Below are 57,479 nucleotides of genomic sequence, written 5' to 3' on the forward strand. Positions count from 1 at the left end.
GCCACCCGCTACGCCAAACGCGCCGCCTACTACCAGGCCGAACTCACCATCGCCGCCATCGTCCTCTGGCTCCGATGACTTACAGGACAGCTCCTAGGCCGTCAGCATGGCGACCAGGCTGCCCGGCGCGTCCGGCCCGAACATGACGTCGTACAGATCGTCGTCCGCCATCTCCGCGGCCACGCGCGGGAACAGGCGCTGTTCGTACTCCGCCAGCGCCGCCTCGGCGTCGTCCGGGTGCGCGGCGATCGCCTCGCCCAGTTCCGCGCCGTCCAGCATGGCCAAGTTGGCGCCTTCGCCGTTCGGCGGCATCAGGTGGGCGGCGTCGCCGAGCAGCGTCACCCCCGGCACGCGGTCCCAGCGGTGCCCGGCGGGCAGCGTGCAGAGCCGGCGCAGGACCGGCGGGACGTCGCTGCCGGAGATCAGCGTGGTGAGCTCGGGCGCCCAGCCGCCGAACTCCTCGAGCACGCCCGCGATCACCTCCGCGGGACCGAGATCGGCGAGCCAGTCCTGCGGCTTCACCAGCTGCGCGTAGGTGTGCAGCGTCCCGCCGCCCTCCCGGTGCGCGATGATCCCCTTGCCCGGCGCCAGCGCGTACATCGATCCGGCGCCGACCGCCTTCGCGACCGCCGGGTGCCGGGTGTCGCCGTCGAACAGGAACGTCTCGACGACCGAGACGCCGACGTACTCGGGCGTGGCGCCGGACAGCAGCGGGCGCACCCGTGACCAGGCGCCGTCCGCGCCGACGAGCAGGCGGGTGACGACGGTGGTGCCGCCGGCGAAGCTCACCTCGTGGCCGCCGTCCCCGAGCGGCCGCACCGCGGTGACCTTGTGCCCCCACCGGACGGTGCCGGGCGGCAGCGAGTCCAGCAGCAGCTGCCGCAGGTCGCCGCGCGGGACCTCCGGCCGTTCGCCGGTGCCGTCGTCGGGCAGGTCGAGCAGCACGGCCCCGGTCCGGTCGAGGACCCGGTAGGACTCGCGGCCCGCGAGGATCAGTTCGCGGAACCCCGCGGTCAGGCCGGCCGCCTCGAGCGCGCGCTGGCCGTTCCCGGGGTGGATGTCGAGCAGCCCGCCCTGGCGGCGGGCGTCCGGCGCGGACTCCGCCTCGTAAACGGTGGCGGCGATGCCGTGGACGTGCAGGACGCGGGCCAGCACGAGGCCACCGAGACCGGCGCCGATGATCGTGACCGAGGTCGTCATGGTTCCTCCCGAAGAGTTTGGATTGTCGATCCAAAGTCACCGTAGCACGACTTTGGATCGCCGATCCAAACGTGCGATACTGCACGCATGGCGAACCGGACCCGGCGCACCGACGAGCTGTCCAAGGACGTGATCGTCGCGGCGGCGACCGAACTGCTCGACGAAGGCGGCGAGACCGCGCTGACGTTCCGCGCGCTGACGACCCGCCTGAGCACCGGTTACGGGGCGATCTACCACCGCGTCGCGAACAAGAGCGACCTGCTCGCGGCGGCGACCGACACCGTCATCGGCCGGGTCGTCACCGGCGCCGTGCCCGGCGCTTCCCCGCGGGAAGCGCTGCGGACCGTGGCACTCGGCTTGTTCGACGCGATCGACGAGCACCCCTGGGTCGGCGCCCAGCTCGCGCGGGAGCCGTGGCGGCCCGCACTGCTGGAGATCTACGAGCGCATCGGCGGGCTGCTCACCGCGCTCGGCGTGCCCGGGCGAGCGCTGTTCGACGCCGCGGGCGCGCTGGTGAACTACGTCCTCGGCGTCGCCGGGCAGAACGCCGCCAACGCGCGCCTCTCCGCCGAGCCCGACCGCGAAGCGTTCCTCGGCGCCATCGCCGGCCAGTGGGAACGGCTGGATCCCGAGCGCTACCCCTTCGTGCACCGGGCGGCGGCGCAGCTGCGCGACCACGACGACCGCGAGCAGTTCCTCGCCGGCATCGACATCTTCCTGGCCGGGATCGCGACCCTCCGCTAGTTCTGCCAGAGGCGGAGCTTCTCCGGGTTCCGCACCGCCCAGATCCGCCGGACCACCCCGCCCGCCACGTCGAACGCCACGACGGCCGCGACGGTACCGTCCCGTCGCGCGATCAGGCCGGGCTCCCCGTTGACCTCGGTCTCCTCGATGGCCAGCGCCCCGATCCGGCTGATCAGGCCCACGGCGTACCGCGCCACCTCCTCGCCGCCCACGACCGGGTGGCGGACCGCGCTCGCCAGGCCACCGCCGTCGGCGACGGCCGTCGCTCCCGGGTCGAGGAGGCCGACCAGCCCCCGGATGTCCTTCGCCTCCCACGCCCGCTTGAAGGCCCGGACGACGTCCGCGCGGGCGGGCGCGGGCTCCGTGGCCCGGGCCGGGCCGATCCGGCGCCGCGCGGAACCGGCCAGCTGGCGGCAGGCCGCCGGTGTCCGGCCGAGGACCGTGGCCACCTCGGCGAACGGGTAGCCGAAGACGTCGTGCAGGACGAACGCCACCCGCTCGGCCGGCGTCATCGCGTCCAGCACGACCAGGAACGCCATCGTGACCGACTCGTCCCGCGTGACGCGGTCGGCCGGATCGGCGAGCCGGCCCGCCGGCACCGGCTCGGGCAGCCACTCGCCCACGTACCGCTCCCGCCGCACCCGGGCTGAGCCGAGCAGGTCGAGGCAGATGCGGCCGGCCACCGTCGTCAGCCACGCCGCCGGCGACTCGATCGCCTCCCGCTGCGGCCCGGTCAGCGCGTACCAGCGGCCGTACGCCTCCTGGACGACGTCTTCGGCGTCGCTCACCGAGCCCAGCAGCCGGTAGGCGAGCCCGATCAGCTGCTGCCGCTCCGGCCCGATCACGGTCACCCCGTGGTCTCCTTCTCCTCAGGCTTTCCCCGCTCGCATGACGAACCGGCGCGGCCGTCCGTGACAGCCGGTGCGGTGCGCTTGTGCGTGATCACGCCCGGTGTAGTGTTTGCCGGTCCGACCGGCGTGCGTGACCGCGTGAGGTGCCATGACAGTGCGACGGTACCCAGTGGCCATCCTGCTCGTCCTCGTCGCGGCGACCCTGGTCGTGGTCAACGGCTTCGCGTTCTGGGGCGACACCTTCGCCCTCTGGGTCGACGACTCCATGCAGCTCGCCGCCGGGATCGGCGCGGCCGTCTGCGGGGTGGTGGCCGCCCGCCGCGTCCGCGGGCACCAGCGCTGGTGGCGCGTGCTAGTCGCGACCGGCATGGCCGGCTGGTCGCTCGGCCAGTGCGCCTGGTCGTGGTACCAGCTGGTCGACGGGCGCGGGCTGCCTTCGCCGTCGCTGGCCGACGTCGGCTACCTGAGCTTCCCGGTGTTCGCGCTCGCCGCCCTCTTCGTCCTCGCCCGGGCGCGGGTCCGGCCCGACCGCGAACGCTGGCAGCCCGCGCAGTGGACGGCGCACTTCGGCGTCGCGGTGGTCCTGGACGGACTGGTGGTCACCGGATCGCTGTTCATCCTCACCTGGACCGCGGCGCTCGGGCAGCTGGTCCGGGCCACCGGGCCGGCCGCGCTGACCTGGGCCGTCGCCATCGCCTACCCGCTGTCGGACCTGGTGATCGTGGTCGTCGCCGTGCTGCTGGTCGTGTTCGACCGGGTGGACCGGCCCTACCGCGCGAACCTGCTGCTGGCCGCGGTCGGGATCGTCGCGCTGGCCTGCTCGGACAGCGTCTTCGCCTACCTCGTCAGCATCGGCGCGGAGAGCATGAAGCCGTGGTCGGACGGCGGGTTCGTGCTCGGCCCGCTGTTCATCGCCTACGCGCTGCTGGTCACCCCCGGCACGCGGCGGCGCGACGACGCGGGCCAGCCGGTCGGGGTCGACTGGTGGCAGCTGGCGCTGCCGTACGTGCCGGTCATCGCCGTCGCGCTGCTGATCACCGTGCAGATCGTGGCCGGGGCCGGCCCGGACGGTGTCGAGGTGTTCGTCGGCGCGCTCGTGGTGTTCCTGGTGCTGGCCCGGCAGCTGCTTTCGCTGCTGGACAACCGGTTGCTGCTGCGCCGGGTGTACGAGGGCCAGCAGCAGCTGACCCACCAGGCCTACCACGACCCGCTGACCGGGCTGGCCAACCGCGCGCTGTTCGCCGACCGGCTGGACCGGGCCGTCGAGGCGACCGACCGGCCGCCGCTCGTGCTGATCTTCGTCGACCTGGACGACTTCAAGGAGGTCAACGACCGGTTCGGGCACGCGGGCGGCGACGTCCTGCTGCACGCCGTCGCCCAGCGGCTGCTGAGCTGCGTGCGCGCGGGCGACACCGTCGCACGGCTGGGCGGCGACGAGTTCGCGATCCTGCTGGAAGGCGAGGTCGACGCGCCGCAGGCGGTCGCCGACCGGATCCAGAGCGCGCTGCGGCGGCCGTTCGCGGTGCACGGGACGCTGGTCCCGGTCCGCGCGAGCATGGGACTGGTCGTGCCGGACCCGGCCGAGCCGCTGGTCACCTCGGACGTGCTGCTGGGCCGCGCGGACACGTCGATGTACGCGGGCAAGCGGCTCGGCAAGGACACCACGGTCGTCTACCACCCGTCGCCGGACGGGCCGCCGGACTTCCCGTCGGCCCTGCGCCGCGCGGACGGCGGCCTGCCGGAGGGGTTCGCCCTGGTGTTCCAGCCGATCGTCCGGCTGGCCGACGAGACGCCGGTGGCGGTCGAGGCGCTGGCCCGCTGGACCGCGCGGGACGGCACCGCGGTGTCGCCGGAGACGTTCGTCCGCGCCGCCGAAGGCGCCGGCCTCGGCGCGGAGCTGGACGCGCTGGTGCTGGACCTGGCCTGCCGGGAGGTCACCGCGGCCGGGATCGACCTCACGGTGCACGTGAACGTGTGCGCGAGCCGCCTCGGCGCCGCCTCGCTCGAGGAGAGCGTCGGGGCCGCGCTGGCCCGGTACGGCCTGCCGGCCGAACGCCTGATCGTCGAGATCACCGAGACGGTGCCGGTGCCGGACCTGGCCGCGGGCGCCGCGGCGATCCGCCGCCTGCAGGACCTCGGCGTGCGGGTGGCGCTCGACGACTTCGGCGCCGGGTACAGCTCGCTGACGGTCCTGCACGCGCTCCCGGTCGACCTGATCAAGCTGGACCGCGCGCTGACGACCGGCGTCCGCCCGGACCGCGACGCGGCGCTGTGCCGCTCCCTGGTCGGGCTGTGCGCCGACCTCGACGTGGCGGTGGTGGCGGAGGGCATCGAGACGGCCGAGCAGGCCGAACTGGTCACCCGGGCGGGCTGCACCACCGCCCAGGGCTACCGGTTCGGCCACCCGGCCGCGCTCTCGTCACTCCGCCTCTCGACCCTGTCCGCCGGTTGACCCCGGTGCCGCTGTCGCGAATGACTCATTCGGGACGTCGGAGGTCCCGAATGAGTCATTCGCGACGTGCTCAGGCAGGTGTCACGCCCGGCGGCAGGACGCCGAAGACGGTCGCCGTCGAGCCCGCGCCGCGGCGGTTGATCGGGCCGCCCGCCAGTACCCAGGCGCCGGTCGTCGGCAGGTTCTTGAGGTTCGCCAGGATCTCCAGGCTGATCCGGTGGCGGCGGTAGACCAACTTGGACACCGTGTACGTCTCGTCCGTGCCGACGTCCGGGCTGAACGTGTCGGTGCCCGTGCCGCCGCGGCGGCCGAGGCGCCCGGTGTCGATCAGCCACCGGACCGCCGGGATGGAGAATCCGGGCTGGTGCAGCACGCCGTCGGCGTCCGTGTTCGGGTACGCCGGGGTGCCCCACTTCGCGTCCCAGCCGGTCCACAGCACCACGACGGACTCGTCGGGGATCCGCCCGTAGCGCTTCTCCCACGCCTTGAGGTCGTCGATCGTGACGGCGTAGTCGGGGTTGGCCGCGGCCTTCGCGCGCACGTCGATCTTCACCGCGGGGCGGAACAAATCCGCCGGCTCCATGTCGTCGGCCAGCGGCTCGCCGGTGTTGAAGTGGCCGGGCGCGCCCCAGTGCGTCCCGGTGTGCTCGCCTTCGCGGACGAACTGCAGGTAGTAGCCGTCCTGCGGGATGGTGGCGATGGTCTCCAGCTCGAAGGCCGGGTCGCCGGGGAAGACGTTGGTCGTGGCGGGGTCGTTGACGTGCGACAGGTTCACCAGGTTCAGCTGGTCGAGCCGCACCGGCGGGGTCACCGGGGCCGCCTGCGCCGCCCGCCCGGACAGCGCGGTACCGAACACCCCGGCCAGGCCAGCGGCCAGCACCCTGCGTCTCATCGGCATGAGGGATCACCTTTCACCGTGCCGGGCGGAGCCCCGACTGAGCACGGTCATATCACCCGGACTGGGAAACGCCATAGAGCCTGCGCGAAGATGGTGGTCGTGGACGACGACATCGAAGACAACGCCGACAACGGCATCCTCGACCCCGAGGACACTTTGGACGACCGCGACGAACTGGCGGAGGGTTATTCACCACCGGAACGCGCGCAGGCGACCGAGGGCTGGGGCACCACCGCCCGCGAGACCGCCGAGGGCGAAAGCTGGGCGGGCCGGCTCGCCCGTGAGGTCCCCGACCTGGCCGACGACCTCGACGACGACGGTCTGGGCGACACCGAAGACACCGACGGCGAACTGATCGACGACGAGGTCGGCGACGTGCGCGCGGGCCGCCTGGTCGCGTCGGACGAAGGGTTCGGCGAGGACACCGACGAAGAGCTGTACGCCTCGGACGCCGGCCTCGACGGCGGCGCGGCTTCGGCGGAGGAAGCGGCCGTCCACGTGATCGACCCGTCGCGCCGCTGGTGAGGTGACGGGACGGCCCGGCCGTTCGAGAGAGCCGGACCGCCCCACCACCGGCCGGACCGCCCGGGAGCCGCCTCGGGGTGGCGGCCGTGGCAGGGAAAGCGATCCGGCACGCGGTCGCGGCACCGGCCACGAACCGCCCCCTCGACGATTCGTGGCGGCACCGCGCCGACTCCGTGAACGATGCCGGACCGGCCTTGCGCGAAGCTTTCCCGCGCCTTTCCGGCCATCCGTTACAGTGGGCGGCCGGGCGGGCACGGGGAGGCGGACGGCGCGGTGCGGTTCAGGCTGCTGGGCGAACTCGAGGCCCGCGTCGGCGAGCACCCGGCGGAGATCCGCCGCCCCCGCCTGCGTGGCCTGCTCGTCGCGCTGCTGACGGACCTGAACAAGGTCGTGCCCGCGGACGTCCTGGCCGAACGGATCTGGGGCGAGCAGCTGCCCGTCAACCCCCGCAACGCGCTGTACAGCTACGTCTCCCGGCTGCGGACGGCCCTCGGCGAGACCACCGTCGTCCAGCGGTCCGGCGGCTACCTGCTCACGGCCGACCCCGGCGCGGTCGACCTCCACGTCTTCCTGCGGCTGCTCGGCGAGGCCGCGGCCACCGGCGACGACCGCGAGAAGGCCGTCCTGCTGGACCGGGCCCTGGCGCTGTGGGCGGGCGAGCCGTTCCCCGGCCTCGACACGCCGTGGTTCGCCACCCTGCGCGGGAGCCTGGAGAGCCGCCGCCTCGGCGCGCAGCTGGACCTCGCCGAGATCCGGCTCCGCGGCGACCGGGCCGGCGAGCTGGTCCCCGAGCTGACGGCGCTGGCCGAGGCCCACCCGCTGGACGAACGGGTCCGCAGCAGGCTGATGCTCGCGCTGGCCGGCGCCGGCCGCGCACGTGACGCCCTGCGCGAGTTCGACCGGATGCGCCGGCTGCTCGCCGAGGAGCTCGGCACCGATCCCGGCGCCGAGCTCCGGCAGGCGCACGAACGGATCCTGCACGGCGATCCGGGGCCGCGGACCGGCACGCCGGTGCCGCAGCAGCTCCCGGCGGCGCCGGCGTCGTTCGTCGGGCGGGCCGATCTGCTGGCGGAGCTGGACGGGGCGGCCGTGACCTCGGCCATCGGCGGCGCGGGCGGGATCGGCAAGACGTCGCTGGCGCTGCACTGGGCGGCCGGGAAGCTCGCCGCGTTCCCCGACGGGCAGCTCTACGTCAACCTTCGCGGCTTCGACCCGGTCGCCGAGCCGCTGCCGGTTTCCGTGGCGGTGCGCGGATTCCTGCACGCGCTCGGCGTCGACGGTTCCGCGGTGCCGCCGGACCCCGACGCGCAGCTCGCGCTCTACCGCAGCCTGCTCGCGGGAAAGCGCATGCTGGTCGTGCTCGACAACGCGGCAGGCACGGGCCAGGTCGTCCCGCTGCTGCCCGGCAGCCCGACCTGCCGGGTGCTCGTGACCAGCCGGCACCGGCTCGGCGGCCTCGTCGCGACGCACGGCGCCCGGCCGATCTCCCTGGACGTGCTGTCCGCGCGGGAGGCGCGGGAACTGCTGGAACGGCACCTCGGCCCCGGCCGGCTCGCCGCCGAGACCGCCACCGTCGACGAGCTGGTCCGGCTCTGCGCCGGCCTCCCGCTGGCGCTGGGGATCGTGGCGGCCCGCGCGGTCACCTCGCCGGAGCTGCCGCTGGCGCTGCTGGCCGAGGAGCTGCGCGACCACGGCGCCCGGCTGGACGGGCTCGACACCGGCGAGGCCGGGCTGAGCCTGCGCACGGTGTTCTCCTGGTCCCTGCGCCACCTCGCGACGGAGGCATCGGCGTTGTTCGGCCTGCTGGCACTGGCCCCGGGGCCGGACATCGGCCTGCCGGCCGCGGCCGCGCTGGCCGGCGTCCCGCTCACCGAGACCCGGAAAGTGCTGCGGGCACTGGAGAACGCGCACCTGGTGACGCGGACGCCGAGCGGCCGGTACCGGATGCACGACCTCGTCCGGCTCTACGCGTCGGAAGAGGCCGAGCGGACGCTGCCGGAAAGCGCTCGCGAGGACGCGCTGCGGCGGGTCGCGGACTTCTACCTCCAGACCTCCTGGCACGCCAACCACGAGCTCGAGCCGCTCGGCAGCCCGATCGGGATCGCCTCGCCGCGGCCCGGGGTCGAGCCGCTGCGGTTCGCCGGCCACGTCGAGGCCCTGCGCTGGTTCACCGAAGAGCACGTCTGCCTGACCGCGAGCACCGAGCTGGCGAGGGACCGGGAGTGGCACACCGAGGTCTGGCAGCAGGTCTGGCTGCTGAACGAATTCCGGTCCCGGCAAGGGCTGCTGTCCGAGCGCGAGGCCGCCGCCCGGCTGGCGCTCGCCGCGGCCGAACGCCTCGGCGACGTTCCGGCGCAGCTCATCGCGCACCGGATCTTCGCCAGTGCCAGCATCTTCGCGGGGCACGCGGAAACCGCGCTCGAAACCCTGCCGGCCGCGCTGGTGCTGGCCGAGCGGTCCGGCGACCGGCTGCAGGAGGCCCACCTCCGGTACGTCCTCGCCGGCGCGTGGGAGTACCACTCCGCGGACTACCGGGCCGAACTGGCGCAGTGCGAGCGCATCCTCGGCCTGATCGAACCGGCCGACGACCCGCGGCTCTACGTGAAGACCCTGGACATGATGGGGTTCTGCCACTTCCAGTGGGACGACCGGCCGAGCGCCCGGAAATGGCTGAGCCGCGCGGTCGCCGTGGCCCGGGAACACCACGACATCGCCGGGGAGGCGCACGCCGTCGGCAACCTGGGCACCGTGGCGCAGCGCAGCGGCGAATGGGCCACCGCCATCGAGCTGCTGGAGCCGTGCGTCGAAGTCCTGCGCGAGATCGGGAACATCCGGCGCGAGGCGTCTTTCCTCACCGCCCTCGGCGACTGCTACCGGGGTGCCGGCCGAACGGACGACGCCCGCCGGGTCCTGCACCAGGCCCTCGACTTCTACCGGTCGAGTCACGACGATTCGCACGCCGGAGAGGTGGAGACGGCCCTCCTCGCGCTCGACGGCTGAGGAATTCAGACGGCGCTGTCGTACTCGCGGACCGCGTCGAGGTACTCCGCGATCGCGTCGCGGTTGCGCAGCAGGCACTCCGCGCGGCGGGTCATGCGGTCGCGTTCGGCTTCCAGGGTGGCGATCATCTCCGGGGTGGCGTCCGGGAAGTGGATCGCCCGCGGCTTGTCGAGGCACGGCAGGATCTGCTTGATGATCCGGGTCGGCAGCCCGGCGTCGAGCAGGCCGCGGACCTGGATCACCCGGTCGACCGCCGGCTCGTCGTAGTCGCGGTAGCCGTTCGGGCCGCGGCCTGCGATGATCAGGCCCTGCTCCTCGTAGTACCGGAGCAGGCGGCGGGACGTGCCCGTGCGCTCCGACAGCTCACCGATCCGCATGTGCGCCACCTCACGTAGACCTTCACACCGGTGTGAGGGTTCGAGCATAGCGGCATGCCGAACCTCAGCACCCGCACGCTGCCACTGACCGCCCTCCTCGCCCTGACCACCGCCGCGTTCGTCACCGTGCTCACCGAGGCGCTGCCGGCCGGGGTGCTGCCCGGGATGAGCGCCGGTCTCGGCGTCGGCGAAGCCGCGGCCGGCCAGGCCGTGACCGTCTACGCGCTCGGCACCGCGCTCACCGCGATCCCCCTCTCCGCCGCCACCGCGAGGTGGTCCCGCAAACGCTTGCTGCTGACCGGCGTGGCCGGGTTCGCCGTGGCCAACACCGTGACGACGTTGTCGGCGGACTACGCGCTGACGATGGTGGCGCGGTTCGTCGCCGGGGTGGCCGCGGGCGTCGTCTGGGCCCTGCTGGCCGGTTACGCGCGCCGGCTCGTCCCGGGCAACCAGGGCCGGGCCATCGCGATCGTGATGGCCGGCATCCCCCTGGCGCTGTCGCTCGGCATCCCGGCGGGGACGTTCCTCGGCGGCCTGCTCGGCTGGCGCTCGGCGTTCGGTGTCATGTCGGCGATCGCGGTCGCGCTGCTCGCCTGGATCGCCACGGCGGTCCCCGACCAGCCCGGGTCGGCCGGCGGCCGGACCCCGGTGCTGCGGACGCTCACCGTTCCCGGTGTCGTGCCCGTGCTGGTGGTGACGCTGGTGTTCGTGCTGGCGCACACGGTGCTCTACACGTACATCGCGACCTTCCTCGCCGCCGCCGGGCTGAGCGACGCGGTGGACGTCGTGCTGCTCGTGTTCGGCGTCGCGTCGATGGCGGGCATCGGGCTCGTCGGCGCCCGGATCGACCGCGCGCTGCGGACGCTGATGGTGGCGAGCACGCTGCTGGTCGCGGTGGCGGCGGCGCTGCTGGCGGTGTTCGCGGCCAGCACCGCGCTGGTCTACGTGGCCGTGGCGCTGTGGGGGCTCGGCTGGGGTGGCGTCCCGACGCTGCTGCAGACGGCCGCCGGGAACGCCGGCGGCGAGGCGGCGGACAACGCCCAGGCCATGCTCGTCACGCTCTGGAACGCGGCGATGGCCGCGGGCGGCGTGGCCGGCGGCCTCCTGCTCGGCGCCGCCGGGCCGGCGGCCTTCCCCTGGACGCTGCTGGTGCTCCTGCTGCCGGTGCTCGCCGTGGTGCTCGGGGCCCGGCGGCACGGGTTCCCGGCACAGTCCTAAGTGGACGAAGGGCCCGGGCGCGCTCGCGCCCGGGCCCTCCAGCTTTTCAGCAGCGGCCCGCGACGGCCCGCAGCAGTTCCGCGTTCGCGGTGTCACCGGACAGCTCCCAGGCGAACACCCCGCCGAGCCCCTGCGACTTCGCGTAACCGGCCTTCGCCGACGCCGTGTCGGGTGTGTCGTAGCTCCACCACTGCGAGCCGCACTTCGCGTACGCCGTACCGGCGATCCGGCCGTTGGCCGGGCACTTGGTCTTGAGGACCTTGTAGTCCTCGACGCCCGCCTCGTACGTGCCGGGCGCCGGGCCGGTGGCCGTGCCGCCGGGCTGCTTCTGCGTCACGCCGTCCCAGCCGCGGCCGTAGAACCCGAGGCCCAGCAGCATCTTCGCCGACGGCACGCCCTGGTGACGGAGCCGCTGGATCGCCGCGTCGGCGTAGAAGCCGGCGGTCGGGAGGCCCGGGTAGGCGCGCAGCGGCGAGTGCGGCGCGGTCGGCCCGGTCGGACTGGCCCCCGCGACGAAGTAGTCGTAGGTCATCACGTTGTACCAGTCGAGGTAGCGGCTCGCCCCGGCGTAGTCGGTGGCGTCGATCTTGCCGCCCTTCGACCCGTCCGCGGTGATCGCGGCGGTGACCAGCTGGCGCCCGAACTTCGCGCGCAACGCCTTGACCAGCCCGGTGAACGCCGTCGGCCCGCTGGTGTCGCAGGTGTTGCCGCAGGCGTTCGGGTACTCCCAGTCGATGTCGATGCCGTCGAAGACGCCCGCCCAGCGCGGGTCGTTGACGAGGTTGAAGCAGGATTCGGCGAACGCGGCCGGGTTCTTCGCCGCCTCGGTGAAGCCGGCCGACCAGGTCCAGCCGCCGAAGGACCACAGCACCTTGAGCTTCGGGTGCAGCTTCTTGAGTTCCAGGAGCTGGTTGAAGCTGCCGTGCAGGGTGCCGCTGTCGGCCTGGCCACTGACGCTCGTGGCGGCGTCGTACGGCATGTCGTGGTCGGCCCACGGGTCGCCGACCGCGCACCCGCCGCCGGTCACGTTGCCGAAGGCGTAGTTGATGTGGGTCAGCTTCGCGGCCGACCCGGACGTCTCGATGTCCTTGACGTGGTAGCCGCGGGCGTAGACGTCCCAGTCGGCGAAGTAGGCCATCACCTTGCCCGGCGCCTGCCCGGCGTCCGCGGGCGGCGCGACGACAGCGGCGCCGGCCAGCGCGAGCGCGGCGGCGGCGATGCTTTTTCTCATGCGGAGCACGGGTTTCCCTTCGCGGTCCGGCCGGGTGGACGTGCCGAGGCTAACAGGTCCAGACCACTGCGGACCAGAGCGAAATCGTGTGGACAGCGGGTTTCCCGATACCTCCGCAGCCCGGTCCGGATTCACGCGTGGGATGATCGGCCGATGACCGAGTTCGGCTGCGCCCGCTGCTCCGGCGATGACGCCCTGACCGCGCTGGCGTTCTGCACGACCCGGCTGAACAAGACCCATCGCCTGGTCGAGCGGTCCCATTTCAGCGTCTCCCTGCGCCGGTGCCCGGAATGCGGCCAGTCGTTCGCCGCGATCTTCACCGAGTTCGTCGACGGGGAAGGCGGCGAAGACGCGCAGTACTTCGACTTCGTGCCCCTCACCACGGCCGAGGTGTCCTCGCTGGCCGCGCAGGGCCCCCGCGTCGACCTGGCCGAGCTGGGCGCGCTGGGCAGCGTCCGCCGCCGGCTTTCGTCGAGCTGGCCGACCGGCGGGGAGAAGGAGATCGCCTGGCGGACGGATGCGCTGTCGGTGCGCGAGGGTCACTGACCGGCGAGCCGCAGGATCGCCGCGGCGCTGCGGTCGACGTCGGCCTCCGTCGTCAGCCAGCCGGACACCGAGATCCGCAGGTACCGGCGGCCGCGCCAGGTCGTGCCGCCCAGCCAGCAGGTGCCGTCGTCCTGCACCCTGCGGATGACCGCGTCCGTTTCGTCGCCGAAGGACACCAGGACCTGGTTGAGGACGACATCGTTGGCGATTTCCGCGCCGCCGTCGGCCAGGATCCGCGCGAAGCGGCGGGCCAGCAGGCAGCAGCGGCCGACGAGCTCGGCGACGCCGTCGCGGCCCAGCTCCCGCAGCGCCGCCCAGACGGCGAACCCGCGGGCGCGGCGCGACGACTCCAGCGTCAGGTCGCCCATGCCGGACACCTCGCCGGCGCCGGTGAGGTAGGCCGCCCGGTAGGCGATCGCCGCGGCGTGGACGCCGGGGCGGGCGCAGAAGACGAACCCCGAGTCGTACGGCACGTTCAGCCACTTGTGCCCGTCGCAGGCCCACGAATCGGCGAGCTCGACACCGTCGAGCAGCGGCCTGGTCGCCGGATTGGCCGCGGCCCACAGCCCGAAGGCGCCGTCGACGTGGATCCAGGTGTCACCCGCGGCTTCCCGGGCGGCCCGCAGGTCGTCGCAGGCGCCGGTGTTGACGTTCCCCGCCTGCAGGCAGACGATTAGCGGTCCGCTTCCGGCCGCGCACACACGCGCGAGATCCCCGACGTCGATCGCGCCCTGCGGCCCGGCCTTGACGGGCTCGACCGCCCGCGTGCCGAAGCCCAGCAACCGGAGGGCGCGGTCGATGGTGGCGTGCCGCTCTTCGCTCGCGACCACGCGGACGCGCGGGGCCCCGGTGAGGCCGTCGCGTTCGACGTCCCAGCCCGCTTCGGCCAGCACGTGGTGCCGCGCCGCGGCGAGCCCGGCGGTGTTCGCGGCCTGGCCGCCGGTGACGAACCCGGCCGAGGCACCGGACGGCAGGCCGAGCAGCTCCTTCAGCCAGCCCCCGGCGACGTCTTCGGCGGCGGCCGCGGCGGGCGAGAGGACGGCGTTGAAACCGTTCTGGTCCCAGCCGGCGGCGAGGACGTCGGCGGCCGTGGCGGCGGGCAGCGCGCCCCCGACGACGAACCCGAAGAACCGGGGCCCGGCGGTGGCGACCAGCCCCGGCTCGGCGGCACGGGCGAGCTGTTCGAGCACTTCGGACGGTGGGCTCGGGGCGTCGGGCAGCGGCCCGCCGAACCCGGCCCGCAGCGCGGCGGCGTCGACGGGACGGGCGACGGGCCGGTCGGCCAGGCCGGCCCGGTAGTCCGCGGCCAGCTCGGCGGCGCGGGCCAGGAGCGCGTGCAGTTCGTCCACGCGCCGACTCTCCCGCAACCGGTCGTGAGTGGAAAGGCGTGTTCTAACCCTCCTTGTCACTCACGACCCCCTGGCGCCGGGAACAATCGGCGGCCTTCCGGCGTAGCGTCCTGGTATGGAGACCCCGTTGAGCACCGACCGGCTCGTGATCCGGGACTGGACACCTGACGACGCCGAAGCCGCGTTCGGGATCTACGGCGCCGAGGACGTCACGCACTGGCTGACCCCGGCCATGGACCGCGTCGGCGACATCGGCGCGATGCGTGCCGTGCTGCAGGCATGGCAGGAGGCGCAGCCGAACCTGCCGCCGCCGCGCGGCCGGTGGGCGATCGAGCGCAAGGAAGACGGCGCGGTCATCGGCGGGCTCGGCATCCGGCTGCTCCCACCGTTCGAAGAGGACCTCGAGCTCAGCTGGCAGCTCAGCCCCGGCGTCTGGGGCCAGGGCTACGCGTCGGAGGCGGCGACCGCGCTGATCGAGTGGGCGTTCACCCAGGACACCGAAGAGCTGTTCGCCGTCGCGCGGCCGAACAACACGCGGGCGATCGCGGTCGCCAAGCGGCTCGGCATGCAGTGGGTCGGCGAGACCGACAAGTACTACAACCTGCGGCTGCAGGTGTACCGGATCCGGCACACCGACCTCATCGACTGACCGGCTCCAGCAGGAAAACGCGAATTTCGCGGTTCCCGGCACGCACGGCGTACCGGTCGTACGCGGGCCAGTACGCCGCCACCGCGTCCCACATCTCCTGGCGCTCGTCCCCGGTCAGGAGCCGGCCGGTGACGTCGATGGTCCGGCCGCCTCGGGACACCGTCGCCGCCGGGTGCGCCAGCAGGTTCGCCGACCAGGCCGGATGCGCCTCGCCACCCCAGTTCGAGCCGATGACGACGTACCCGCCGGCCCGCTCGACGTACAGCAGCGGCACCTGGCGGGGCTCGCCGCTGCGCCGCCCGACGGTCGTGAGCAGCAGCGTCCGCAGCCCGACCGCGGCGCCGACGCCGACCCGGCCACCGCTGATCCGCAGCAGCACCCGGTCGGCGGGCACGAGCGCCCGTCCGAGCACGGCGAACGCCCGGCTCTTGCCGAACCCGGCGAAGACACCCCGCAAACCAGCCACGGCGCGATCCTAGGTCTGGCAGGGTGGGCGATCATGACCCGCCCCGAAACCGCCGCCGAGGTCTTCGACGCACTCGGCCTCGCCTACGAGCACGCGTTCCGCACCGCGACCGCCCACCGCGCCGCGCTCACCGACCTGCTCGGCACGCTGCCACCGCAGGCCAGGGTCCTCGACCTCGGCTCCGGCACCGGGCGTCCCACGGCGGAGCTGCTGGCCGCGGCCGGCCACGACGTCACCGGCTACGACGTCGCGCCGAAGATGGTGGAGATCGCGCGGCAGCAGGTGCCCGCGGCCCGGTTCGAGCTCGGGGACATGCGTGAACTGTCCTTCGAGGACGGGACGTGGGACGCGGTCACGGCGTTCTTTTCGATGCTGCAGCTCCCGCGGAGCGACCAGGAGACGATGATCGGGCGCCTGGCGGCGTGGCTGAAGCCGGGTGGGTCGCTCGTGTTCGCCACGGTGCCGGTCGACGTCGACGGGGTCGACATCGTCTTCATGGGGCATCCGGTGCGGGCGTACTCCTTCACCGCCGGGCGGGTGAAGGAGCTGCTGGGGGCGGTGGGGCTGGAGGTGGTTCGCGCGGAGGAGGCGGAGTTCGTGCCGGACCACGCCGACGCCGGGCCGGAGCCGCACGTCTACCTGACTGCCCGCAAGCCGGGCTGAGTCGTCAAGGGGTCACCACGTCGATCACCCGATGGACATGAATTTTGCTCAACTTCGTGCGTGTCCCGGGCGGCGGACCCGAGCTAAAGTGAGGGATGGGCATCGAAGCTCTGGCCGAGCCGGTACCTCGCGAACACCGCGAGCTCGTGCGCGAGATGCTGGCCAGGCTGCCCGAGTTCGCCGACCGGCTGGCCCGGCTGCTCAGCGAGCAGGACGAGTTCTACCGGCAGGTCGAGGACGTCGCCCCCGGTGAGCTGCGGCAGGTCTGCCGGGCCAACCTCGAACGCGCCCTCACCGCGCTGGCCGAAGGCCGTGGTCTCGCGCTCGATGCCGCCCGCAAGACCGGGCTGGCCCAAGCCCGGCAGGGCATTCCGCTGCCCGCCGTGCTGCGGGCGTTCCGGATCGGCGGCACCTTCGTCTACGAAGGACTCCTCGAACTCGCCGGGCCGGAGTTCCTCAACCCCACCCGGACGATCGAGATCAACTCCTACGTCTGGAAGGCGATCGACCTCTACTCCGACGCGCTGACCACGGCGTACGAGGAGGTCGCGGCCGAGCCGTCGCACGCGAACGCGCGGCTGCTGGACGATCTGCTGCGCGGTCGGCTCGCCGGGCAGGCGGACATGGAGGCCGCCGCACGGGAACTGGGCCTGCCGACGGCGGGCATGTTCGTCGCCGTGGTCACCGAGCGGGTCGAGCCGGACGAGCACGACAGCGTCGAGGCCCTGCTGCGGGCGCGGCGCTGGCGGTCGGCGTGGCGGCCCGGCGGCGAGGCGGGCCTGGTCGCGATCGACCGCGTCGAGGACGTCCGGCGGCTGCGCGAGGTGCTGGGGTCGCTGCCGGTGGCGGCCGGGATGAGCCGGCCGTTCAGCGGGTTCCCCGACGTCCCGGACGCGCTGCACCGGGCCCGGATCGCCCGCCGCTCGCTGCCGTCCGCGACGGCCGGTGTGGTGGTGTTCGGCGACTCGCCGGTGACGACGCTGGTGGCCGCCGCGCCGGGCATGGCCCGCGACGTCGTGCGGGCGGCGCTGACCGGTGTGCTCGCGCTGCCGGACGCGGAACGGAAGGTCCTGCTGGACACGCTGCTCGCCTGGTTCGCCGGCCACGGCTCGGCCAAGGAGGCCGCGGACCGGCTGTTCGTGCACCCCAACACGGTCCGCTACCGGCTGCGCCGGGTGCAGGAGCTGACCAAGCGCGACCTCACCGACCCGGTCGACATCGGCGAGCTCTACGTCGCCTTGGAGTCGGTCCGCCTCGAACCGGAATGATCGAGTTTCGATCACTACCGATTGACTTTCGATAGATGACCCGCGATAGTCGGCGCATGGTTACCGAGAAATGGGCCGTCGCCGCGCTCCGGGTGTTCCTCGTGGTGCTCTTCGGCGTCCTCGTCGTGTTCCAGACGCTTTCGCTCCCGGGCGGGATCGCCTACCACACCCAGCAGAACCCGCACGACGCGCCGCTGCGCTGGCCGCTGACCGCCATCGCGGTGTTCCTCGTGCTGTGCGTCGAGGTGGTGCTCGTCGCCACCTGGAAGCTGCTGACGCTGGTCAAGAAGGACCGGATCTTCACGCCCGCGTCCCTGAAGTGGGTCGACGCGATCGTCTGGTCGGTGGCGGCGGCGTGGCTGGTGGTCGTCGGCATGCTCGTGTTCGTCGGCTTCAACGCGGACGACCCCGGCATGCCGATGCTGCTGTTCCTGGTGACGGTGGCGATCACCGTGCTCGGCCTGGTGCTGGTGGTCATGCGCGCCCTGCTGCGCCAGGCGACGGCGCTGCGGTCCGACCTGGAAGCGGTCATCTGATGCCGATCGTCGTGCGCATCGACGTCGAACTGGCCAAGCGCAAGATGAGCGTCGGGGAGTTCGCCGAGCAGGTCGGGCTGACGCCGGCCAACGTCGCGGTGCTGAAGAACGGCCGGGCGAAGGCGGTGCGGTTCAGCACGCTGGAGGCGATGTGCCGGGTCCTCGGCTGCCAGCCGGGCGACCTCCTGGAGTGGGTCGACGACGAAAGCTAGGCCGCGTCGGCCTCCACCAGGCGGGCCAGGTCCAGCAGCGTGCCCTCGAAGCCGGGGCCTGCCGTCAGCGCCACCGTCAGCGGACCGCCCCTGCGGTCCGTGCCGACCGGCAGGCGCACCGCCGGTTCCGTCCACTGGGGACGGTCCACACCGGCCGAGACGACCACGTCCGTGCGGGCACCGCGGTGCCGCCGGCCACCCGCGTCGAGGTCGAGGACCACGTTGCCGTGCAGGGAAAGCAGGGCGGCCACGTCCGCGACCGCGTTGCGCAGCTCGCGGTCGGCGATCGAGTCGGAGTGCGCGCCGATCGCCGGGCGCGGCGGCTCGCCGTCGCGCGCCAGGCGCGGCACGATCGCGCCGAGGTGACCGGGAGCGCAGGTGAGCACGCCGAAACCGGGCACCCCCGCCTGCGGGTCGGTGATGCTGATTCCCGCGCTCGCGGCAGCCGCCACGATCCGGGCCCGCCAGCGCGCGGTCGCCGCGATGGCGACCAGGGAAGGGTCCTGGGGCAAAAGGGAGGTACTCCTCTTCGGTCCGGCGCGGCGGCGGGTGGATCGTCCGATGGTGGGCCCGTGCCCGTTGTGCCCGGGAACAAACATGTTTGGTCGCTTGGTCCGAACGGCCGTGCCCATGCGACCTTCCGGTGGCACCGGGTGTCTGTGACCGCAGGTCACACTTTGACGCGCGGCGTGGCGCAGGCCACTATCCGGGCACCCTGATTACCGCCGGGTAATTTGCGTGGCGGCGAACACGACCCAGGAGGACCGTTGCGACGTGCTTTCGGCCTGATCTTGCTGGCACTGGGCGTCTTCGCGGCCGCCGGGGCGGTGCTGCTGCCCACGTACGTCTACCCGAAGCTCGCCAAGGTGCCCCTCGACCAGGACTCGACGTCGGTGCTCGAAGGCACCGTGAGCAAGGTCCTCGCCGTGACCGACAAGGGCGCCGGCCCGGTCGCCGAGATCCGCGAAAACCGGCGGCTCACCGCGACCGCCCGCGTGCAGGCGAACTTCGCCCGGCCCGAGATGCACCAGGACACCGACTACGCGGTCTGGCTGCTCGCGGTGCAGGTCAAGGACGACGCCGACGACACCGTGGTCAACGCGAGCAAGCGGCAGGTCTGCTTCGACCGGCGCACCGCGGAGGGCTACGACCCGCGGGGCGCCACCGACCCGGCGTGCACCCGGGAAAGCAGCTACGTCACCAGGCTCAAGGACAAGGCCGACAAGGACGGCCTGAAGCCGGCCGAGGACAACGTGTACAAGCCCCAGCCCGGCCTGAACTTCAAGTTCCCGTTCGGCACCGAGCAGAAGGACTACCCGGTCTACGACGACAACACCGAGAAGGCCGTCACCGCCCGGTACACCGGGACCGAGACGGTCAACGGGATCGAGACCTACAAGTTCGTCCAGGACATCCCGGACACGCGGCTCGAGACGAAGTCGGTGCCCGGCTCGCTGGTCGGTTCCACCCAGCCGACGGTCGACGCCGACCTGTACTACCGCGGCGTCACCACGATGTGGGTCGAGCCGGTCACCGGGATCGAGGTGAAGCAGCAGCAACAGCAGCACCAGGAGCTGCGGTCCGGCGCCACCGCCCCGGTCGTCGTGTTCGACGGGACGCTGGCCTACAACAGCAACACCGTCGCGCGGATGGTCGACCAGATCGACGCGAACCGCGGCCGGCTGCAGTTCCTCTCCAGCACCGGCCCGCTCTGGCTCGGCATCGGCGGCGGCGTGCTGGTCGTGGTGGCGATCTTCCTGCTCGTCCGGCGGCGCCCGGCCGAGCCGCCGGCCCCGCCGCAGCGGCGGCACCGGGTGCCGGTCGGCGCCGACCGCTGAGGTTCAGCGCCGCCGCAGCACCAGGACCAGGTTCCAGGAGGCTATTTCGCGGAGGCCGGGAATGCGCACGATCCACATCGCCCAGCTCGGGTGGTAACGCGGGTACCCGGCCACCAGCTCGGCCAGCGGCGTCGTTTTCGCCCAGCGAAGTGCGGCACCGACGGAAACCGGGAAGAGGCTTTCCCCGAATTTGTTCTTCGGCTGCTTCCCCAGTTTCCGCGCATAACGCTGCCGGGCGTAGTGGCCGCCGAGGAAGTGCCACGGCGCCGTCTCGTGGCCACCCCACGGCGAATACCACGGCGTGAACGACGCGAATACCGTGCCGCCGGGCTTGGTCACCCGGCACATCTCGTCGAGCATCACCCACGGCTCGCCGACGTGCTCCAGCACGTTCGACGAGTAGCAGACGTCCACGGAACCGCTGCGCACCGGCAGTTCCGTGCCGCTGGCCCGGATCATGTTCTCGCCGGGCTCGCCGCGCGCGGACAGCTCCCCGACGTCGGGATCGAGGCCGAGGTAGACCGCGCCGGCCGCGCGGAACGCGTCGGAGAAGTAGCCGGGACCCCCGCCGACGTCGAGCACCGTGCGCCCGGACAGCGGGGTGTGCGCCGCCAGTTGCCGGACGGAGTCGGCGGCCAGCGCGGAATAGAACCCGTCCGGGTCCGTCTGCTCGGTGAGGAATGTCCGGAACAGCGTCACGGAACGGCCGAGCGTGGCTCGGTGCGGTCGCTCGATCACCGGATTACCTACCATTGAACCGTCGCTTTCCCGAATACGTTCATCTAGGGTGTACGCACCGGTAACCTAGCATCGTCGCTACAGTTTGGATAACCCGATGGAACGTCCTCGTGTGCTCCTCGTCAACTGGCGCGACACCGGCCACCCCGAGGGCGGCGGCTCGGAGCGGTACGTCGAGCGGATGGCCGAAGGGCTGGCCGGAGCGGGGTACCGGGTGGAGATCCAGTGCGCCGCGTACCCGGGCGCGACGCCGGGCGAGTGGCGCGACGGCGTCCGCTACCGGCGGCGGGGCAACAAGTTCGGCGTCTACGCGCACGCGCTGCGCGCGATCCGCCGGGCCCGCGCCGACCTGGTGGTGGACGTGCAGAACGGGATGCCGTTCTTCGCCCGGCTGGTCGCCGGCTGCCCGGTGCTGGTGCTCGTGCACCACGTCCACAAGGAACAGTGGATCAGCGCGCTCGGCGAGACGCTGGGCCGGATCGGCTGGTGGATCGAGTCGCGGCTGGCGCCGTGGCTGTTCCGCCGGTGCCGGTACGTCACGGTTTCCGAGGTCACCAAGGCGGAACTGGCCGGGCTGGGCATCGAGCGCGAACGGGTGACTGTGGTGCCGAACGGGCTGGACGCGCCGCCGGCGTGCGTGTCCGAGCGGGACACGACGCCCACGCTGGTCGCGGTGAGCAGGCTGGTGCCGCACAAGCGGATCGAGCACGCGATCGACGCCGTGGCGCGGCTCGCGCGGCGCTGGCCGTCCCTGCGGCTGGAGGTCGTCGGCCAGGGGCCGTGGGAGGAGGTGCTGCGCGGCCACGCGGCTTCGCGCGGGGTCGCCGACCGGGTCGTCCTGCACGGCTGGGTGGACGAGCAGGCCAAGCACGAGATCCTCGCGCGGTCGTGGCTGCACCTGTGCCCGTCGGTGAAGGAGGGCTGGGGCATCGTCATCATGGAGGCCGCGGCGCACGGCGTGCCCTCGATCGCCTACCGCGCGGCCGGCGGCGTCACGGAGTCCATTGTGGAAGGCCGCACCGGCCTGCTGGCCGACGACTTCGACGACTTCACCGACCGGATCGACGGCCTGCTGGCCGACGGGTTGCGGCGCGCGGAGATGGGCCTGGCGGGCGCCGAGCGGGCGGGACGGTACAGCTGGGACGCGAGCGTGGGGCAGTTCGAGTCACTGGTGCGGGAGGTCGCCGGGCTCCCGGCGCCGCGGCCGCGGGTGCTGGCCATCGCGCCGCCGGGAAACCCGCACGAATCGAGGTATCCGGCGGCGGCCGCCGGATAACACCGGACGGGCCACTCAGGACCGCCGCGCCGCCTGGTCCTGCACCGCGTCCCGGAACTCGCGCAGCAACCCCGCGGCAGCACGCGCGTCGAAATCCTTGCGGCGGGCGCGCACGGTGACCGTGGTGGTGCCCCCGGTGGTCGCCGCGCCGAACGCCACACCGGAGCGGCCGCTCGCCGCCGGGTAGAACGCCAGTGACCGCACCGTGTCCGCCGTGGACACCGCCCCCAGGTTCGACACCAGGAACGTCGACCCGAGCCGGCTCGCCAGCAGCCGCGTGCCCAAGCGGGCCAGCCGGCTGCTGCGGGCCGGGAAGTCCGGCTCCGGCGGCTGCGCGGCGAGCACCGCGGCGACGTCGGCCGCCGGGCTCAGCCGCAGCCGGAAGAACGCGCTGTCGTGCACCGGTTCCGGTGCCGCGCCGGACCGCCGTGACGCGCCCAAGGCAGCCACGACCCGGGCCGTGCGGGCGCCGTGCGCGCGGTTCCAGCGTTCGGTGGCGTGCGCCGCGGCCGCGACGAACCCCGCGGCACCCAGCCGCAGCCCGGGTTCGTGCGACGCCACGAAGACGTCACCCGGCGCCTCGCGCTCGCGGTCGGGGGCGATCCGGCCCGGTGGCGCGAAAAGCGCCTCAGCGAGCCGCTGGACGGCTGACAGGGCAAAGGGAGTGCCGCCCGACCGTTCGCCGATCCCGGTCGCGGCCGAGGAAACCGGGACGTCGAGGAGGATGCCGAGCAGCGCCAGCAAACCGAGGCCGTCGAGGGCGCCGTGGTGCGCGGCGATCAGGAGCGTCTCCGCGCCGGCGGCGACGCGCACGAGCGGCGCAGCGCGTTCGTAAGGCGCCGAGGCGAAGCGGTCGCGGACCGCCACCGGATCGGTGATCGGCTCGATTTCCGGCAGGGCACCGAGGTGGGGGTACTGCTGGACGGCGGCCGCCAGCCGGGCGCGGAGCTTCTCCGGTTCCGGTGCGGCCACGCCGAGTTCCGCTTCGAGGAGGATGCTCCACGAAACGGTGGGGTCGCCGTAGAGCCCGACGACGCGGTGGGCGTGGTCGGAGGCGAGCCGGGTCACGCGCGTCAGCGGTCCCCGTAGAGCTTGAGGGGGTGGTCGGCCGGGTTGTACTTCACCTGCGCGTTGAGCTTTTCCTGCACCGGGGCGGCCGTGTCCGGGTCCGCGCCCTTGATGAGGGCGAACCCCGCCCCGGTCGCCACCCCGCCGCCGATGATGACGGCGACGACCGCGCCGATGAGCGTGCCCACGTGTCACTCCTTCCGCGGCGGGAAAATCCTGCCGCGGCCCAATGTACGCATCGGTAACATGCGGCACAACAGTGCGACGCACAGCAACGTCAGCGCTACTCCGTTCGCCAGCAACACCGGCGTCCACGGCACGGCTTTCACCGCCGGCACACCCGGGGTCCGGTACAGCGTCAGCCATTCACCCGACCACACCGGCGTCGCGTCGGCGAGCAACCTCGGGTCGACGTCGCCGGGAGTGCCGTGCTCGACGAGGATCCAGCCGATGCCGGCGGCGGTGAGCTCCCGCGCGGACGTCGCGGCGCGGACGTCGCCGATCCGCGGGTCCTCCCCGGCGATGCGTTCGGTGCCGACCTGCAGGGTGTCGTCCATCAGCACCGGACCCGGCAGCACCCGCGGCGCCGGGTCGAGCTGGGTGCGGTCGTCGTTCCAGGCGAACCCGCGGAACGCCGAGAGCGGCAGGGCCAGCACGTCGCCGGGCCGGTCACCGAGCTTTTCGGACACGGCCTGCCAGTCGCCGGGGTACTGCGCGGTGCCGAGCCGTCCCCAGCCGCCCCAGGCCAGGTCCGGCATGGTGACGAGCGGGAAGACGGCCACCGCCGTCACCAGTGCGGCGCGTCCCCGCGCGGTTTTCAGGTGCGTGGCGGCGGTTTCCACGGCCAGCGCGAGACCGAGAGCGAGCGGCAGCGCCCACCACGCGACCCATTTCTGGGCGTCCCGCAGCAATCCGGCGCCGGGCACGTGCCGCGTCGCGGCGGTGAGCAGCGCGTCGCCGCCCGGGAGCGTCGCCAGCGACGCCAGCAGCACGCCCAGGAGGCCCAGGAGGAACAGGGAACGGGCCGGTGCCGCGCCCCACCGCTTGGCGAGCGGCCACAGCCCGGCGACCGCGACGGCGGCGACGACGAGCGTCAGCACCGGGACCAGCGGCATGGCCCGGCTGCCGGGCACGGTTTCGGCGTTCCAGATGCCGCCGAGGCCGAGCACGCTGAGCAGCGCGGGCCCCCAGCTTTCGGCGCGGGCGCTGAACGCCGTGACGCCGCCGGGGTCGGAGAACGTGCCGCCGGTGTTGAGGAACGTCGGCACCAGCCACGGCAGGTTGAGCGCGACGGCGATGGGGAGGGTCTGCCAGAGCCGGCGGGACCCGGCGGTCACGACCATGACGGCGGCGGCGAGCACCCCGCCCGGTGGCGTCAGCACCGCCGGAGCGCTCGTGATGATGAGCCTGAGCAGGGAATCCGGTTCGTGCCTGCGCGCGGCGAGCCCGGCGGCGGCGATCCAGGGCAGGCACGCGTACGTCAGCAACAGCGGCCAGTGTCCGATGAAGAGCCGTTCGGCCACGTACGGCGTCCAGGCGTAGGCGGTCGCGGCGACGAGCCGGGTTCCGGTGTGCTCGGTGGGGACGAGCCGCCCGGCACCGAGGGCGGCACCGAAGACGGCCAGGAGCAACACGATTTTCTGGACGACGTCACCGGGCAGCACGGTGGTGGCGAGCGCGACGGCGGCGTCGGCGGGCACGGACCGCGGGAGCGTGCTCCCCGCCCCGAAGGCGTCCGGCACGAAGTACTGGCGTGGCGCGAAGACCATGTCGTAGCTCAGGACGAACCCGCGGCCGAGCAGGGGCGAGCAGACGGCGAAGGCCAGCAACGCCGACAGCACGAGGAGGGCCGGCCGTCTGCCCGGTGCGTCCACGGCCCTTCCTTTCCGTTGCCGGCGCGGTTAGGGTCCCCAGGTCATTACCCGCCGGTAATGGGAGCCCGCCGTTGAGCGTAGACACCGAAGTCCCGGCCCGGACCGGCAACCGGGTCGCGGCGATCCTCGTCTCGCTCGCGCTCGCGGGCAACAACGCGGCGAGCTACGTGCTGAGCCTGGCGGCGGCGCGGATCCTCGCGCCGGGCGCGTTCGGGGAGCTGAGCTCGCTGCTGGCGGTGCTGGTGGTCGGCGTCGTGCCGGCGATGGGCCTGCAGACGGTGGTGGCGCTGCGGGTGGCGCGCTCGCCGTCGCTCGCGCCGGGTTCGGTGTTCGCGCTCGGCCTGGTGACGAGCGCGATCGTCGCGACGGCGGCGCTGACGCTGAGCCCGTTGCTCGTGCTGTTGCTGCACCTGGGCTCGCTGACCCCGGCCCTGCTGGTGACGGCGGCGCTCGGGCCGTTGACGCTGCTGGGGGTGTTCCACGGGCTGCTGCAGGGCAGTCACCGGTTCGCGGTGCTGGCCGGCCTGATCGCCCTGGAGGGCGTGGGCAAGGTCGGCGGTTCCCTGGCCGGGCTGGTGGTCGCGGGATCGCCCACCGGAGCGCTGGCGGGGGCGGCGATCGGTTCGCTGGCGGTGGTCGTGGCGGGCTGGCAGGTCTGCGGCCGCCCGCGTCCCCGCTGGGCCGACCGCCACGGCGGCGAGGTCCTGCACACGGCACAGGCGATGCTGGCGCTGGTGCTGCTGGTGAACCTGGACCTGGTGCTGGCGCGCCACACGCTGCCGTCGGCTTCGGCCGGGGAATACGCGCTCGGGGCGATCGTCACGAAGATCGCGTACTGGCTGCCGCAGGCGGTGGGGGTGCTGGTCCTGCCGCGGTTCGCGGTGTCCGACCGCCGCCGCCGGGTGCTGCCGGTGGCGCTGCTGGTGTGCGGCGGCCTGGACGCGGTGGTGCTGCTGGTTTCGCTGGTGCTCGGTCCTTCGCTGCTGGCGTTGATCGGCGGGGCGCGGTACGCGGGCAGCACGATGCCGGTGTGGCCGTTCGCGCTGGCGGGCTCGATGCTGGCGCTGGTGCAGATCCTGCTGTACGCCCGCCTGGCGGACGGCGACCGCCGCGTGACGGCGTTGATGTGGTCGGCGGTCGTGGTGGAGGCCGTGCTGATCACGACGTGGCTGCACGGCTCGGCAACGCAGGTGGTGACGGCGGCGGCGTGCTGCGCCGGCGCCCTGGCCGCGGCCGGCGCATTCCTGGAGTTCCGGCCCCGCCGGGCCTGAGCAGCCCCCGTTTTCCACGCTACCGGAGGGCACCGACAGTTCCGCGCGCTCCGGACGCCCGGGACCAGCGCCGCAACTCGCGTGATCAGAACCGCAACCGGCGTGATCCAAGCCGGAACTCGCGTGATTGAAGGCGGAACTCGCGAGTTCCGGCTTGGATCACGCGAGTTCCGCGCCCGATCACGCGAGTTCCGTCTCCGATCACGGGGGTTGCGGGTTCCTGAGCGGGGTAGGTGAGCCGGGGTCAGGGGGTGGGGTCGGTGGGGTTTCGGGTGCGGGTGAACCAGTCCACGCACGTGGCCGCCAGTGCTGCTGCGGCCAGGAGCAGTGCGGCCTGGGTGACCGGGCCGTACGCCCACTCCTGGCCGTGGCCGAGGATCCGGCCCGTCACCGACACCCCCGCCGCCAGGACCATGCCGCCGAACGCCGCGTACCTCGGTGCGCGCTCCGAGAACTGGCGGGCCAGCAGGCACGCGATCAGCAGCACCACCGGCAGCATCCCGCCCAGCGCCACCAGCAAGCCGATCAGCACCACCGGGGTCCAGGACCCGCCCGGCGAGACCGTGAACCGGCGACGGCGGCGGACCGGCCAGACCACGCCCACCAGCAGCACCAGCACCGCGATCGCGCCGATCAGCAGGCTCAGGCGGTAGTGCGCGTCCGGGGTGAACGTCAGCGACACCACGCCGCCCGGCCCCGCCGGGACGATCCACGCCTGCTGCCAGCCGTCCACGCGGGTGCGCGTCAGCTGCTTGCCGTCCAAAGTGGCCACCCAGCCCGCGTTCGCGTTCTCCGGGACCGCCAGCACCGCTTCCGCGCCCGGCGCCACCGTCACCGACCGCGCCGTCGCGGCCCACTCGCCCACCTGCACCGCGCGGTGCACCGGCGGCGTCGCCGCGGCGTGCACCGGGCGCAGCCACAGGTCCTGGACCACGAACGACTCCGATCGGTCCGTCCGCAGCTCGTGGCCGCCGGCCGGCAATGCGACGCCGCCCTCGGAGTCCCGGCACATCCGCAGCTCCAGCGGCCGGTGCGCGGTGATGTCGGACAGCGTCCCCTGCACCGACGTCCGGTAGTCGAGCCCGTCCAGGTGGACGTTCGGGCCCGACCCGCACGGCACCGTGAACGTCGGGTCCGGGCCCGGCAGCAGATCGGGACCGCCGGACAGCGTGAGGCTCCCGATGCCCACCACGGCCCGGGCCGTGGGGTCGTCGTCGTCGCCCGGCAGCACGATCTGCAGCTGGTCGGTTTCGAGGGGCTCGAACGACGCCGACCCGCCCGCGTCGAGCTGCACCGTCCGCGTCTCCGACCGGCCGGCCAGCTGCACCTGCCGCGGTGCCCGGGCGCCACTCGCCGGCGAAACCTCGATGTGCAGCCCGGAAATCCGCTTCGGCGACGACCAGCCGAGCGTCAGGGCCGGCCGCAGGTCCGTGACGTCGGGACGCCACGTCGTGCCCGCGTCGCCGTCCACCGCCGCGAGACCGCCGGCCGCCGGGTCGCCGCCGAGCTGGGACGTCGACGACACCGTGACGCCCGGCAGCGTCACCGGGTTCTTGCCGCCGCCCGCCGGCAGCACCGAGCCGCCGACGACGTACGTCTCTTCGGCCGGGGTGCTGAACAGGCGCCGGACGCCGTCGGGTTCCTCGCCGTCGCGGGCGGCCGCGGCGTCGCACCGCACGGCGCCGCTCACCGGCAGGCACGCGTACCGCGGCTGCGCGCCGCGCGTGAACGCGAACCCGGGCGCCGGTCCGGCGGGCAGGTCGGCCGGCACCTCCAGGGCCCGCTGCGGCTCGGTGCCCGGGATCTTCAGCTCGGCGATGCCGAAGTTCCCGTCCTGCCGGCCCACCACCAGCGACAGCAGGGTGATCCGCACCTTGCGGGTGACGCCGCCGGCCACCGGGTACTCGTGCGGCCCGGCGCCGCGGATCACCTGCTGGTCGACCGAGCCGTTGTCGGTCGTGATCCGGATCCGGGTGGCGGGCCAGCCGACCCGGATGTCGTCCACCAGCTGCAGGTTCACCGAGTTCACCAGCCGCGGGGTGTCCAGTTCCACCTCGAGCCACTGGCCGATCGGCCCGGTGAACGCCGAGGACTGCCACGCCGTGCGCGGATCGCCGTCGATCGCGGCGAACGGCTGGTGCGAGGGATCGGACCCGCCGAAGGCGTCGGCGAACGACGCCGCCGTCGACGCCGTCACCGAGCGGATGCCCCGGTAGGCGGCCACCGTCTGGTGCTCCTGACCCGGGAACGGCAGCAGGTCGCCCGCCGCGCGCTGCTGGCGGTAGGCCTCGCCGGCGGTCAGCGTCTGGCTGAGGTTGTCGCGGACACCGCCGACGTTCCGCTCGGCGCGCCGCAGGCCGTCGGTCACCAGGCGCGGGCCGTCGGGCACCCCGCCGTCGCCGGTGAGCACGGTGGGGGTCGCCGGGTCGAGCTGGCCCGAGCCGATCAGCGGCAGCAGGTTCTCCGGGCCGCCGCTCACCGTCGGGACGTCCGTGGTGGACGTCGCCGTGACGAGCGGCACCGGTTTGTCCACTTCGTACACTTCGAGTGGCCCGAACTGCGCCGCCTTCGTGATCCCCGGCGAACCGGCCAGCCCGGCGCGCAAGGTCGCGATGGGCGGCGCAGCGGTCCGCTCGCGGTCGATGTCGTTGCGCAGCAGCAGGAACCGGTAGCCGGAGCGGGCGAGCAGGGCGGCGAGCCCGGGATCGCCGCGGCCGTCGGCGAGGGCGGCGTCCACCGAGTCCATCAGCCGCGTGTTCCCTTCGGACCCCAGCGGCACCTGGTTGCGGACCGCCCACGGGCTCCGCGCGATCGCCTGCGCCGGCTCGTCGACCGTGCGGCCCCAGTCGTATTCGCCGAACCCGGTGGCCGGCAGCAGCAGCGTCCGCGCGTTCGGGTCGGCCTTGGCGACGTAGCCCATCGCGTCGTACCAGTAGCCGGGCACCGCGTCCCAGCCCGGGCCGGACCGCAGGTTCAGCAGCCACGCCGGTGCGGCCATCACCAGCACCAGCAGCAGGCCCAGCGCGGGCCGCAGGAACCGGCGCGCGGACTTCACCCCGGCCGGCGCGGAAATCCCGTGCACGAACGCCAGCACCAGCGGCAGCCGCAGCACCGGCTCGAACTTGTGCACGTTGCGCAGCGGGGCGAGCGGCCCGTCGAGCAGGTGCCGGACCTGCTCGGCCAGCGGGCTGTCGAGCGTGCCGACGTACCCGATGGTCAGCAGCGTGAGCCCGGTGAGCACGCCCAGCACGAGGAACCGGCGTTCCGGCAGGCCGCGCCGGGTCAGCCCGAGCAGCCCGACGCCGGCGACGAGCCCGGTGGCGAGCATCAGCACCGGGTTGTCGATCAGCGACCAGCCGCCGGGCCACCACGGCGTGCCCTGCACGACGTAGGCGACCCACTGGTTCGTCCCGCGCAGCACCTCGAACAGCGACATCGGCGCGGTCGTGTTCGTCGCGGACTCGATGTAGTCCAGGAACGGCAGGCTGTACTCGCCGAGCAGCAGCAGCGGCAGGATCCACCACAGCGTCGCGCCGATGACGAAGACGAACCACCACAGCACGAGCTCGACGTGCGCCCGCGTCCAGCGACGGGTCAGCAGCCACAGTCCCGGCAGGACGAGCGCCATCACGACCATCGCGCCGTTGACCCCGCCCATGCCCAGCACGGCCAGCGCGGACAGCCCGGCGGCCCGCCGCGGCGAGCCGGTCGTCCCGGCCCGGACCAGCGGCACCAGCACCCACGGCAGCAGCACCGCGGGCAGCATTTCCGCGGACAGCCCGCCGATTTCGGTCAGCATGCGCGGTGCGAGCGCGTAGCCCAGGGCGCCGATCAGGCGGGTGCGCTCGGTGCCGATCTTCATCGCCCGCGCGAGCAGCAGCGCGCCGCCGAACGCGGCGGACAGCAGGATCGCGCCCCACAGCCGTTGCGCGATCCACGCGGGCACGCCGACGGCCTGGCACAGGGCGAAGAACGGGCCCATCGGGAACAGGTAGCCGTACGCCTGGTTCTGCAGCTCCCCCGCGGTGGCCTGCGGGTTCCACAGGTGCAGCGCGCGGCCGAGGAAGGCGAGCGGGTCGACGGCGAGGTCGAGCTTGGTGTCGAACGTCGTCTTCCCCGGCATCTGCAGGAACGACAACGTGGTCAGCGCCAGCACGATCCACGTGCTGGGCCGGCGCAGGAACGCACCCTTCCGCGCGCGCCCGGAAGGCGGGGCGTCGTCCCGGGTTCGTTCGCGGGTGCCGGTTACCATCCGGTAGATACTAGGCCGAAACCTGGCTACCATGTGCCGACGATTTCCTGGACTTCAGGCAGGTGTGCCATCACGTTCGAAGACGCCTGGGCCTTGGCCGAGCCGGTCAAGGGCTGGATGACGCGCGCGCAGGGCGAAGCGCTGTGGAACGCCGCGTGCCGCTTGGAGAAGGGCGACGTCGTCCTGGAAATCGGCAGCCACCAGGGCAGATCCACGATCGTCCTCGGCTCGGCGGCCCGCACGGTGGGCGCCACGGTGATCGCCGTCGACCCGTTCGTCGACGGCAGGCTGTTCGGCGGATCGCCGACGCGGCAGCTGTTCGAGCGCAACATCCGGCGGGCCGGGCTGGACGACATCGTCGAGCTCGTCGCCGGTTACAGCACGGAACTGCGTCCTGACTGGAACCGGCCCCTACAACTGCTTTACATCGACGGCAAGCACGACTACTGGACCTACACCGACGACCTGCGGTGGTCGGCGCACCTGCCGCCGGGCGCGGAAATCCTGGTCCACGACTGCTTCTCGTCGATCGGCGTCACCCTCGGCACGATCGCGAAGGTCCTCTTCGGACGCCGGTACACCTATGTGGACCGGGCGACGTCGCTGGCGCGGTTCCGCCTGGCCCCGCCGTCGCCCCGCGACCGCCTGCGCGTGCTGGCGCAGCTGCCGTGGTTCCTCCGCAACGTCGTGATCAAAGTGCTGCTGCGCCTGCGATTGCGCCCGGTGGCCCGCCTCCTCGGCCACGACAGCCCCTACGACCCGTACTGACCCCTCCCGCAACCGTCGTGAGTGGAAAGGAGGGTTAGAACCCTACTTACCACTCACGACGGGCGTGCCGATCTCGAGCTTCGCGACGCACACCGGGGCGCCCGGGCTCGACAGCTGCACGCCGATGTGGTCGAACAGGCCGTCCACCGGCAGGTACACCGTGTGCAGGCCGGCCTGGAACCACACCGGCGTCCGCTCGACCAGCCCTTCGCCACCGTCCGATGTGTAGTAGTCGAGCTTGAGCAGGTGGCGGCCGAGCACCGGGGTGTCGAGCGGGATGCGGACCAGCGTCTCGCCGATCGCGTTGCCGCAATTGGGGACCGGCCCCGGCAAGCCGCGGGACACCGGGTCGACGCCGGTGATCCGGTGCGGTGTGCCGGTCGCGTCGAGCAGGTGCATCCGGCTGGTCGGCTGGTCGAAGTGGGTGCCGGGCAGCAGGCCGACCACCCGGGACGCCCGCGAGTCCGCCCCGAACCATTCGTGCACCACATCGGACGGCACGAAGGTGTCGAAGAAGACGAGATCGGGATCTTCCGCCACGGCCGCGCGCACATTTCCGACGTACTGCGCGGAATGCTCGAACCGCACCGCCGGTGAAAGGCGGGAGAATCCCACGGCGGAACTGGCGAGCAACAGCACACAGAGGATTAGGGCGATCGGCCGTTCCCGCTTTCCGCCGGATGGCGCACCCGGCGGAAGAAAGGCGAACGCTCCACAAAGGGCGGCCACCAGCGCCAGGTCGGCGACGTACCGGGGGTCGTCGCCCGCCGACGGGCCGACTTCGCGCAGCCGGGTCAGCGCGAGCAGGGCGACGTCCACGGCGAACACCGCCCCGAGCAGCGCCCAGGCAGCCCACGCGCGCCGTCCGCCGGCGCGCGCTCCGGCGATGATCACGGCCAAGGCGGCCACGAGCAGCACGGCGACGACCGCGAACGGCGACGGCGCCCAGGTCGCCCCCGCGCCGGGGCCCGACCACGGTCCCCCGGCCAGTCCCGGCAGCAGGGTGTCGCCCAGCATCCGGCCGGTCAGGTCGGCGACCGTGCCGGCCGACATCGGCTGCTCGCCCGGCCCGACCTGGCTCGACGTCACCACGAAGAAGACGGCGGCGAACGCGGCCAGCAGCACGGCGTGGGCCGCCCAGTACCGGACGTGCTGGCGGAACGACCGGCCGAGCAGGACCGTCACCCCGGCCAGCAGCACCGGGATCACCGCGGCCTTCTCGTAGAACGCCAGGCCGAAGAGCGTCCAGGCGAAGGCGCCGAGCCACCAGCGGCCGCCGGCTTCGAGGTACCGGACGTGCGCGTGCAGCGCGCCGGCCGCGGCCAGCACCACCGGCACCAGCTGGACGCCGTAGGACCACCACAGCGTCGGGACCAGCAGCAGCGTCGACGCCGTGAACACGGTGAACGGCACCAGGATCGCCCAGCGGCGGCCGAAGCACCGCACCAGCAGGCACCAGAACAACACCGTGGCGGCCGCCCGCATGAGCAGCAGCGGCAGCACCAGGACGCCGAAGTTCAGCGGCGCCCACCACGTCAGCACGGCGGCCAGGAAGAACCCGCCGGGCTGCAGGTGGCCGTGGTAGTCCTGGAACAGGTAGCCGAGGTCGAACGGCCCGGCCGCGGCCGCCTGGTGCGTGACGACGAAGTCGTCCTGGGCGAGGCTCCCGTGCAGCGCCGCCCACGTGTACAGCGCGAACGGGATCACCCCGGCCGCGAAGGCGGCGAGGACCAGCGTGGACGGTCTTCGGATCGCCCGTGGCGCGGGCTTTTCGACTTCCACCAACACGGGCTTCCCTCACTTCTTGCAGGCGGGCGGCTGGCACATGAGCTTGCTCAGTGCCTGGTAGAAGACGTCGGAGATCTTGCGCGGGTCGGGCGTGGTGAAGGACTCGCCGCCGGTCGCGGCCGAGATCTGCTGCAGCTCGCTCGAATCGATGTCCGGCCCGATGCCGATCCCGATCACCGGCAGCGGTTTGCGCGGGTCCTGGAGCCGGCCCAGCTCGGAGAGCAGGCCGGGCAGCCCGACCGAGTCGCTGTCCTCGTTGCGGCCGTCGGTGAGCACGACGACGACGTTGATCCGGCCGAGCTGCCAGCTCTGCCGGGCGTTCTGGTAGGCGGCGAGGATCGAGTCGTACAGCCCGGTCGCGCCGCCGGGCTTCGGCTTGACCGCCTGCAGCGTCGCCACCCCGCCCGCGGCGAGCTGCTGGGCGATCGACCGCATCGGCAGCAGTTCCTTGTAGTCCTTGTCGCCGTCCAGCTTGGTCGAAAACAGCCAGAGGCCGATCTCGGTCGTCGGCTTGAACAGCCCGAGGCCCTGCGTCGCCGCTTCGAGCGTGAGCGCCATCCGGCTGCGGCCGGTGCCGGGCACGGTGGCGGCCATCGAGCCGGACACGTCGAGCAGCACCTGGACGCGGGCGCTGAGGTTGGCCCCGGCCCACGCCTGCAGCACCCCGTACATCGCTTCGGGCGCGGGCGGCCCGGCCGGGCGCGGCGCGGCGTTCGTGCGGGTGTCGCGCGGCCGGTCGCCGAGCAGCTGCCCGGACGGCGTGCGGAACCCGCCGTCGGCGAACGCCTTGGTCGAGGTCTGGTCGAGCAGCAGCCGCAGGAACCGCTCGGCCGCCGACCGCGACGCCTCCGACGCGCGCGGCAGCACGACGTACGGGTAGTCGAAGCTCGGCACACCGACCGCGGGGTACGCGGCGACGAGCTTCTTGGCCAGCACCGACTGCTCCGACGCCGGCCACGCGGTGAACGGCTCCTTCACCGCCGAGAGCTTGCGGATCTCCTCGGTGAACGCGGCGGCCGGGTCGGGCGCGTCCTCGGTCAGCTGCTGCAGGCCGATCAGCGCGGCGATCGCGGCCGGGTCCCGGCCCGGGTCGGGCAGCCCGACCGGGCTGCCGGCGAGGACGTCCGACCAGGACGGTGACTTCGACGGCCAGCCGGCCTGCTTGGCGACGTCGTCGGTCAGCGCCAGCACCACCGGCGAGCTCGCCACCGGCTGGCCGGACTCGGGCAGGTTCCACGCGCCGCCGTCGCGCGCCTGCAGCAGCCAGCTGCTCGACTCCGGCACCCAGACGTCCGGGCCGGTGGCGCCGTTGGCCTCGAGGGCGGTCGCGGTGGCCGTCGACGGGCTCGCGGTGACTTCGACGGTGTAGCAGTCTCCCTCCGGGACGGTCCGGGCGAGCGCGGTCAGCACCGGCGCGATGTCCGGCGCGGCGGTGACCCGCACCGGCGTCGTCGTGTCGCAGCCGCCGCCGGCCAGCCGGTCCTTCAGGTAGCCGACGCCCGCCCAGGCGAGCAGGGCGGCCACCAGCAGCGCGCTCAGCACGACGACCCGCGCGTCGATCCGCCGCGCCCGCGCCGGGTGTGCCGCCATGCACGTCCCTTCCGTCCTGAGTGCTGGCAGCTTGCCAGCCGGGTGACCGGGAAGCCAGTACCGGAAGCGGACCGTCACCACCGGCCGGTGAACCGCGCGTGAAGGAATTGCGGCGTGCGGCCATTTTGGTGACTCCCGGGAATCGCGTAACGTTTTCCGCTTGACCGCCGTCCCACGTGGGTATCAGCACGATGGCGAAATCACGGGAGGATTTCGCCGTCCCCGAAACGGCGATACGGCACCGAACGGAGACGCCACCGTGCGCACGATGTACGACGCGGTCACCGCCGCGAACATCCCCGGCGACGCCCGGATGGTCGCCGGCTACATCGACCGGATCAAGCTGGCGCCCTGGTCGGCCGCGGACTGGGCGCGCTTCCCCAACGCGGTCAAGGTCACCATCGTCAAGAAGGCCGCGACGAACGACGGGGACGTCCTCGACGTCGAACCGGGCGACGCCAGCCCGGGCGAAGCGCCGGGCTGGGTCCAGATGCGCCGCGCGGCCGGTGCCGACCCGACGATCTACTGCAGCCTCGCGCTCTGGCCGTCGGTGCGCAACGCTTTCTCCGCCGCCGGGGTCGCCGAACCGCACTACTGGATCGCCCACTACGACGGCGATCCCGCCATCCCGGCCGGCGCGATCGCCAAGCAGTACCTGGGGAACGTCGCCCCGGGCTACGACGTCTCGTCCGTCGCCGACTACTGGCCGGCGGTGGACGGAGCCGGACCGGCCTCGACTGGAGTGGAGATCATGGAACGCATCACCGTCACCCCGCCGAACGCCGAGGAGAACACGCTCCGGGTGTTCCTGTCCGGCAGCCCCGGCGCGGCGGTCGTCATCCGGCCGCGGCTGGGCGGCGACGGCTTCTCGAAACCCATGTGGGTGGGCAACATCTACGCCTGGGGCAACGACCACCAGGGCGTCGGCCACAACCCGGCCCAGTCGGGCGGCTACAACGCCCGGCTCACGTCGCACCGGCGGTACGACCTGCCGGGCGCGATCTGGGCCGACATCAACTACAGCGCGGCGGATCCGTTCGAAGTCGACATCGTCGGCTAGACCTCACGCGGGCGGCAGCGCGCGGCACAGCGCGTCGAGCGCCGCCGGGTAGGCGTGCTCGGGCGGGGCGGCGTAGCCGACGACCAATCCGTCCGATGTGGACATAGTGCTGTCCGGGTGCCGGAAGGCGGCCAGGCCGTCCAGGGCGAGGCCCTGCCACGCCGCCGCCTTCAGCGCGGCCTTTTCCGTGCCCGGCGGGAGGCGGAGCACGGCGTGCAGGCCCGCGGCGATGCCGGTGGGCGTGACGTGCGGGGCCCGTTCGGCGAGCGCCGCCACGAGCTGGTCGCGCCGGCGGCGGTAGCGCTGGCGCATCCGGCGGATGTGCCGGTCGTACGCGCCGGCGGCGAGAAATTCGGCGAGCGTGAGCTGGTCGAGCACGCCCGCCCACGCCTCACGCTCGCCCTTGGCCGCCAGCACCGCGTCGACGAGGTGGCCGGGCAGCACCAGCCAGCCCAGCCGCAGCGCCGGCGACAGGCTCTTGCTGACCGAGCCGACGTAGACGACGTGGTCGGGGTCGAGGCCCTGCACCGCGCCGACCGGCTTGCGGTCGTAGCGGAATTCGCCGTCGTAGTCGTCTTCGAGCAGCACGCCGCCGGTGGCCCGGACGTGGCCGAGCACCGCCGTGCGGCGGTCGTGGTGCAGCGGGCCGCCGGTCGGGAACTGGTGCGCCGGGGTCAGCAGCACCGTCGGCACGGCCAGGTCGCCGACGCGGGCACCGTGCTCGTCCAGGGGCAGCGGGATCGTGCCCACCCCGGCCGCGGCGAAGATCGAGCGGTGGAAGGCGAGGCCGTAGGACTCGACGGCGACCGGCCCGGGCAGCACCGCCGGGAACAGCAGCCGCAGGGCGTGCGCGAACCCCGAGCACACGACGATCCGCTCCGGGGACGTCCGCACCCCCCGGGCGCGCGCGAGGTACCCGGCGAGCGCCTCCCGCAGTTCGGGGCGCCCGCGCGGATCGCCGGGGCCGAAGGCGTCGTGCGGGGCCACGTTCAGCGCGCGGCGCGCGGCGGCGAGCCATTCGGTGCGCGGGAACGACGTCGCGTCCGGCTGCCCCTGCCGCAGGTTGTGCACCGGTTCCGGCTTGCCGGGGCCCGGTTTCGGCGTCCGGACGGGCTCGAGGGGCTCGGCGCGTTCGGCGACCCGGGTGCCGGACCCCTGAACGGCGGTGAGCCAGCCCTCGGCGACCAGCTCGGCGTAGGCGTCGGCGACGGTGTTGCGGGCCAGCCCGAGGTCGGCGGCGAGCGACCGGTACGGCGGCAGCCGCGTGCCCGGCGCGAGCCGTCCGGCGCGGACGGCGTCCCGCAGGGCGGTGATCAGCGCGGCCCGCTTGCCGACGGCGCTCGGCAGCTCCAGGTGCAGGTCGGCGCCCAGCCGCTCCCCCGAATTGACCCACACTTTCGCCACGGAAATGCACTCTACACGGGGGTCAAAGCGGCCGTAGATTTCTGGTCATGACGAATTCCCGCCTCAACTTCGCCAAGACCGCACCGAAGGCATTCAAGGCCCTGATCGGTTTCGACGCCGCCGCCCGCGCCGGGCTCGACCCCGCGCTGGTCGAGCTGGTCCAGATCCGCGCGTCGCAGCTCAACCGGTGCGCCTACTGCCTGCACATGCACACCTCGGACGCCCGCAAGGCGGGCGAGAGCGAAGAGCGGCTGCACATGGTCGCGGTGTGGCACGAGGCCGCGCCCTTCTTCAGCGAGAAGGAGCAGGCGGCGTTGGCACTGACCGAAGCGGTCACGCAGATCTCGGGCGGTGTCCCCGACGACGTCTACGCCCGGGCGCTCGCGGAGTTCGGCGAGGAGGAGCTGGCGCAGCTGCTCGCGCTGATCTTCACGATCAACACGTGGAACCGGATCGCCATCGCGACGGCGAAGGTGCCGGGCACGGACGAGCGCGGGGCGCGGTGAGTGGCGCCTGGCTGAGCAGCCCCCGATTTCCACGCTAGCGGAAGGCACCGACAGAAACCGGGGCCGCCGCAACGCGGAAGGACCACCATCCCCCGGCGATGGTGGTCCTTCCGCTTCTTCCGGTCAGTCCGCGAGCGCCAGCAGGTCCTCTTCCACGATCGGCTCCGCCGCCGGCCGCTTCCGGGCCACCAGGCCGCTCGCCGCGATCAGCAGGCCCAGCACCGCGATCCCGGTGACCACGCTCAGCGCCGGCGTCAGCCCGGTCAGCAGCGCGGCCGGAGACGCCTCGCGGCCGCCGTTCGCGGTCAGGACCGCCGTCACCACCGCCAGGCCGATCGCGCCGCCCACCTGCAGGGACGTGTTCAGCAGGCCGCCGGCCAGGCCCTGCTCGTCGTCCGGGATCCCGGCCGTGGCCTGGATGTTCAGTGACGAGAACGCCAGCGTGAAGCCGATCCCCAGCAGGATCATGCTCGGCAGCACGCTGCCCGCGTAGCCCGAGTGCTCGTCGATGCGCAGGAACAGCGCGTAGCCGATGACGTGCGCCACCACGCCCGCGAAGATCGTGCGGGGTGTGCCGACCCGGTCGATCAGCGGCTCGATGCGCGGGGACCCGAAGGCCACGATCAGCGCCGCCGGCAGGAAGCCCAGCGCCGTCTGCAACGCCGACCAGCCGAGGACTCGCTGCAGGTAGAGCATCACCACGAACTGGAAGCCGATGTACGCGCCGAAGAACAGCGCGCCGCCGAGGTTGGCGCGGGCCAGCGGGCCCGAGCGCAGGATGCCCAGGCGCAGCAGCGGGTGGCGGCTGCGCTTCTCGATGACCACGAACGTCACCAGCAGCGCGAGCGCGACGGCGAACGTGATCAGCGTGCGCGGGGCCGCCCAGCCGATCTCCGGCGCCTCCACCACGCCGAACACCAGCAGCAGCGAGCCGGCCGCGCCGGTGATGGCGCCCGGGAAGTCGTAGCCGCCACCCTGCTCGGCGCGGTACGACGGGATCAGCTTCCACGCGGCGGCCAGCGCCACCAGTGCGATCGGCGCGGGCAGCAGGAACGTCCAGCGCCAGCCGACCTCGGTCAGCAGGCCGGAGAACACGAGACCGGCGGAGTAGCCGCTGGCGCCGAACACGGCGAAGATGCTGATCGCCTTGTTGCGGGCCGGGCCCTCCTGGAACGTCGTGGTGATGATGGACAGCGCGGCCGGCGCCGTGAACGCAGCGGCCAGGCCCTTGACGAACCGGCTCGCGATGAGCAGCGCGCCGTCGTCGACGAGCCCGCCGAGCAGCGAGGCCAGCGCGAAGACCGCGACGGCGACGAGGAACACGCGGCGGCGGCCGAGCAGGTCGGCGGTGCGGCCGCCGAGCAGCAGCAGCCCGCCGTAACCGAGCACGTAGCCGCTGACGACCCACTGCAGCGCGTTGGTGGACAGGCCGAGGTCGGCCTGGATGGCCGGGAGCGCGACCCCGACCATCGACACGTCGAGCGCGTCGAGGCCGATGACGATCGAGACGGTGAGCAGGACACCCCAGAGACGTGCGTCCCACCGCGTTGAAGTGGTGGACAAGGACACCGAAGAGCTCATGGCGGCGACATTACATGCACGCGCATCTAATGTCCAAGCATTTAATGTGTTTGCATCTGATGCCCGCGCATGCTAAGTTGGTCGCCGTGAGCGACGTCGCCGAGCAGGAACTGGTCCAGGAGTGGCACGAGCTGCTGGCCCGCTACTCGGCCGTGTTCAGCACCATGGAGTGCCGCCTGCAGGAGCGCCACGGCATCGGCGCGAACGAGTTCGAGGCCCTCGAGCGCCTCGCGACGTGCGACTTCAAGTGCCGCTCGGCCGACCTCACCGGCGCGATCCACCTCAGCCAGAGCGCCACGTCCCGCCTGGTCGCCCGCCTGGAGAAGGAGGGCCTGGTCGAGCGCGCGCTGTGCGAAGTGGACCGGCGCGGCATCTTCGTCACGATCACCGACGCCGGCCGCGAGAAGTACCTCGCGGCGAAGCAGACGCACCGCGAGGTGCTGCAGGAAACGCTGCGCTAGCCGACCGGCCCTTCGACGGCCTTCACCGGCATCTGCTGCTGCCCGCCACCGGCCGTGGTCACGCTCAACGTCAGCTGGTCACCCGGGTGGTGGGTGTCCATCACGTTCGTCAGCGTCGTCGCCGAGTCCACCGGCCGGCCGTCGATCGCCGTGATGACGTCCCCGGCCGCCAGGCCCGCCTTCTGCGCCGGGCCGCGCTGGACCACCTCGCGGACCCGCGCGCCGCCCTGGCCGTCCGAGACCGAGACGCCGATGAACGCCGTCTTGCCGATGTGGATCTTGTCCGACGCCGTCCCCGCGACGATCTTGTGCGCGATGTCGACGGCCTGGTTGATCGGGATGGCGAAGCCCTGCCCGGTGCCGCCGCTGCGGCGGCCGTTCAGCTGGTAGCCGGTGGACGCCGCGGTGTCGACGCCGATGACCTGGGCGTCCGCGTTGACCAGCGGGCCGCCGGAGTCGCCCGACTCGATGTTCGCCCGGACCTGGATCAGGCCGGTGAGCTGCTCGGACGACCCGCTGGACTCGTCGGAGGCGGTGATCGACTGGTCCAGCGCCGTCACCGTGCCCGGCGCGGCCACCGGGTCGCCGCCGCGGCCACCGGCGTTGCCGAGCCCGAGGATCTGGTCGCCGACCGCGACCTTCGACGAGTCGCCGATGGTCGCGGTGGGCAGCCCGGACGCGCCCCGCAGCTGGATGACGGCGACGTCTTCGGTGCGGTCGTAGCCGAGCACGTCCGCCTGGTAGGTGTCCCCGGTGCCGATGCTGGTCACCTTGATGCTGGTCGCGCCGGCGACGACGTGGTTGTTGGTGAGCACCTCGCCGTCGGCGGTGAGCACGATGCCGGTGCCGGCCGCGGCCGCGCCCTGCAGCCCCAGCTCGGTGTTGATGTTCACGATGGCCGGGTTGACCTTCGCCGACACGGCGTCGACGTCGAGCACCGTCTTGGCCGCACTGGGCTGGCCGGAGAAGCCGAAGTTCTGGTTGCCGCCCGCGGTGGGCGCGTTCGCCCCCGAGATCAGGTGCCCGATCCCGAGCCCGGCGACCACGGCCAGCGCGATCGCCACGACCGCCACGGTCAGCGCGCGGAACGGGTGCCGCCGGCGCGGCGGGGGCTGGTAGGCGGGCGGCGGGTAGGCGTAGCCCGGCTGGGTGTAGGGCTGCTGCGGGTACGGGCGTCCCCACTGGTCACGGGGCTGGTCGTACGGCGGCTGGGCGTAGTACCCCGGCTCCTGCGGGTAGCCGTTCCGGCCGTAGTAATCGGACGAGTACCCGCCCTGGCCGTAGCCGTACGGGTACTCGCCGCCGCCTTGCGGTCCTCGGTCGTACTCGCTCATGCACAGCTCCAGCTCTCGACAAGCCTCCGGCCCCTCCAGGAAACGCCTCGATCCTGAGAATTTCCTGGTGGGGTTCCGTGGAGTTGCTGTGGATGTACCCGTTCGAGCCCCGCGCGCGACCGGACGTGACCGGCGTTACGCCCGGTTCACCGCCGGATCCGCTCCATGCCGGGGTCGACCAGCGGCTCGGCGGCCACCGTGGCCGCGACCCGGCGCCCGAAGTACTCGATCTCCACGCTGCTGCCGATCTCCGCCGACGCCGGGAGCCACGCGTAGGCGATCGGCCGCCCGACGGTGTACCCGTACGCAGCGCTCGTGACGTACCCCGAGGGCACGCCGTCGACGAACACCGGTTCCTTGCCCAGCACGACCGTGCGGCCGTCGTCGATCGTCAGGCACCGCAGCCGCCGCGACGCCGTTTCCTCGCTGCGCCCTTCGATGGCCTCCCGGCCCAGGAACGCACCCTTCGCGGGCCGGACCGCGAACGCCAGCCCGGCCTGGTACGGGTCGTGCTCGGTGGTCATGTCGGTGCCCCACAGCCGGTAGCCCTTCTCCAGCCGCAGGCTGTTGAACGCCGCCCGCCCGGCCGCGATGACACCGAGGGGCTGCCCGGCCGCCCACAGCGCGTCCCACAGCCGGAGGCCGTTGTCCGCGCTCGTGTAGATCTCCCAGCCGAGTTCGCCCACATAGGACAGTCGCATCGCGACCACCGGGACCCCGGCGATCCGCGCCTTGCGCGCCCGGAAGTACTTCAGCCCGGTGTGCGAAAAGTCCTCCTGGGACAGCGGCTGCACGAGGTCGCGCGCGAGCGGGCCCCACACGCCGATGCAGCACGTGCCACCGGTGATGTCCCGGACCCGCACCCCGGCCGGCGCGTGCTTGACGAAGTGGTCGACGTCGATGTTCCCGTTGATCCCGACCTGGAACACCTCCGGCTCGAGCCGCGCGACCGTGACGTCGCTCCGCACGCCGCCCACGGCGTCCAGCATCAGCGTGTACGTCACCGAACCCACCGACTTGTCCAGCTGGTTGGTGGTCAGCGACTGCAGCAACTCCAGCGCACCCGGCCCGCCGATCTCCACGCGCTTCAACGGTGTCATGTCGTACAACGCGACGCCGTTGCGCGTCTGCCACGCTTCGGCCGCGGCGATCGGCGAGTGGAACTGCGCCGACCACGAGTCCCGCGCGGGCGGCAGGGCGTCGTGCGGCAGCTTCTTCAGCAGCGGCGCGTTGGCCTCGAACCAGTGCGGCCGCTCCCAGCCGCCCGCCTCCAGGAACACCGCGCCCAGCTCACGCTGCCGTGCGTGGAACGGCGTCACCCGCAGGTCGCGCGGCGAAAGCTTGGGCTGCAGCGGGTGCAGGATGTCGTAGACCTCGACGAAGTTCTGCTGTGCGGTCTCGCTCACGTACGACGGCGCGAGCTGGACCTCCTCGAACCGGTGGACGTCGATGTCGTGGGTGTCCACTTCGGAATGCCCGGCGACGAGGAGTTCGGCGACGGCCTTGGCGATGCCCGCGGAGTGCGTCACCCAGATCGCCTCGGCCAGCCAGAACCCGCGGACGTCGGCCGACTCGCCGACCAGCGACTGGCCGTCCGGGGTGAAGGAGAAGATGCCGTTGAAGCCCTCTTCGACCTTGGTCCCGCCCAGCGCGGGCAGCAACAGCTTGCTCTCCTCCCACGACGGCGCGAAGTCGTCCTCGGTGAAGGGCAGCATGGACGGCATGGCCGTCTCGGTCACCGTAGGATCCAAAGTGGACTCTTCGACCGGCATCGGGCGGTGGGCGTAGGAGCCGATGCCGAGCCGGTCGACGTGCTCGCGGAAGTACAGGTCCTGGTCCTGGTGGCGCAGGATCGGCAGGCTCGCCTCGACCGCTTCGGTGTTGCGCCCGACCAGTTCGTCGACCCGCCCGGTCTTGACGTACTGGTGGGCCAGCGGCAGCAGCGGCACGTCCATGCCCACCATGGCACCGATCTCCCGGCCCCAGAACCCCGCGCACGAGACGACGACGTCGGCCGGGAAGTCGCCCTGGCCGGTCCGGACGCCGGTGACGCGCCCGCCCTCCTGAAGGACGTCGGTGACCTTTGTGGACCCGAGGAACCGGGCGCCGCGCGAAGTCGCGCGCGAGGCGAGGACCTCGACGGCTTTCGCGGCTCGCGCGAGGCCGTCGGACGGGACGTGCAGCGCGCCGAAGATCCGGGAGCCGTCGAGGAGCGGCCAGCGGCGGACGCACTCATCGGCGTCGATGAGCGAACCCGGCACGCCCCACGACGTCGCCCAGCCGTGCTTGCGCTTGAGGTCCTCCCAGCGGGCCGGGGTGGTGGCCACCTCCATGCCGCCGACCTGGAGGAAGCAGTCCAGCTCCAGCAGCTTCGAAACGGTGTACTTCGCGAAGTCCGTCATCGCCTTGGACGCGTTGGTCTGGAACACCAGCCCGGGCGCGTGCGAGGTGGACCCGCCGGTGCGCGGCAGCGGGCCCCGGTCGAGCACGGTGACGTCGGTCCAGCCGCGGGCGGTCAGCTCGTCGGCGAGGTTCGCGCCGACGATGCCGGCGCCGATGATCACGACCTTCGGTGCACTCATGGCGGAACTCCTTCTACCGGAACACAACAGTGCTGTTGCCGTTGAGCAGGACGCGGCGCTCGCAGTGCCACCGCACCGCGCGGGAGAGGGCGAGGGCTTCGGCGTCGCGGCCGACGGTCACGAGCTCGCGTGGCGAGTACGTGTGGTCGACGCGCTGGACCTCCTGCTCGATGATCGGGCCCTCGTCGAGGTCGGGCGTGACGTAGTGCGCGGTCGCGCCGACGTACTTGACGCCGCGGTCGTAGGCCTGGTGGTAGGGCTTGGCGCCCTTGAACCCGGGCAGGAACGAGTGGTGGATGTTGATCGCACGGCCTTCGAGCTTCTGGCACAGCTCGTTCGACAGCACCTGCATGTACCGGGCCAGCACGACCAGGTCGGCTTCGTACTCCCCGACCAGGTCGAGGAGCCGTTGCTCGGCCTCCGGCTTGGTGTCCGGGGTGACCGGGACGTGCACGAACGGCACTCCGGCCGCCTCGGCCATCGGCCGCAGGTCCTCGTGGTTGGACACGACGACGGCGATCTCCGCGCCGAGGCCGCCGGCCCGCCAGCGGAAGAGCAGGTCGTTGAGGCAGTGCCCGAACTTCGAGACCAGCACCAGGATCCGCGGCGGGGTTCCGTCGGAGAACCCGAACTCCATGCCGAAGTCCACGGCCACCGGCGCGAACGCGTGGGTGAGGTCGTCCACAGTGGTCTCTTCGGTGCAGGTGAACGACGTGCGCAGGAACAGCGACCCGCGGACGTCGTCGTCGAACTGCTGGTGCTCGACGATGTCGCAGCCCTGCCCGACGAGGAACGTCGTGACGGCGTGCACGATGCCCGCGCGTTCCGGGCACTTGAGCGTCAGGGTGAAGGTCACGGCACGTACTCCAGGCTCGCATCGGCCAGCCACGCCCCGAAGTAGTCCGAAAAGGACTGTCGCACGAGGATCGTGTAACCCTCGTCCCGGACCATCAGCACGATCCCGGTGCGGGCGAACAAGGTCTGCACGCACGTGCCCGGGGGCGACACCTCCAGGTCGATCGAGCACCCGTGCGCCAGCACGTCGGTCGCGTGCTCGCCGGTCAGCCGCACGACGTTGCGCTGCGCCGAGACGTCCACCACGGCGTCGCTCTCCCGGGCGAGGGCCGCTTCCAGCTCGGCTTGGCGGCCGGGTCCGGCGAGCACGAGGTACTCGTCGGGGCCCATCCAGAGGACGTCGACGCCGTTGCCGCTGGTGAAGGTGCACGGGGCGGGCAGGGGGACGCCGAGGAGCGACTCGCCCTCGCGGAGGCGGACGGTGAGCTGGGTGCGGACCTTCTCTTCGGCGATGTCAACCGTCACGGCGGGCTCCTTCCTTGTCGAAGAGGACGGATTCGGTCACGGTCACCGGCACCACGTCGTCGCCGACCGGCACGTACAGCGTTTCGCCGATCCGCTCGCGGCCCGAGCGCACCAGGGCGAGGGCGAAGGTGCGGCCGAGGGCGGCGCTGTCGTAGCTGGAGGTGACGTGGCCGAGCATCCGCACCGGCGGCTCCGGCACGGTCTCGGATTCGATGATCTGCGCGCCCTCCGGCAGCAGCACCGACGGATCGACCGGCAGCAGGCCGACGAATTGCTTGCGGTCCGGCCGGTTGTTCTCGGCGCGGGCGAAGGACCGCTTGCCGATGAAGTCGGCCTTCTTCTTCGACACCGCCCACCCCATGCCGAGGTCCTGCGGGGTGACCGTGCCGTCGGTGTCCTGCCCGATGATCGGGTAGCCCTTCTCGGCGCGCAGGACGTGCATGGTCTCGGTGCCGTACGGCGTGGCCCCTTGGTCCACTATGGACTGCCAGAGCGCGGGCCCGTGCCACGACGGGACGTTGATCTCGTACGCCAGCTCACCGGAGAAGCTGATCCGGCAGACGCGCGCGGCGAGCCCGGCGACCTCGGCGTCCTGCCAGGTCATGAACCCGAAGGCGTCGTTCGAGACGTCGAGGTCCGGCGCCAACCGGCCGAGTACCTCCCGCGAACGCGGCCCGACCAGCGGGATCGTGGTCCAGTGCTCGGTGACCGAGGTCGCGTAGACCCGCCGGTGCGGCCACTCCGTCTGCAGCCACTCCTCCATCCACTCGAGGATCTTCGCCGCGTTGCCGGTCGTCGTGGTGACCAGGAACCGCTCCTCGCCGACGCGGATCACCGTGCCGTCGTCGAGCACCATGCCGTCGACGCCGCACATCACGCCGTAGCGGATGCGCCCGACGCGGAGGTTGCTCATCATGTTCGTGTAGAGCATGTCGAGGAACCAGCCGGCGTCCGGTCCCTGGACGTCGATCTTGCCCAACGTGGACCCGTCCATCACGGCGACGTCGTTGCGGGCCGCGCGGCACTCGCGCCGGACGGCGTCGTGCATCGACTCGCCGGGCCGCGGGTAGTACCACGGCCGTTTCCACTGGCCGACGTTCTCGAATTCGGCGCCGTGCTCGACGTGCCACGGGTGGATCGTGGTGACGCGCACAGGATCGTGCAGGTCACCGCGGTTCCGCCCGGCCAGCGCGGCGAAGGACACCGGCGTGTAGGGCGGCCGGAACGTCGTCGGCCGCCGGTCGGCGAGGTCGACGCCGAGGGCCTCGGCGGTGATGCCGGCGGCGAGCATGCCGGACGTCTTGCCCTGGTCGTGCGCGGTGCCGATCGTCGTGTAGCGCTTGACGTGCTCCAGTGACACCAGCCCGGCACCGGTCGCACGCAGTACGTCGGACACCGTGGCGTCCCGCTGCTGGTCGACGAACCGGGTGTCCACTTCGGACTCCGGTGCGGGCACCTGCCAGAGCACCTTCGTCTCCGGCAAGCCCTCGCCGGCCGCCGCACCCACGACGCTCACGTTCGGGAGCGAGCCGGCCGGGACGTACGCGCCCAGCCGGGGCTCGTAGCGCAAGGTGCCGCGCGCCTGGCTGTAGAGGTGCACCGCCGGGTTCCAGCCGCCGGACACGAGCAGCAGGTCACAGGGCACCCGCTCCCCCTGCAGTTCCCCCAGTTTCGCCACGTGGGCGGCGGTGACGTGGGAGTCGCCGTCGGTGCCGACGACCCCGTCCCCCGCACGCGCATCGACGATCCGCACGATCTCGGCCCCGGCCGCCGCCAGGTCGGACGCGGCTTCGTAAGCGGAGTCGTTGGTGGTGAACACGACCACGCGCTGCCCGGCGAGCACGCCGTACCGGTTCAAGTACGTGCGGGCGGCCGAAGCCAGCATGATGCCGGGGCGGTCGTTGTCCGGGAACACGATCGGCCGTTCGTGCGCGCCGGTGGCCAGCACGATCTTCCGGGCCCGGATCCGCCACACCCGCTGCCGCGAGATCCGCTCGGGCGCGTTGGGTTCACCCCGGCGTTCCAGGGCCAGCACGAACCCGTCGTCGTAGATGCCGAACGCCGTGGTGCGCGAAAGGAACCGCACTCCTTCGGGCGCCTCGCCGCCGGGCTGGTCGTCGACGAGCAGCACCCGGCCTTCCGCCGCAGCCGCGGCGGCGCGTCCCGCGGGTCCGGCGCCGATGACCAGGACGTCGCAGTGGGCGTGCTTGGCGTCGTACCGCGCCGGGTCCGGTTCGGCGGCGAGCCGTCCCTGGCCGCGCAGGCCACGGGCCTCCAGGCCGTCGTACAGCTCGACGGTGGTGGCCGACAGCATCGGCTCGGGGAACGGCTTTTCGAGCTGCACCAGGGCGTTCGAGTCCTCGACACCCGCGCCGACGATACCGCGCGGCCGCCCGTACTTGATGCTGGTCGCGACCTGGTGGATGCCGTTGGCCAGCAACGCGGACGCCAGGGTGTCACCGAGGTAACCGGTCAGCTCGCGGCCGTCGAAGGTGAACTTGAGGGGGACGCCGGACAGTCGGGTCACGAGATCACCGGCCTGGGCTCGTCGAGGCGGTAGACCGCCAGCAGGTCGTGGGTACGGGTGTCGCGGACGGCGTTGAACCACCGGCGGCAGCCCGCGGAGTGGCTCCAGCGCTCGGAAAACGGCCCGCTCGGGTTGTCCCGGAAGAAGACGAACTTCGCCCATTCCTCATCGGACAGTTCCGCCGGATTCGCCGGGTAGGCGATGTGCGCCTGGCCGCCGTAGTGGAACTCGGCTTCCTCGCGTGGCCCGCACCAGGGGCAGGGAATCAGTTGCATGGCAGAACTCCTAGTGCGCGACGGCGGCAGCGCCGTGCTCGTCGACGAGGGCACCGGTGGTGAACCGGTCCAAAGTGAACGGTTCGGCGTATTCGTGGGGCTTCCCGCGGGCGATGGTCGCCGCGAAGACGTCCCCGACACCGGGGGTCGCCTTGAACCCGCCGGTCCCCCAGCCGCAGTTGAGGAACAGGTTCTCCACCGGGGTCAGGCCGATGATCGGCGAGGCGTCCGGGCTGGTGTCGACGATCCCGGCCCAGGTCCGCAGCAGGTGCGCCCGCGCGAACACCGGGAACAGCTCCAGCGCGGCCGCCATCTGCTGCTCGATGATGTGGAACGAACCGCGCTGGCCGTAGCCGTTGTAGCTGTCGATGCCCGCGCCCATCACGAGTTCGCCCTTGTGCGCCTGGGAAACGTAGACGTGCACGGCGTTCGACATGACGACCGTCGGGTGGATCGGCTCCAGCAGCTCGGACACCAGCGCCTGCAGCGGGTGCGACGTCAGCGGCAGGTCGAGCCCGACCATGCGGGCCAGCACCGACGTGTGCCCAGCCGCGCACAGCGCCACCTTGTTCGCGGCGATCCGGCCCCTGCCGGTGTCCACCCCGGTGACCCGCCCACCGGCCGTCGTGATGCCGGTGACCTCGCAGTTCTGGATCAGGTCCACGCCCATCGCGTGCGCGGCGCGGGCGAAACCCCAAGCCACGTAGTCGTGCTTGGCGATGCCCGCGCGCGGCTGGAAGGTCGCGCCGAGCACCGGGTAGCGGACGTCCGGCGAGGTGTTGACGATCGGGCAGATCTCCTTGACACGATCGGCGTCCACCCACTCGGCGTCGATGCCGTTGAGCTTGTTGGCCTCGACGCGGCGGACGCTGTCGCGGACGTCCTGCAGGCTGTGCGCCAGGTTGAGCACCCCGCGCTGGCTGAACAGGATCGGGTAGCCGAGGTCCTCTTCGAGCCCTTCCCACAGCTTGAGGGAGTGCTCGTAGATGCCGGAACTCTCGTCCCACAGGTAGTTGGAGCGGATGATCGTGGTGTTGCGGGCCATGTTGCCGCCGGCGAGCCAGCCCTTCTCCAGCACGGCGACGTTCGTGATGCCCTGCTTGGCCAGGTAGTACGCGGTGGCCAGGCCGTGCCCGCCGCCGCCCACGACGACCACGTCGTAACTCTTGCGAGGCTCGGGGTTGTCCCAGAGGAAGTCCGGGTGCTCCGGCAGATCGGTCATCGAGCGTCCTCCGAGGACTGGTCGACTTCTGATATATCAATCGTCGATGTAGGCTAAGCGCCATGCACCCGCAGGTCAATCCCCCGTCGCTGGCCGAACAGGCGTACCTGTTCGTCCGTGATCGCCTGGTCATGCTCGACATCCCGCCGGGCTCGCCCATCAACGAGGAGGAGCTCGGCACCGCGCTCGGCATGGGCCGGACGCCGATCCGAGAGGCGCTCAAGCGGCTGGAGTCCGAACGGCTCGTCGTCGCCTACCCGCGGCGGGGGACGTTCGCCACCGACGTCAACATCTCCGACCTCGCGCACATCTCCGAGGTCCGGCGCACCCTCGAACCGATGGCGACGGCCGCCGCGGCCGCGCGGGCCACGGACGCCGACCGGGCCACCCTGACCGAGCTGCGCGCGCAGCTCGACGCCGACGTCGCCGGCGGGGACAACGCCGAGCTGCTGCGCACCGACCTCGCCCTGCACCGGGCGATCTACCGGTGCGTGCACAACCCGTTCCTCGAGGACACGCTGATCCGGTACGACAACCTGGCGACGCGGATCTGGTGCGTGTTCGTGCCCCGGCTGTCCGGGATGGCCGGCCACGTCCACGAGCACGTCCCGCTCCTCACCGCGATCATCGAGGGCGACGGCGAGAAGGCCGCCGCGTTGACGCACGCGCACGTCACCGGGTTCGAGGCCGCCATCCGCGCGTTGATCTGAGCGCAGGTTCTCGTGAGTGTTTAGGAGGGTTCTAACCCTCCTAAACACTCACGACAGGCGGGCCCGCACCCAGTCGTGGAAGGCGCCGATGTGGTGCTCGCTGGGCACGAGCACGCCGCCGTTGGCGTACGAACGCGAGTCCATCGCGAGCTGGCAGCGTTCACAGGCTTCGAAGTCCTGCAGGTTGACGCGGTGGAAGAGCTCGACCGAGCGGCTCAGGTCCGTGCCGGATTCGACGACTTCGGGCAGGTACAGCCAGTCGCAGCGGACCAGCGTCCGGTCCGGGGCCAGCGGGAACATCCGGTGCAGGATCACGTGGTCGGGGACGAGGTTGACGAAGACGCCCGGTTTGATGGTGATCGCGTAGTACTTGCGGTCCTGGGCTTCGGTGACCCCGGGGAGGCGGTCGACGCCTTCGCTGCCGTCGACGGTGAAGCCCTTGATGTCACCGCCGAACTCGGCGCCGTGGCCGACGTAGTACTGCGCGGCGTACCCGTCGGCGAACTCCGGGAGCACCTCGGTGAGCTCCGGATGGATCGTCGCGCAGTGGTAGCACTCCATGAAGTTTTCGATGATCTGCTTCCAGTTGGCTTTCACGTCGTACTCGATGCGTTTGCCGAGCGCCAGGCCGTCGATGCCGTAGGCGTCGATCTCGGCCGGCCCGCCGAGCCGCTCGGTGACGGCCCCGATCACGGTGTCTTCGAAGGACGGCGGCTCGCCGGCCAGGCAGACCCAGGCGTAGCCGAGCCATTCGCGCAGGTGCAGCCGGGTGAGGCCGAACTCGGTGCGGTCGACGTCCGGCATCCCGGTGAGGTTCGGCGCGGCGATCAGCTTGCCGTCGAGGCCGTACGTCCAGGCGTGGTACGGGCACTGGAAGGCCCGCTTGACGGTGCCGCTCTCGGCGGTGCACAGCCGGGCGCCGCGGTGGCGGCAGACGTTGAGGAACGCGTTGAGCCGCCCGTCCCGGCCCCGGGAGACGAGCACGCTCTCCCGGCCGATCTGCACGGTCTCGAACGACCCGGGCCCGGCGAGGTCGGCGCTGCGCACAGCGCAGAACCAGTCCGCTTCGAAGATCTTCGCCTGCTCCAGCGCGAAGATCGCCGGATCGGTGTAGGCGGGGCCGGGCAGGGTGGCGAGCAGGCTCGGCGGGAGATCGAGTGCGGTCACCGGCGTGGTCCTCTCCGCGGATCAGTTCGGGAGTTGCGCAGAACGCGTCTTGTTGCCCAATCCGCACCAGAGTGACTGCCGCCCGGGACCTGTGTCAACAAGTTCGCGCCGGCGGTCCCTCGATCGCCCGCCGGAACAGCGTTTCGATCTCCGCACGGGCCGGGCGGGGATCGGCCAGGGCCGCCTGCATCAGCAGGCCGCAGAACAACCCCGCCAGCAGCCGCCCGGTGAGCGGGTCGGTGCGGGAGCCGAAGAACGCGATGAGCGCTTCGTCCCAGGCCGCGCTCGCCTTCCGCAGCGCGGGCCGGTGCAGGGCCGCGACGTACAGGTCGTACTCGACGACGGTGTCCCGGTACTGCTCGTTGATGTAACCCATCACCAGTTCGGCCAGCGCGGCGGCGAAGTCGGCGTCCGGCGGGAGCGCGGACTCCCATTCCTTCAGCGCGTGGACGTTATTCTCGGCCGCCTCGTGCAGTGCGACCTCGAGGAGGTCGTCCAGGGTGGCGAAGTGGTAGGTCGTCGAGCCGAGCGGGACGCCGGCCGCGGCCGCCACCGAGCGGTGGGTGACGCCGTCGATCCCCCGCTGCGCGACCACCTCGATCGCCGCCTTGGCGATCCGCGCCCGCCGCTCGGGGTCGTTCGGACCGCGGCGCCGCGTTGCGCCGGGTTCGCTCTTCACCATCGAGCCCCCTTGTGGACATCTGTACACACTTCGCGTACAAATGTACGCACTCTAGCCGCCCAGCAGCCACTACCGCTCCGGGAAGGGCCGCATGTTCGATGTGCTGAACCCCGCGACCGGCGAGGTCATCGCGACCGTCGCCGAGGCGAGCCGCGCGGAGGTCGATGCCGCGGTCGGAGCCGCCCGGCGGGCGTTCGACGACGGTCCGTGGCGACGTACCACCGCCGGTGAACGCGGCGCGCTGCTGCGCCGGACCGCCGATCTCCTGGTCCGCGACCGCGAGGAACTGGCTCGCATCGAGAGCCTGGACACCGGCAAGACCCTCGGCGAAGGCCGGATCGACATAGACGACGTGACGAACGTCTTCCGCTACTACGCCGACCTCGCCGACAAGGACGCCGGACGCCTGGTCGACGCGGGCAGCGCCACCGTGGTCAGCCGGATCGTGCACGAACCGGTCGGCGTCTGTGCGCTCATCGCCCCCTGGAACTACCCGCTGCTCCAGATGTCCTGGAAGGTCGCGCCGGCACTGGCCGCGGGCAACACGATGGTCCTCAAGCCCAGCGAGGTCACCCCGCTGACCACGATGAAGCTGGTCGAGCTGCTCGAAGAGGCGGGCGTGCCGGACGGCGTCGTCACCCTGCTGCTCGGCGACGGCCGCGTCGGCGCGGCAATGGTCGAGCACCCGGCCGTCGACCTGGTCTCCTTCACCGGCGGCTACTCGACCGGCGAGAAGATCATGACGGCCGCCGCGAAGGGCGTCCGCCGGGTCGCCCTCGAGCTCGGCGGCAAGAACCCGAACGTCGTCTTCGACGACGCCGACTACGACACCGCGCTCGACTACGCCCTGATGGCCGCCTTCGTCCACTCCGGACAGGTCTGTTCGGCGGGCGCGCGGCTGATCGTCCAGGAGGGAATCCACGACCGGTTCGTCGCGGACCTCGCCGCGCGCGCCGACCGCATCCGCGTCGGCGACCCCCTCGATCCCGCCACCGAAACCGGCGCGCTCGTCTCGGCGCAGCACCGCGCCAAGGTCGAGGACTACATCGAAAGCGCTCTCAAGGAGGGCGCGACGCTGCGGGCGGGCGGCAAGCGACCCGAAGGACCGGCGTACGAAAGCGGTTTCTTCCTGCGCCCCACCGTGTTCTCCGACTGCACCCGGGACATGACGATCGTCCGGGAAGAGGTCTTCGGCCCGGTCGTCACCGTGGAACGCTTCACCGACGAGGCCGACGCGATCGCGCTGGCCAACGACACCGAGTACGGGCTCGCCGGGGCCGTGTGGACGTCGGACGCGTCCCGCGCCCAGCGGGTCGCCGGGGCCCTGCGCCACGGCACCGTGTGGATCAACGACTACCACCCCTACCTGCCGCAGGCGGAGTGGGGTGGTTTCGGCAGATCGGGCATCGGCCGCGAACTCGGGCCGTCCGGGCTGGCCGAATACCAGGAGAGCAAGCACATCTACCAGAACATCGATCCCGTTCCGCAGCACTGGTTCAAAGGCTAGCCACTCCCTCCCCCACCACGTGAGGACGTTGCCATGACCACTCAGGAAATACCGGCGGGCGGGGGGCCTGCTGCCGACGACAGCTCCGAACTCGAGAAGTTCGGCTACCGCCAGGAACTCGAGCGCTCCCTCGGGTCGTTCTCCAGCTTCGCCGCCGGGTTCAGCTACATCTCCATCCTGACCGGCGTGTTCCAGCTCTTCTTCTTCGGCTTCGGGTCGGGGGGCCCGGCCTTCATCTGGACGTGGCCGCTGGTCTTCCTCGGCCAGTTCGCCGTCGCCCTCTGCTTCGCCGAACTGGCGGGGCAGTACCCGCTCGCCGGCTCGGTGTACCAGTGGGCCAAGCAGATCGCGAAACCGGCGACGTCGTGGCTGGCCGGCTGGATCATGATCATCGGCGCGATCGTCACGGCGGCGGCCGTCGCGGTGGCCTACCAGATCATCCTGCCCCAGGTGTCGACCGCGTTCCAGATCGTCGGCAGCGACGACGACGCCGGCCTGACCTCGACCCCGGGCGGCGCGCAGAACGCCATCATCCTGGCCCTGGTGCTGGTCGTGTTCGCCACGATCGTCAACATCATCGGCGTCCGGCTGATGGCGAAGATCAACAACTTCGGCGTCGCGGTGGAGCTGGGCGCGAGCATCCTGCTGGTGATCGCGCTGGCCATCCACATCAAGCGCGGCCCCGGCCTGGTGTTCGACACCGCGGGCACGGGCGAGGGCCAGTCACTCGGGTACCTCGGGGCGTTCCTGGTGGCGTCGCTGATGAGCGCGTACGTCTTCTACGGCTTCGACACCGCGGGTTCGCTGGCCGAGGAAACCACCCAGCCGCGGCGGCACGCGCCCCGCGCGATCCTGCGGGCGATCACCGCGGCGTTCGTCGTGGGCGGGCTGATCATGCTGTTCGGCATGATGGCCGTCGGCGACCTGAGCGCCAAGGAACTCAGCACGTCCGGCATGCCGTACCTGCTGAAGAGCACGCTCGGCGAGGGGCTCGGCGACGCGTTCCTGATCTGCTCGGCGATCGCGATCACCGTCTGCTGCCTCGCCGTGCAGACCGCGGCGATCCGGATGACCTGGGCGATGGCCCGCGACGGCCGCCTGCCGTTCAGCCGCGCGATGGCGAAGGTGTCGCCGCGGTCGAAGACCCCGGTGCTGCCCGCGCTGCTCACCGGCGGCCTCACCGTCGTCGTGCTGCTGATCAACCTCGGCAACCAGCGGGCGTTCTTCATCCTGACCTCGACGGCGATCATCCTGTTCTACATCCCCTACCTGATGGTCACCGGCCCGATGCTGGTGCGCCGCCTGCGCGGGAGCTGGCCCCGGCCCGAGCACGGGCCGTACTTCAAGCTGGGCCGCTGGGGCACCCTGGTGAACCTGGTCGCGGTGGTCTACGGCGCCGGCATGACGATCAACCTGATCTGGCCGCGCGCCGAGGTCTACGGCAACGACCACTGGTACTTCCAGTGGGGCGCGGTGATCGTCACCGCGCTGATCGTGATCATCGGTGCGATCATGCTCTACGTCCGGCGGCGCACCTGGGGTTCGGCCCACACCAGCCCCGAGCACATGCCCGACGCGGCCCCGGATTCCCTGCCCGGCTAGGAGGACGCATGAGTTCCGATACCTACGACTTCGTCATCGTCGGCGGTGGCTCGGCGGGCTGCGCGCTGGCGAACCGGCTCTCGGCCGACCCGGCGAACAAGGTCCTCGTCCTGGAGGCGGGCCGCTCGGACTACAAGTGGGACGTCTTCATCCACATGCCGGCCGCGCTGACCTTCCCGATCGGGTCGAAGTTCTACGACTGGGGCTACCGCAGCGAGCCCGAGCCGTACATGAACCGGCGTCGCATCTACCACGCGCGCGGCAAGGTGCTCGGCGGGTCGTCCAGCATCAACGGGATGATCTTCCAGCGCGGCAACCCGATGGACTACGAGCGCTGGGCGAGCGATCCCGGGATGTCCACTTGGGACTACGCGCACTGCCTGCCGTACTTCAACCGCATGGAGAACTGCCTCGCGGACCCACCGGACGGTCAGTGGCGCGGCCACGACGGGCCGCTCGAACTGGAACGCGGCCCGGCGTCGAACCCGTTGTTCGGGGCCTTCTTCGACGCCGCCGAACAGGCGGGCTACCCGCGCACCGACGACGTCAACGGCTACCGGCAGGAAGGCTTCGCGGCCTTCGACCGGAACGTCCGAAAAGGACGGCGGTTGTCAGCGGCGGGCGCGTATCTGCACCCGGTGATGGACCGGCCCAACCTGACGGTGAAGACGCACGCGTTCGTGTCGCAGATCCTCTTCGACGGCACCCGCGCGGTCGGCGTCGAGTACGCGCAGGGCCGCGGCGTGCCGGGTGAGGTGTACGGCAAGGAGATCATCCTCTGCGGCGGCGCGATCAACAGCCCGCAGCTGCTGCAGCTGTCCGGCGTCGGGAACGCGGCGGAACTGGAGAAGCTCGGCATCGACGTCGTCAAGGACCTGCCGGGCGTCGGCGAGAACCTGCAGGACCACCTGGAGGTGTACATCCAGTACGCCTGCAAGCAACCGGTGTCGATGCAGCCGTCGCTGGCGAAGTGGAAGCGGCCCTACATCGGCGCGCAGTGGCTGTTCCTGCGGTCCGGGCCGGCCGCCACCAACCACTTCGAGGGCGGCGGGTTCGTCCGGTCCAACGACGAGGTGAAGTACCCGAACCTGATGTTCCACTTCCTGCCGGTGGCGATCCGCTACGACGGCTCGGCGCCCACGGAGGGGCACGGCTACCAGGTGCACGTCGGCCCGATGTACGCCGACACGCGCGGCTCGGTGAAGATCACCTCCACCGACCCGCGGCAGCACCCGGCGATCAAGTTCAACTACCTGTCCACCGAAACCGACCGTCGCGAATGGGTGGAAGCGGTGCGGGTGGCGCGGAAGATCCTCAACCAGTCCGCATTGGACCCCTACAACGGCGGGGAGATCTCGCCGGGACCGTCCGTGGAGACCGACGAAGAGATCCTCGACTGGGTCGCCAAGGACGCCGAGACGGCGCTGCACCCGTCGTGCACGACCAAGATGGGCGTCGACGACATGGCGGTCGTCGACCCGCAGAGCATGCGGGTGCACGGCACCGAGGGCCTGCGCGTGGTCGACGCGTCGGTGATGCCCTACATCACCAACGGCAACATCTACGCGCCGGTGATGATGACCGCCGAGAAGGCCGCCGACCTGATCCTCGGCAACACCCCGCTCGCCCCGATCAAGACCCCGTTCTACCGGCACGGGGAGAACTGACCCGGACGCCGTCGCGCCCGTGCCGCCATCCCCGGTACGGGCGCTTCGGCGTGCCCGGGATACCCGTTACCGGGTAACGGAAACTACCGAAGCGTATCCCCTTGACGCGGCTCACCGCCGGACTCAGACTTGTTGCGTATCGCAGTCGATGTTCCCCAATGCGCAACTTTACCCGGAGGCGTCATGATTCGCGCGTGCACGGTGGACGAGCTGCCCCCCGGTGAGTCCGTCCGGCTGCCCGGGCCGCCCGCGATCGCGGTGTTCCGCACCGAGGACGGCGAGCTGTACGCCATCGGCGACACGTGCACCCACCAGGACGCCTCCCTGGCCGACGGCTGGCTCGAAGGTTGCTTCGTCGAGTGCCCGCTGCACGCGGCGCTGTTCGACCTGCGCACGGGCATGCCGACCTGCCTGCCGGCGAAGGACCCGGTGCGCACGTACGCCGTGGTCGTCGACGGAGGGGTCATCTACGTCCAGGACGCGGCGGACGAGGACGCCGCGTGAAGCGCGTCGCGGTCGTCGGCGCGTCGCTCGCCGGGGTCCGCGCGGCGCAGGAGCTGCGCGCGCAGGGGTACGACGGCGGCATCGTGCTGATCGGCGCGGAGGCGCACCTGCCCTACGACCGGCCGCCGCTGTCCAAGGGCTTCCTCGCCGGGACGGCGTCGCGCGAGTCGCTGGACCTGCTCGACACCGGTGACCTGGCGTCCCTGGCCCTCGATTTCCGGCTCGGGGTGGCGGCCACGGCCCTGGACCCGGCCGAGCGGCGCGTGCGGCTGTCGGACGGCACATCGGTGCACGCGGACGGCGTGGTGATCGCCACCGGCGGCCGCGCGCGGACGCTGCCGGGCTTCGAGGGCGCTCACGTGTTGCGGACGGTCGACGACGCTCTTGCGTTGCGCGCTGCTTTGGTCCCCGGGGTCCGCGTGGCCGTCGTCGGGGCCGGGTTCATCGGGGCCGAGGTGGCTTCGACCTGCCGTTCGCTGGGTCTCGACGTGGTCGTCCTGGAGGCGTTGGACGCACCTTTGGCGCCGGTGCTGGGCCCCTCGCTGGCCGCGGTTTGCGCCCGGCTGCACCTCGACCACGGCACGGACCTGCGCTGCGGCGTCCAGGTGACGGGCATTTCCCCGGCGGGCGTCTCGCTGGCGTCCGGTTCGGTGGTCCCGGCCGACGTGGTCGTGACGGGTGTCGGGATGACGCCGTCGACGGAGTGGCTGGCGGGGTCCG

The 57,479-nt window shown here is 72.1% G+C and carries 49 protein-coding genes and 1 pseudogene (1 of these 50 running past the window's edge); 24 read left to right on the forward strand and 26 right to left on the reverse strand.

The window, feature by feature from the left end; all coding sequences use genetic code 11:
• Positions 1 to 93: 93 nt before the first annotated feature.
• Complete coding sequence (locus OO60_RS39100; RefSeq protein WP_033263279.1) at positions 94 to 1,200, reverse strand: FAD-dependent oxidoreductase; 1,107 nt, start codon at positions 1,198 to 1,200, stop codon at positions 94 to 96.
• Positions 1,201 to 1,287: 87 nt separating this feature from the next.
• Between OO60_RS39100 and OO60_RS39105 the strand changes: the two genes are divergently transcribed.
• Positions 1,288 to 1,944, forward strand: coding sequence for a TetR/AcrR family transcriptional regulator (locus OO60_RS39105; RefSeq protein WP_033263280.1), 657 nt, complete (start codon positions 1,288 to 1,290; stop codon positions 1,942 to 1,944).
• Here the strand turns inward: OO60_RS39105 and sigJ are convergent.
• Positions 1,941 to 2,795 (reverse strand): RNA polymerase sigma factor SigJ, encoded by an 855-nt coding sequence (gene sigJ / locus OO60_RS39110; protein WP_033263281.1) that lies wholly within the window; start codon positions 2,793 to 2,795, stop codon positions 1,941 to 1,943. The genes OO60_RS39105 and sigJ overlap by 4 nt on opposite strands.
• A 148-nt stretch (positions 2,796 to 2,943) precedes the next feature.
• On the opposite strand from sigJ, the gene OO60_RS39115 reads away from it, so the two are divergent.
• Positions 2,944 to 5,247, forward strand: a complete 2,304-nt coding sequence (locus OO60_RS39115; protein WP_240490949.1) for a putative bifunctional diguanylate cyclase/phosphodiesterase — start codon at positions 2,944 to 2,946, stop codon at positions 5,245 to 5,247.
• A 70-nt stretch (positions 5,248 to 5,317) separates the two neighbouring features.
• On the opposite strand, the gene OO60_RS39120 is transcribed toward OO60_RS39115, so the two are convergent.
• Positions 5,318 to 6,145 (reverse strand): cyclase family protein, encoded by an 828-nt coding sequence (locus OO60_RS39120; protein WP_081656102.1) that lies wholly within the window; start codon positions 6,143 to 6,145, stop codon positions 5,318 to 5,320.
• 99 nt (positions 6,146 to 6,244) lie between these two features.
• On the opposite strand from OO60_RS39120, the gene OO60_RS39125 reads away from it, so the two are divergent.
• Complete coding sequence (locus tag OO60_RS39125) at positions 6,245 to 6,670, forward strand: DUF5709 domain-containing protein (protein ID WP_004562412.1); 426 nt, start codon at positions 6,245 to 6,247, stop codon at positions 6,668 to 6,670.
• Positions 6,671 to 6,943: 273 nt separating this feature from the next.
• A complete protein-coding gene (locus OO60_RS39130; protein WP_004562414.1) occupies positions 6,944 to 9,670 on the forward strand; it encodes an AfsR/SARP family transcriptional regulator in 2,727 nt (908 codons plus the stop codon).
• A gap of 5 nt (positions 9,671 to 9,675) precedes the next feature.
• Here OO60_RS39130 and OO60_RS39135 read toward each other — a convergent pair whose 3' ends face one another.
• Positions 9,676 to 10,047 (reverse strand): MerR family transcriptional regulator, encoded by a 372-nt coding sequence (locus tag OO60_RS39135; protein WP_004562415.1) that lies wholly within the window; start codon positions 10,045 to 10,047, stop codon positions 9,676 to 9,678.
• Positions 10,048 to 10,101: 54 nt separating this feature from the next.
• Between OO60_RS39135 and OO60_RS39140 the strand changes: the two genes are divergently transcribed.
• Positions 10,102 to 11,265 carry an MFS transporter gene (locus OO60_RS39140; protein WP_004562416.1) on the forward strand — a complete coding sequence of 388 codons (1,164 nt, stop codon included), beginning with the start codon at positions 10,102 to 10,104 and terminating at the stop codon, positions 11,263 to 11,265.
• Between the two features lie 46 nt (positions 11,266 to 11,311).
• Here OO60_RS39140 and OO60_RS39145 read toward each other — a convergent pair whose 3' ends face one another.
• Positions 11,312 to 12,496 (reverse strand): glycoside hydrolase family 18 protein, encoded by a 1,185-nt coding sequence (locus OO60_RS39145; RefSeq protein ID WP_004562417.1) that lies wholly within the window; start codon positions 12,494 to 12,496, stop codon positions 11,312 to 11,314.
• Positions 12,497 to 12,649: 153 nt separating this feature from the next.
• On the opposite strand from OO60_RS39145, the gene OO60_RS39150 reads away from it, so the two are divergent.
• Positions 12,650 to 13,042 carry a hypothetical protein gene (locus OO60_RS39150; protein WP_004562418.1) on the forward strand — a complete coding sequence of 131 codons (393 nt, stop codon included), beginning with the start codon at positions 12,650 to 12,652 and terminating at the stop codon, positions 13,040 to 13,042.
• On the opposite strand, the gene OO60_RS39155 is transcribed toward OO60_RS39150, so the two are convergent.
• Complete coding sequence (locus OO60_RS39155) at positions 13,036 to 14,382, reverse strand: pyridoxal phosphate-dependent decarboxylase family protein (RefSeq protein ID WP_081911312.1); 1,347 nt, start codon at positions 14,380 to 14,382, stop codon at positions 13,036 to 13,038. The genes OO60_RS39150 and OO60_RS39155 overlap by 7 nt on opposite strands.
• Positions 14,383 to 14,506: 124 nt before the next feature.
• On the opposite strand from OO60_RS39155, the gene OO60_RS39160 reads away from it, so the two are divergent.
• Positions 14,507 to 15,040: a GNAT family N-acetyltransferase gene (locus OO60_RS39160; protein WP_004559138.1), complete on the forward strand. Its 534-nt coding sequence runs from the start codon at positions 14,507 to 14,509 to the stop codon at positions 15,038 to 15,040.
• On the opposite strand, the gene OO60_RS39165 is transcribed toward OO60_RS39160, so the two are convergent.
• The gene (locus OO60_RS39165) at positions 15,030 to 15,497 is read right to left on the reverse strand and encodes a nitroreductase family deazaflavin-dependent oxidoreductase (RefSeq protein WP_004559139.1); all 468 of its coding nucleotides are present in this window, start codon (positions 15,495 to 15,497) and stop codon (positions 15,030 to 15,032) included. The genes OO60_RS39160 and OO60_RS39165 overlap by 11 nt on opposite strands.
• Before the next feature lie 42 nt (positions 15,498 to 15,539).
• Here OO60_RS39165 and OO60_RS39170 point away from each other — a divergent pair, with 42 nt between their 5' ends.
• The 4 genes from OO60_RS39170 (at position 15,540) to OO60_RS39185 (ending at position 18,185) form a co-directional block, all read left to right on the forward strand.
• Positions 15,540 to 16,169: a class I SAM-dependent methyltransferase gene (locus tag OO60_RS39170; protein ID WP_004559140.1), complete on the forward strand. Its 630-nt coding sequence runs from the start codon at positions 15,540 to 15,542 to the stop codon at positions 16,167 to 16,169.
• Between the two features lie 95 nt (positions 16,170 to 16,264).
• Positions 16,265 to 17,437, forward strand: a complete 1,173-nt coding sequence (locus OO60_RS39175) for a PucR family transcriptional regulator (protein WP_004559141.1) — start codon at positions 16,265 to 16,267, stop codon at positions 17,435 to 17,437.
• 56 nt (positions 17,438 to 17,493) lie between these two features.
• Complete coding sequence (locus tag OO60_RS39180) at positions 17,494 to 17,973, forward strand: DUF2975 domain-containing protein (protein WP_004559142.1); 480 nt, start codon at positions 17,494 to 17,496, stop codon at positions 17,971 to 17,973.
• Complete coding sequence (locus tag OO60_RS39185; RefSeq protein ID WP_004559143.1) at positions 17,973 to 18,185, forward strand: helix-turn-helix domain-containing protein; 213 nt, start codon at positions 17,973 to 17,975, stop codon at positions 18,183 to 18,185. The genes OO60_RS39180 and OO60_RS39185 overlap by 1 nt, the downstream gene beginning before the upstream one ends.
• Here OO60_RS39185 and OO60_RS39190 read toward each other — a convergent pair.
• Positions 18,182 to 18,697, reverse strand: a complete 516-nt coding sequence (locus OO60_RS39190) for a hypothetical protein (RefSeq protein ID WP_004559144.1) — start codon at positions 18,695 to 18,697, stop codon at positions 18,182 to 18,184. The genes OO60_RS39185 and OO60_RS39190 overlap by 4 nt on opposite strands.
• 255 nt (positions 18,698 to 18,952) lie before the next feature.
• Between OO60_RS39190 and pgfA the strand changes: the two genes are divergently transcribed.
• Entirely contained in the window at positions 18,953 to 20,023 is a 1,071-nt protein-coding gene (gene pgfA / locus OO60_RS39195; RefSeq protein WP_004559145.1) for a cell envelope lipid trafficking protein PgfA, read from the forward strand.
• 3 nt (positions 20,024 to 20,026) lie between these two features.
• Here pgfA and OO60_RS39200 read toward each other — a convergent pair whose 3' ends face one another.
• On the reverse strand, positions 20,027 to 20,722 hold the full coding sequence (locus OO60_RS39200; RefSeq protein WP_033263297.1) for a methyltransferase domain-containing protein: 696 nt from the start codon (positions 20,720 to 20,722) through the stop codon (positions 20,027 to 20,029).
• Between the two features lie 136 nt (positions 20,723 to 20,858).
• Between OO60_RS39200 and OO60_RS39205 the strand changes: the two genes are divergently transcribed.
• Positions 20,859 to 22,037, forward strand: coding sequence for a glycosyltransferase family 4 protein (locus tag OO60_RS39205; protein WP_240490835.1), 1,179 nt, complete (start codon positions 20,859 to 20,861; stop codon positions 22,035 to 22,037).
• A gap of 15 nt (positions 22,038 to 22,052) precedes the next feature.
• On the opposite strand, the gene OO60_RS39210 is transcribed toward OO60_RS39205, so the two are convergent.
• The 3 genes from OO60_RS39210 to OO60_RS39220 are packed head-to-tail and all read right to left on the reverse strand — an operon-like array spanning position 22,053 to position 24,979.
• On the reverse strand, positions 22,053 to 23,105 hold the full coding sequence (locus OO60_RS39210) for a hypothetical protein (protein WP_004559148.1): 1,053 nt from the start codon (positions 23,103 to 23,105) through the stop codon (positions 22,053 to 22,055).
• Between the two features lie 5 nt (positions 23,106 to 23,110).
• Positions 23,111 to 23,293 (reverse strand): hypothetical protein, encoded by a 183-nt coding sequence (locus OO60_RS39215; protein WP_004559149.1) that lies wholly within the window; start codon positions 23,291 to 23,293, stop codon positions 23,111 to 23,113.
• Between the two features lie 3 nt (positions 23,294 to 23,296).
• Positions 23,297 to 24,979 carry an MmpA family trehalose lipid delivery protein gene (locus OO60_RS39220; protein ID WP_033263284.1) on the reverse strand — a complete coding sequence of 561 codons (1,683 nt, stop codon included), beginning with the start codon at positions 24,977 to 24,979 and terminating at the stop codon, positions 23,297 to 23,299.
• A gap of 71 nt (positions 24,980 to 25,050) precedes the next feature.
• Between OO60_RS39220 and OO60_RS39225 the strand changes: the two genes are divergently transcribed.
• The gene (locus OO60_RS39225) at positions 25,051 to 26,250 is read left to right on the forward strand and encodes a polysaccharide biosynthesis protein (RefSeq protein WP_004559151.1); all 1,200 of its coding nucleotides are present in this window, start codon (positions 25,051 to 25,053) and stop codon (positions 26,248 to 26,250) included.
• A 244-nt stretch (positions 26,251 to 26,494) separates the two neighbouring features.
• Here OO60_RS39225 and OO60_RS39230 read toward each other — a convergent pair whose 3' ends face one another.
• Positions 26,495 to 30,502 carry an alpha-(1->3)-arabinofuranosyltransferase gene (locus OO60_RS39230; RefSeq protein ID WP_033263285.1) on the reverse strand — a complete coding sequence of 1,336 codons (4,008 nt, stop codon included), beginning with the start codon at positions 30,500 to 30,502 and terminating at the stop codon, positions 26,495 to 26,497.
• A 93-nt stretch (positions 30,503 to 30,595) separates the two neighbouring features.
• Here OO60_RS39230 and OO60_RS39235 point away from each other — a divergent pair, with 93 nt between their 5' ends.
• Entirely contained in the window at positions 30,596 to 31,270 is a 675-nt protein-coding gene (locus OO60_RS39235; RefSeq protein ID WP_004559821.1) for a class I SAM-dependent methyltransferase, read from the forward strand.
• Between the two features lie 42 nt (positions 31,271 to 31,312).
• Here OO60_RS39235 and OO60_RS39240 read toward each other — a convergent pair whose 3' ends face one another.
• Both OO60_RS39240 and OO60_RS39245 read right to left on the reverse strand, forming a co-directional pair.
• Entirely contained in the window at positions 31,313 to 33,055 is a 1,743-nt protein-coding gene (locus tag OO60_RS39240) for a hypothetical protein (RefSeq protein ID WP_033263298.1), read from the reverse strand.
• A 12-nt stretch (positions 33,056 to 33,067) separates the two neighbouring features.
• Positions 33,068 to 34,648: a substrate-binding and VWA domain-containing protein gene (locus tag OO60_RS39245; RefSeq protein WP_033263286.1), complete on the reverse strand. Its 1,581-nt coding sequence runs from the start codon at positions 34,646 to 34,648 to the stop codon at positions 33,068 to 33,070.
• Positions 34,649 to 34,907: 259 nt separating this feature from the next.
• Between OO60_RS39245 and OO60_RS39250 the strand changes: the two genes are divergently transcribed.
• Positions 34,908 to 35,708 carry a glycoside hydrolase family 25 domain-containing protein gene (locus OO60_RS39250; RefSeq protein WP_004560536.1) on the forward strand — a complete coding sequence of 267 codons (801 nt, stop codon included), beginning with the start codon at positions 34,908 to 34,910 and terminating at the stop codon, positions 35,706 to 35,708.
• Between the two features lie 3 nt (positions 35,709 to 35,711).
• On the opposite strand, the gene pdxR is transcribed toward OO60_RS39250, so the two are convergent.
• A complete protein-coding gene (gene pdxR / locus OO60_RS39255; protein ID WP_033263287.1) occupies positions 35,712 to 37,112 on the reverse strand; it encodes a MocR-like pyridoxine biosynthesis transcription factor PdxR in 1,401 nt (466 codons plus the stop codon).
• 47 nt (positions 37,113 to 37,159) lie between these two features.
• On the opposite strand from pdxR, the gene OO60_RS39260 reads away from it, so the two are divergent.
• Positions 37,160 to 37,618: a carboxymuconolactone decarboxylase family protein gene (locus OO60_RS39260; RefSeq protein WP_004560538.1), complete on the forward strand. Its 459-nt coding sequence runs from the start codon at positions 37,160 to 37,162 to the stop codon at positions 37,616 to 37,618.
• Positions 37,619 to 37,741: 123 nt separating this feature from the next.
• Here the strand turns inward: OO60_RS39260 and OO60_RS39265 are convergent, their stop codons facing one another.
• Entirely contained in the window at positions 37,742 to 39,199 is a 1,458-nt protein-coding gene (locus tag OO60_RS39265) for an MFS transporter (protein WP_004560539.1), read from the reverse strand.
• Positions 39,200 to 39,285: 86 nt separating this feature from the next.
• Between OO60_RS39265 and OO60_RS39270 the strand changes: the two genes are divergently transcribed.
• Positions 39,286 to 39,660 carry a MarR family winged helix-turn-helix transcriptional regulator gene (locus tag OO60_RS39270; protein ID WP_004560540.1) on the forward strand — a complete coding sequence of 125 codons (375 nt, stop codon included), beginning with the start codon at positions 39,286 to 39,288 and terminating at the stop codon, positions 39,658 to 39,660.
• Here OO60_RS39270 and OO60_RS39275 read toward each other — a convergent pair.
• The 7 genes from OO60_RS39275 to OO60_RS39305 form a co-directional block, all read right to left on the reverse strand.
• A complete protein-coding gene (locus tag OO60_RS39275; protein WP_004560541.1) occupies positions 39,657 to 40,994 on the reverse strand; it encodes a S1C family serine protease in 1,338 nt (445 codons plus the stop codon). The genes OO60_RS39270 and OO60_RS39275 overlap by 4 nt on opposite strands.
• Positions 40,995 to 41,140: 146 nt before the next feature.
• The gene (locus tag OO60_RS39280; RefSeq protein ID WP_004560542.1) at positions 41,141 to 43,576 is read right to left on the reverse strand and encodes a GcvT family protein; all 2,436 of its coding nucleotides are present in this window, start codon (positions 43,574 to 43,576) and stop codon (positions 41,141 to 41,143) included.
• Between the two features lie 13 nt (positions 43,577 to 43,589).
• A complete protein-coding gene (gene purU / locus OO60_RS39285) occupies positions 43,590 to 44,432 on the reverse strand; it encodes a formyltetrahydrofolate deformylase (RefSeq protein ID WP_004560543.1) in 843 nt (280 codons plus the stop codon).
• Positions 44,429 to 44,896, reverse strand: a complete 468-nt coding sequence (locus OO60_RS39290) for a sarcosine oxidase subunit gamma (protein ID WP_004560544.1) — start codon at positions 44,894 to 44,896, stop codon at positions 44,429 to 44,431. The genes purU and OO60_RS39290 overlap by 4 nt, the downstream gene beginning before the upstream one ends.
• Positions 44,886 to 47,423, reverse strand: a complete 2,538-nt coding sequence (locus OO60_RS39295; RefSeq protein WP_004560545.1) for a 2Fe-2S iron-sulfur cluster-binding protein — start codon at positions 47,421 to 47,423, stop codon at positions 44,886 to 44,888. The genes OO60_RS39290 and OO60_RS39295 overlap by 11 nt, the downstream gene beginning before the upstream one ends.
• Positions 47,420 to 47,698, reverse strand: a complete 279-nt coding sequence (locus OO60_RS39300) for a sarcosine oxidase subunit delta (RefSeq protein ID WP_004560546.1) — start codon at positions 47,696 to 47,698, stop codon at positions 47,420 to 47,422. Before OO60_RS39300 ends, OO60_RS39295 begins: the two co-directional genes overlap by 4 nt.
• A 10-nt stretch (positions 47,699 to 47,708) precedes the next feature.
• A complete protein-coding gene (locus OO60_RS39305) occupies positions 47,709 to 48,920 on the reverse strand; it encodes a sarcosine oxidase subunit beta family protein (RefSeq protein ID WP_004560547.1) in 1,212 nt (403 codons plus the stop codon).
• A 62-nt stretch (positions 48,921 to 48,982) separates the two neighbouring features.
• Between OO60_RS39305 and OO60_RS39310 the strand changes: the two genes are divergently transcribed.
• Entirely contained in the window at positions 48,983 to 49,630 is a 648-nt protein-coding gene (locus tag OO60_RS39310; protein WP_004560548.1) for a GntR family transcriptional regulator, read from the forward strand.
• Positions 49,631 to 49,678: 48 nt separating this feature from the next.
• On the opposite strand, the gene OO60_RS39315 is transcribed toward OO60_RS39310, so the two are convergent.
• Together OO60_RS39315 and OO60_RS39320 are read right to left on the reverse strand one after the other, a co-directional pair.
• A complete protein-coding gene (locus OO60_RS39315; RefSeq protein WP_004560549.1) occupies positions 49,679 to 50,797 on the reverse strand; it encodes an aromatic ring-hydroxylating oxygenase subunit alpha in 1,119 nt (372 codons plus the stop codon).
• A 94-nt stretch (positions 50,798 to 50,891) separates the two neighbouring features.
• Entirely contained in the window at positions 50,892 to 51,479 is a 588-nt protein-coding gene (locus OO60_RS39320; protein WP_004560550.1) for a TetR/AcrR family transcriptional regulator, read from the reverse strand.
• 85 nt (positions 51,480 to 51,564) lie between these two features.
• Here OO60_RS39320 and OO60_RS39325 point away from each other — a divergent pair.
• The 5 genes and pseudogenes from OO60_RS39325 to OO60_RS39345 all read left to right on the forward strand — a co-directional run.
• Positions 51,565 to 52,986: pseudogene (locus tag OO60_RS39325) on the forward strand (aldehyde dehydrogenase family protein); the annotation flags it as partial.
• A 33-nt stretch (positions 52,987 to 53,019) separates the two neighbouring features.
• Positions 53,020 to 54,588 (forward strand): amino acid permease, encoded by a 1,569-nt coding sequence (locus tag OO60_RS39330; protein WP_004560552.1) that lies wholly within the window; start codon positions 53,020 to 53,022, stop codon positions 54,586 to 54,588.
• An 8-nt stretch (positions 54,589 to 54,596) separates the two neighbouring features.
• The gene (gene betA, locus OO60_RS39335) at positions 54,597 to 56,255 is read left to right on the forward strand and encodes a choline dehydrogenase (protein ID WP_004560553.1); all 1,659 of its coding nucleotides are present in this window, start codon (positions 54,597 to 54,599) and stop codon (positions 56,253 to 56,255) included.
• Between the two features lie 183 nt (positions 56,256 to 56,438).
• Positions 56,439 to 56,759: a bifunctional 3-phenylpropionate/cinnamic acid dioxygenase ferredoxin subunit gene (locus tag OO60_RS39340; protein ID WP_004560554.1), complete on the forward strand. Its 321-nt coding sequence runs from the start codon at positions 56,439 to 56,441 to the stop codon at positions 56,757 to 56,759.
• Positions 56,756 to 57,479, forward strand: the 5' portion of a protein-coding gene (locus OO60_RS39345) for an NAD(P)/FAD-dependent oxidoreductase (protein WP_004560555.1). 425 nt of this gene lie beyond the right edge of the window; the window shows 724 of its 1,149 coding nt (coding positions 1-724); the start codon lies at positions 56,756 to 56,758; its stop codon lies beyond the right edge, outside the window. Before OO60_RS39340 ends, OO60_RS39345 begins: the two co-directional genes overlap by 4 nt.

The organism is Amycolatopsis vancoresmycina (assembly GCF_000716785.1).
In the GTDB taxonomy this organism is placed as follows: domain Bacteria; phylum Actinomycetota; class Actinomycetes; order Mycobacteriales; family Pseudonocardiaceae; genus Amycolatopsis; species Amycolatopsis vancoresmycina.

Coding starts and splice junctions, on each gene's coding strand:
- OO60_RS39300 (WP_004560546.1), bottom strand. CDS start 47,698: ATGCAACTGATTCCCTGCCCCTGGTGCGGGCCACGCGAGGAAGCCGAG.
- OO60_RS39305 (WP_004560547.1), bottom strand. CDS start 48,920: ATGACCGATCTGCCGGAGCACCCGGACTTCCTCTGGGACAACCCCGAG.
- betA (WP_004560553.1), top strand. CDS start 54,597: ATGAGTTCCGATACCTACGACTTCGTCATCGTCGGCGGTGGCTCGGCG.
- OO60_RS39115 (WP_240490949.1), top strand. CDS start 2,944: ATGACAGTGCGACGGTACCCAGTGGCCATCCTGCTCGTCCTCGTCGCG.
- OO60_RS39120 (WP_081656102.1), bottom strand. CDS start 6,145: ATGCCGATGAGACGCAGGGTGCTGGCCGCTGGCCTGGCCGGGGTGTTC.
- OO60_RS39100 (WP_033263279.1), bottom strand. CDS start 1,200: ATGACGACCTCGGTCACGATCATCGGCGCCGGTCTCGGTGGCCTCGTG.
- OO60_RS39205 (WP_240490835.1), top strand. CDS start 20,859: ATGGAACGTCCTCGTGTGCTCCTCGTCAACTGGCGCGACACCGGCCAC.
- OO60_RS39230 (WP_033263285.1), bottom strand. CDS start 30,502: ATGGTAACCGGCACCCGCGAACGAACCCGGGACGACGCCCCGCCTTCC.
- OO60_RS39245 (WP_033263286.1), bottom strand. CDS start 34,648: ATGGCGGCACACCCGGCGCGGGCGCGGCGGATCGACGCGCGGGTCGTC.
- OO60_RS39145 (WP_004562417.1), bottom strand. CDS start 12,496: ATGAGAAAAAGCATCGCCGCCGCCGCGCTCGCGCTGGCCGGCGCCGCT.
- OO60_RS39160 (WP_004559138.1), top strand. CDS start 14,507: ATGGAGACCCCGTTGAGCACCGACCGGCTCGTGATCCGGGACTGGACA.
- OO60_RS39330 (WP_004560552.1), top strand. CDS start 53,020: ATGACCACTCAGGAAATACCGGCGGGCGGGGGGCCTGCTGCCGACGAC.
- OO60_RS39340 (WP_004560554.1), top strand. CDS start 56,439: ATGATTCGCGCGTGCACGGTGGACGAGCTGCCCCCCGGTGAGTCCGTC.
- OO60_RS39180 (WP_004559142.1), top strand. CDS start 17,494: ATGGTTACCGAGAAATGGGCCGTCGCCGCGCTCCGGGTGTTCCTCGTG.
- OO60_RS39280 (WP_004560542.1), bottom strand. CDS start 43,576: ATGAGTGCACCGAAGGTCGTGATCATCGGCGCCGGCATCGTCGGCGCG.
- OO60_RS39170 (WP_004559140.1), top strand. CDS start 15,540: ATGACCCGCCCCGAAACCGCCGCCGAGGTCTTCGACGCACTCGGCCTC.
- OO60_RS39320 (WP_004560550.1), bottom strand. CDS start 51,479: ATGGTGAAGAGCGAACCCGGCGCAACGCGGCGCCGCGGTCCGAACGAC.
- OO60_RS39140 (WP_004562416.1), top strand. CDS start 10,102: ATGCCGAACCTCAGCACCCGCACGCTGCCACTGACCGCCCTCCTCGCC.
- OO60_RS39310 (WP_004560548.1), top strand. CDS start 48,983: ATGCACCCGCAGGTCAATCCCCCGTCGCTGGCCGAACAGGCGTACCTG.
- OO60_RS39260 (WP_004560538.1), top strand. CDS start 37,160: ATGACGAATTCCCGCCTCAACTTCGCCAAGACCGCACCGAAGGCATTC.
- OO60_RS39185 (WP_004559143.1), top strand. CDS start 17,973: ATGCCGATCGTCGTGCGCATCGACGTCGAACTGGCCAAGCGCAAGATG.
- OO60_RS39150 (WP_004562418.1), top strand. CDS start 12,650: ATGACCGAGTTCGGCTGCGCCCGCTGCTCCGGCGATGACGCCCTGACC.
- OO60_RS39105 (WP_033263280.1), top strand. CDS start 1,288: ATGGCGAACCGGACCCGGCGCACCGACGAGCTGTCCAAGGACGTGATC.
- OO60_RS39135 (WP_004562415.1), bottom strand. CDS start 10,047: ATGCGGATCGGTGAGCTGTCGGAGCGCACGGGCACGTCCCGCCGCCTG.
- OO60_RS39175 (WP_004559141.1), top strand. CDS start 16,265: ATGGGCATCGAAGCTCTGGCCGAGCCGGTACCTCGCGAACACCGCGAG.
- OO60_RS39275 (WP_004560541.1), bottom strand. CDS start 40,994: ATGAGCGAGTACGACCGAGGACCGCAAGGCGGCGGCGAGTACCCGTAC.
- OO60_RS39265 (WP_004560539.1), bottom strand. CDS start 39,199: ATGAGCTCTTCGGTGTCCTTGTCCACCACTTCAACGCGGTGGGACGCA.